Annotated in this window: 50 protein-coding genes and 1 tRNA gene (1 of these 51 cut by a window edge); 17 read left to right on the top strand and 34 right to left on the bottom strand. The window is 61.1% G+C overall.

Annotated elements, in window-relative coordinates:
• Positions 1 to 28 precede the first annotated feature (28 nt).
• Positions 29 to 328 (top strand): polyhydroxyalkanoic acid system family protein, encoded by a 300-nt coding sequence (locus IPM89_02380; protein QQS54721.1) that lies wholly within the window; start codon positions 29 to 31, stop codon positions 326 to 328.
• Between the two features lie 241 nt (positions 329 to 569).
• On the opposite strand, the gene IPM89_02375 is transcribed toward IPM89_02380, so the two are convergent.
• From IPM89_02375 to IPM89_02295, 17 genes are all read right to left on the bottom strand, one after another.
• Positions 570 to 2225: an AMP-binding protein gene (locus tag IPM89_02375; protein ID QQS54720.1), complete on the bottom strand. Its 1656-nt coding sequence runs from the start codon at positions 2223 to 2225 to the stop codon at positions 570 to 572.
• A 470-nt stretch (positions 2226 to 2695) separates the two neighbouring features.
• Positions 2696 to 4549 (bottom strand): ABC transporter ATP-binding protein, encoded by a 1854-nt coding sequence (locus tag IPM89_02370; protein QQS54719.1) that lies wholly within the window; start codon positions 4547 to 4549, stop codon positions 2696 to 2698.
• Positions 4550 to 4581: 32 nt separating this feature from the next.
• A complete protein-coding gene (locus IPM89_02365) occupies positions 4582 to 5826 on the bottom strand; it encodes a nucleotidyltransferase family protein (GenBank protein ID QQS54718.1) in 1245 nt (414 codons plus the stop codon).
• A gap of 50 nt (positions 5827 to 5876) precedes the next feature.
• Entirely contained in the window at positions 5877 to 6152 is a 276-nt protein-coding gene (locus IPM89_02360) for a PqqD family protein (GenBank protein QQS54717.1), read from the bottom strand.
• Positions 6153 to 6182: 30 nt separating this feature from the next.
• Positions 6183 to 6782 carry a Uma2 family endonuclease gene (locus IPM89_02355; GenBank protein QQS54716.1) on the bottom strand — a complete coding sequence of 200 codons (600 nt, stop codon included), beginning with the start codon at positions 6780 to 6782 and terminating at the stop codon, positions 6183 to 6185.
• Positions 6783 to 6872: 90 nt separating this feature from the next.
• Complete coding sequence (locus IPM89_02350; protein QQS54715.1) at positions 6873 to 7736, bottom strand: hypothetical protein; 864 nt, start codon at positions 7734 to 7736, stop codon at positions 6873 to 6875.
• Positions 7733 to 8854, bottom strand: coding sequence for a methyltransferase domain-containing protein (locus tag IPM89_02345; GenBank protein QQS54714.1), 1122 nt, complete (start codon positions 8852 to 8854; stop codon positions 7733 to 7735). The genes IPM89_02350 and IPM89_02345 overlap by 4 nt, the downstream gene beginning before the upstream one ends.
• Positions 8855 to 8922: 68 nt before the next feature.
• The gene (locus tag IPM89_02340; protein ID QQS55748.1) at positions 8923 to 9357 is read right to left on the bottom strand and encodes a DUF29 domain-containing protein; all 435 of its coding nucleotides are present in this window, start codon (positions 9355 to 9357) and stop codon (positions 8923 to 8925) included.
• Positions 9358 to 9698: 341 nt separating this feature from the next.
• Positions 9699 to 10226, bottom strand: coding sequence for a transposase (locus IPM89_02335; protein ID QQS54713.1), 528 nt, complete (start codon positions 10224 to 10226; stop codon positions 9699 to 9701).
• Positions 10190 to 10753 (bottom strand): helix-turn-helix domain-containing protein, encoded by a 564-nt coding sequence (locus tag IPM89_02330; GenBank protein QQS54712.1) that lies wholly within the window; start codon positions 10751 to 10753, stop codon positions 10190 to 10192. Before IPM89_02330 ends, IPM89_02335 begins: the two co-directional genes overlap by 37 nt.
• A 33-nt stretch (positions 10754 to 10786) precedes the next feature.
• Positions 10787 to 10954 carry a DUF433 domain-containing protein gene (locus tag IPM89_02325; GenBank protein QQS54711.1) on the bottom strand — a complete coding sequence of 56 codons (168 nt, stop codon included), beginning with the start codon at positions 10952 to 10954 and terminating at the stop codon, positions 10787 to 10789.
• Between the two features lie 72 nt (positions 10955 to 11026).
• Entirely contained in the window at positions 11027 to 11464 is a 438-nt protein-coding gene (locus tag IPM89_02320) for a DUF29 domain-containing protein (protein QQS54710.1), read from the bottom strand.
• A gap of 67 nt (positions 11465 to 11531) precedes the next feature.
• Positions 11532 to 11993, bottom strand: a complete 462-nt coding sequence (locus tag IPM89_02315) for a lasso peptide biosynthesis B2 protein (GenBank protein ID QQS54709.1) — start codon at positions 11991 to 11993, stop codon at positions 11532 to 11534.
• A gap of 7 nt (positions 11994 to 12000) precedes the next feature.
• Positions 12001 to 13506 (bottom strand): GTPase domain-containing protein, encoded by a 1506-nt coding sequence (locus IPM89_02310; GenBank protein QQS54708.1) that lies wholly within the window; start codon positions 13504 to 13506, stop codon positions 12001 to 12003.
• On the bottom strand, positions 13503 to 14726 hold the full coding sequence (locus tag IPM89_02305; protein QQS54707.1) for a 50S ribosome-binding GTPase: 1224 nt from the start codon (positions 14724 to 14726) through the stop codon (positions 13503 to 13505). Before IPM89_02305 ends, IPM89_02310 begins: the two co-directional genes overlap by 4 nt.
• A 160-nt stretch (positions 14727 to 14886) precedes the next feature.
• The gene (locus IPM89_02300) at positions 14887 to 15708 is read right to left on the bottom strand and encodes a hypothetical protein (protein QQS54706.1); all 822 of its coding nucleotides are present in this window, start codon (positions 15706 to 15708) and stop codon (positions 14887 to 14889) included.
• A gap of 221 nt (positions 15709 to 15929) precedes the next feature.
• Positions 15930 to 16211, bottom strand: a complete 282-nt coding sequence (locus IPM89_02295; GenBank protein QQS54705.1) for a hypothetical protein — start codon at positions 16209 to 16211, stop codon at positions 15930 to 15932.
• Between the two features lie 63 nt (positions 16212 to 16274).
• Here IPM89_02295 and IPM89_02290 point away from each other — a divergent pair, with 63 nt between their 5' ends.
• The 7 genes from IPM89_02290 to IPM89_02260 all read left to right on the top strand — a co-directional run bounded on the left by IPM89_02290 (position 16275) and on the right by IPM89_02260 (position 25293).
• Positions 16275 to 16958 carry a response regulator transcription factor gene (locus IPM89_02290; protein ID QQS54704.1) on the top strand — a complete coding sequence of 228 codons (684 nt, stop codon included), beginning with the start codon at positions 16275 to 16277 and terminating at the stop codon, positions 16956 to 16958.
• Between the two features lies 1 nt (position 16959).
• The gene (locus IPM89_02285) at positions 16960 to 18336 is read left to right on the top strand and encodes a hypothetical protein (protein QQS54703.1); all 1377 of its coding nucleotides are present in this window, start codon (positions 16960 to 16962) and stop codon (positions 18334 to 18336) included.
• Positions 18337 to 18432: 96 nt separating this feature from the next.
• Positions 18433 to 19389 (top strand): endonuclease/exonuclease/phosphatase family protein, encoded by a 957-nt coding sequence (locus tag IPM89_02280; GenBank protein ID QQS54702.1) that lies wholly within the window; start codon positions 18433 to 18435, stop codon positions 19387 to 19389.
• A gap of 72 nt (positions 19390 to 19461) precedes the next feature.
• A complete protein-coding gene (locus IPM89_02275; protein QQS54701.1) occupies positions 19462 to 20583 on the top strand; it encodes a histidinol-phosphate transaminase in 1122 nt (373 codons plus the stop codon).
• A gap of 4 nt (positions 20584 to 20587) precedes the next feature.
• Positions 20588 to 21346 carry a Nif3-like dinuclear metal center hexameric protein gene (locus IPM89_02270; protein ID QQS54700.1) on the top strand — a complete coding sequence of 253 codons (759 nt, stop codon included), beginning with the start codon at positions 20588 to 20590 and terminating at the stop codon, positions 21344 to 21346.
• Between the two features lie 414 nt (positions 21347 to 21760).
• Positions 21761 to 23293 (top strand): acyl-CoA carboxylase subunit beta, encoded by a 1533-nt coding sequence (locus IPM89_02265; protein ID QQS54699.1) that lies wholly within the window; start codon positions 21761 to 21763, stop codon positions 23291 to 23293.
• Positions 23294 to 23307: 14 nt separating this feature from the next.
• A complete protein-coding gene (locus IPM89_02260) occupies positions 23308 to 25293 on the top strand; it encodes an acetyl/propionyl/methylcrotonyl-CoA carboxylase subunit alpha (protein QQS54698.1) in 1986 nt (661 codons plus the stop codon).
• A gap of 122 nt (positions 25294 to 25415) precedes the next feature.
• Here the strand turns inward: IPM89_02260 and IPM89_02255 are convergent, their stop codons facing one another.
• The 13 genes from IPM89_02255 to parE all read right to left on the bottom strand — a co-directional run bounded on the left by IPM89_02255 (position 25416) and on the right by parE (position 42040).
• Positions 25416 to 25883 (bottom strand): hemerythrin family protein, encoded by a 468-nt coding sequence (locus IPM89_02255; protein QQS54697.1) that lies wholly within the window; start codon positions 25881 to 25883, stop codon positions 25416 to 25418.
• Between the two features lie 91 nt (positions 25884 to 25974).
• Complete coding sequence (phaC, locus tag IPM89_02250) at positions 25975 to 27789, bottom strand: class I poly(R)-hydroxyalkanoic acid synthase (protein ID QQS54696.1); 1815 nt, start codon at positions 27787 to 27789, stop codon at positions 25975 to 25977.
• Positions 27790 to 27959: 170 nt separating this feature from the next.
• Positions 27960 to 28433, bottom strand: a complete 474-nt coding sequence (locus tag IPM89_02245; GenBank protein QQS54695.1) for a phasin family protein — start codon at positions 28431 to 28433, stop codon at positions 27960 to 27962.
• Between the two features lie 136 nt (positions 28434 to 28569).
• A complete protein-coding gene (pepN, locus tag IPM89_02240) occupies positions 28570 to 31224 on the bottom strand; it encodes an aminopeptidase N (protein QQS54694.1) in 2655 nt (884 codons plus the stop codon).
• A 142-nt stretch (positions 31225 to 31366) separates the two neighbouring features.
• Positions 31367 to 33340: a DUF3488 domain-containing transglutaminase family protein gene (locus IPM89_02235; GenBank protein QQS54693.1), complete on the bottom strand. Its 1974-nt coding sequence runs from the start codon at positions 33338 to 33340 to the stop codon at positions 31367 to 31369.
• 249 nt (positions 33341 to 33589) lie between these two features.
• Positions 33590 to 33916: a hypothetical protein gene (locus tag IPM89_02230; GenBank protein ID QQS55747.1), complete on the bottom strand. Its 327-nt coding sequence runs from the start codon at positions 33914 to 33916 to the stop codon at positions 33590 to 33592.
• A gap of 262 nt (positions 33917 to 34178) precedes the next feature.
• Positions 34179 to 35633 (bottom strand): cardiolipin synthase, encoded by a 1455-nt coding sequence (gene cls / locus IPM89_02225; GenBank protein QQS54692.1) that lies wholly within the window; start codon positions 35631 to 35633, stop codon positions 34179 to 34181.
• A 346-nt stretch (positions 35634 to 35979) separates the two neighbouring features.
• Complete coding sequence (locus IPM89_02220) at positions 35980 to 36783, bottom strand: phosphatase PAP2 family protein (GenBank protein QQS54691.1); 804 nt, start codon at positions 36781 to 36783, stop codon at positions 35980 to 35982.
• A gap of 74 nt (positions 36784 to 36857) precedes the next feature.
• Positions 36858 to 37820 carry a DUF58 domain-containing protein gene (locus IPM89_02215; protein ID QQS54690.1) on the bottom strand — a complete coding sequence of 321 codons (963 nt, stop codon included), beginning with the start codon at positions 37818 to 37820 and terminating at the stop codon, positions 36858 to 36860.
• Between the two features lie 12 nt (positions 37821 to 37832).
• Positions 37833 to 38753 carry an AAA family ATPase gene (locus IPM89_02210; protein ID QQS55746.1) on the bottom strand — a complete coding sequence of 307 codons (921 nt, stop codon included), beginning with the start codon at positions 38751 to 38753 and terminating at the stop codon, positions 37833 to 37835.
• 13 nt (positions 38754 to 38766) lie between these two features.
• Positions 38767 to 39291, bottom strand: a complete 525-nt coding sequence (locus IPM89_02205; GenBank protein QQS54689.1) for a gamma carbonic anhydrase family protein — start codon at positions 39289 to 39291, stop codon at positions 38767 to 38769.
• A gap of 155 nt (positions 39292 to 39446) precedes the next feature.
• Positions 39447 to 39944, bottom strand: a complete 498-nt coding sequence (locus tag IPM89_02200) for a cache domain-containing protein (protein ID QQS54688.1) — start codon at positions 39942 to 39944, stop codon at positions 39447 to 39449.
• Positions 39945 to 40150: 206 nt separating this feature from the next.
• Positions 40151 to 42040, bottom strand: a complete 1890-nt coding sequence (gene parE, locus IPM89_02195; protein QQS54687.1) for a DNA topoisomerase IV subunit B — start codon at positions 42038 to 42040, stop codon at positions 40151 to 40153.
• A 365-nt stretch (positions 42041 to 42405) separates the two neighbouring features.
• Between parE and IPM89_02190 the strand changes: the two genes are divergently transcribed.
• A complete protein-coding gene (locus IPM89_02190) occupies positions 42406 to 42777 on the top strand; it encodes an RNA-binding protein (GenBank protein QQS54686.1) in 372 nt (123 codons plus the stop codon).
• A 317-nt stretch (positions 42778 to 43094) separates the two neighbouring features.
• On the opposite strand, the gene IPM89_02185 is transcribed toward IPM89_02190, so the two are convergent.
• From IPM89_02185 to IPM89_02170, 4 genes are all read right to left on the bottom strand, one after another.
• On the bottom strand, positions 43095 to 44276 hold the full coding sequence (locus tag IPM89_02185; protein QQS54685.1) for a phosphoglycerate kinase: 1182 nt from the start codon (positions 44274 to 44276) through the stop codon (positions 43095 to 43097).
• Between the two features lie 109 nt (positions 44277 to 44385).
• Entirely contained in the window at positions 44386 to 45384 is a 999-nt protein-coding gene (gene gap, locus IPM89_02180) for a type I glyceraldehyde-3-phosphate dehydrogenase (GenBank protein ID QQS54684.1), read from the bottom strand.
• Positions 45385 to 45484: 100 nt separating this feature from the next.
• A complete protein-coding gene (gene tkt / locus IPM89_02175; GenBank protein QQS55745.1) occupies positions 45485 to 47527 on the bottom strand; it encodes a transketolase in 2043 nt (680 codons plus the stop codon).
• 320 nt (positions 47528 to 47847) lie between these two features.
• On the bottom strand, positions 47848 to 49020 hold the full coding sequence (locus tag IPM89_02170) for a cation:proton antiporter (protein QQS54683.1): 1173 nt from the start codon (positions 49018 to 49020) through the stop codon (positions 47848 to 47850).
• Between the two features lie 435 nt (positions 49021 to 49455).
• Between IPM89_02170 and IPM89_02165 the strand changes: the two genes are divergently transcribed.
• The 8 genes from IPM89_02165 to IPM89_02130 all read left to right on the top strand — a co-directional run.
• Positions 49456 to 49995 (top strand): chorismate lyase, encoded by a 540-nt coding sequence (locus IPM89_02165; GenBank protein QQS54682.1) that lies wholly within the window; start codon positions 49456 to 49458, stop codon positions 49993 to 49995.
• Positions 49992 to 50873 (top strand): 4-hydroxybenzoate octaprenyltransferase, encoded by an 882-nt coding sequence (gene ubiA / locus IPM89_02160; GenBank protein QQS54681.1) that lies wholly within the window; start codon positions 49992 to 49994, stop codon positions 50871 to 50873. Before IPM89_02165 ends, ubiA begins: the two co-directional genes overlap by 4 nt.
• 89 nt (positions 50874 to 50962) lie before the next feature.
• Positions 50963 to 51286 (top strand): antibiotic biosynthesis monooxygenase, encoded by a 324-nt coding sequence (locus tag IPM89_02155; protein ID QQS54680.1) that lies wholly within the window; start codon positions 50963 to 50965, stop codon positions 51284 to 51286.
• A 13-nt stretch (positions 51287 to 51299) separates the two neighbouring features.
• Positions 51300 to 52145, top strand: a complete 846-nt coding sequence (locus tag IPM89_02150; protein QQS54679.1) for an alpha/beta hydrolase — start codon at positions 51300 to 51302, stop codon at positions 52143 to 52145.
• 139 nt (positions 52146 to 52284) lie between these two features.
• Positions 52285 to 52360: transfer RNA gene (locus IPM89_02145), tRNA-Asn, on the top strand.
• A gap of 729 nt (positions 52361 to 53089) precedes the next feature.
• Positions 53090 to 54196 (top strand): IS4 family transposase, encoded by a 1107-nt coding sequence (locus tag IPM89_02140; GenBank protein ID QQS54678.1) that lies wholly within the window; start codon positions 53090 to 53092, stop codon positions 54194 to 54196.
• Between the two features lie 354 nt (positions 54197 to 54550).
• A complete protein-coding gene (locus tag IPM89_02135) occupies positions 54551 to 56110 on the top strand; it encodes a BCCT family transporter (protein ID QQS54677.1) in 1560 nt (519 codons plus the stop codon).
• 13 nt (positions 56111 to 56123) lie between these two features.
• Positions 56124 to 57671, top strand: the 5' portion of a protein-coding gene (locus IPM89_02130; GenBank protein QQS54676.1) for a hypothetical protein. Its footprint extends 315 nt past the window's final position; the window shows 1548 of its 1863 coding nt (coding positions 1-1548); the start codon lies at positions 56124 to 56126; its stop codon lies beyond the right edge, outside the window.

Here is a 57671-nt window from a genome sequence, read left to right as displayed (position 1 = left end):
AATGATTTGGTCAACGGAACATACTCCCATGTCTCATATCGTCATTCACCGCGACCACCCGCTTACCCTCGATGAGGCGCGCCAAGCCGCGGAAAAGCTCGCCACCCAACTGGCCGAGCGTTACGACCTCAGCTACCACTGGCAGGACGACACCTTGTACTTCGAACGCTCCGGCGTCGGTGGCCAGATCGAACTGGAGCCGGGCAAGTTGCGGATCAACGTGCGCCTGGGCTTTCTCCTGGCGACGCTGAAATACAAGCTGGAGCAGGAAATTCACACTTACCTGGACGAGCTGTTCCAGCAAGCCGGACCGTCCGATCCGGTTTGAGTCGCTATCGCATCGCCCACATCCGGCGGTTGAGGATCAGTACCTTGGCCGACAGGATGCGGGTCATGGTCGAAACGATGCGCGCCAGATCGCGCTCGAACCGGCGGCAATCCCGGTCACCGTACCGTTCGTCCAGCAAGCACCCCACATCGACCGGTAGTCGGGATGAGCGCACAGAGGGGGATGCGTGGTAGTCGCGCTGCCCGCCAGCACCGCGGGTTGCCGAACCCCCAAAAGCGCCTCAGCGCAGCTCGTGCCGCAGGATTGTGCCGATGTTGGATTTGGGCAGGCTATCGCGAAACTCGACCTCGCGCGGCCACTTGCCGGCGGGGAGACAGCCTCGGCAGTGCGCCTGAATGGCCTCGACGGTCAATTCCATCCCTGGCTTGGGCACAACGAACACCTTGACCGCCTCACCGCTCTCCTCATCGGGCACGCCGATACAGGCCGCCTCCAGTACCCCCGGACAAGCCACCACCACCTGCTCGATTTCACTGGGGAACACGTCGAAGCCGGACACCTGAATCCGGTCCTTCTTGTGATCCAAAATATAAAAGAAACCCTGTTTGTCCATGGTGGCGATGTCACCGGTCAGCAACCAGCCGTCGCGGAGGATGCGGGCGGTTTCCTCGGGCCGATGCCAATAGCCGCGCATCATCTGCGGGCCGCGGGCACACAGTTCTCCGCGCTCACCCGGCGGCACTTCCCTGCCCTCCTCGTCGCGTAGTTGCACTTCGGTGGACGGCAACGGCAAGCCGATGCTACCGGTGAAATCCTCGATATCGACCGGATTGACGCAGATTGCCGGCGCGGCCTCGGTCAGACCGTAGCCCTCCAGGATCGGCACTCCGGTCAGGGTCCGCCAGCGATCAGCCACATTTCGCCACATCGGCGCGCCGCCGCCGACCGTCAGCCGCAGCGAGGAGAAGTCCAAGGTGGCAAACTTGTCGTTGTTGACCAGCGCGTTGAACAACGCGTTGACTCCGGTGATCACCGTAAATTTCCACGGACGGATTTCCCGCACGCACAACGGAAGGTCGCGAGGGTTGGTAAGCAGCACGTTCAAACCGCCAAAATGGAGAAAACACAGACAGTTCACCGTCAGGCAGAAGATGTGGTGCAGCGGCAGCGCGGTGATGACGATCTCTTCGCCCTCGTGGAGCGCCGAACCCACCCAGGTGACGATCTGCCGTATGTTGGCCAATATGTTGCGATGAGTCAGCATCGCGGCCATGGGAAGTCCGGTGTTACCGCCGGTATATTGCAGGAAGGCCAGATCCTCGCCGGTTACCGCGACCGGCCGCAGGACAAGGCGGGCACCGCTAGCCAGCGTTTCCTTGAACCCGACCGTATTCGGCAGCGCGTAATGCGGCACCCTCTTTTTGATGTGCCGGGCCGCCAGATTAACCACCTTGGCCTTCCAGAACGACAACAGGTCGCCGATCTCGGTAATGATGGCGGCCCTGATCTCGGTCCGCTCGATGACCTCGGCCAACACATGGGCAAAATTGGCGAGGATCAGAATCGCCTTGGCTCCGGAGTCTCTGAGCTGATGCTCCAGCTCGCGCGGGGTATGCAGCGGATTGACGTTGACCACCACCAGCCCGGCACGCAGCGCGCCGAACAGCGCCACCGGATATTGCAGCAGGTTGGGCAGCATGATCGCCACCCGTTCACCCTTTTCCAGTCCCAGCTCCTGTTGCAGCCAAGCGGCGAATGCCCGGCTCATCTGTTCCAGTTCGGCATAGGTCATGCCGCAACCCATGTTAACGAAGGCATTGCGCCGGCCGAACTGACAGCAACTCCGATCGAACACTTCAACCAGCGAGCGGTATTCATCGGGATTGATGTCCGACGGCACCTTGGGTGGATAACGTTTCAACCACACTTTTTCCACGGGAGGTCTCTTCACTTGAGGAATTGCAAGATCAGCTTTTCGGATGAGCTTACCGGGATGCGAGCAAAATGGCGCGGCTGTGGAGCGATCGCGTGGGCTGAGTTGGATCTGGGTCCGGGCCAGACGGACGGACCGAACCCTCTACTCTCTTGAAATTTCGGCCAAGGGCAATTGGGTGATGGCGGCGATCCGCTCCGGTGAAAAGTTCATTGCCAGGAGTTCCCGAGCCACCGCTAACGCCTTGCGATGCGCGTCTTCTTCCATTCCTGTTCCATTCCCTGTTTCAGACCCTGCTGATAACTGGGCAAGCGTTCAAGGGTAACATGACGATTGTCCGCCAGAATCTCCAGCATGGATAGGTAGTCGCGCAGCCGGCCTTCATCGGGACCCGGATGCCATGGTCGGTCGCTCGACGCCGATGGATAGCAACCCTGGGAGGAAATTCAGGTGCAGGTCGGGTTGGCCCGCCTTCACGGAGCGCCCTCCACCCCACCTTTCCCGGTCTCGCGCAGTTGTTGCGCCCACGACTGGGCGTAACGCCCGCCCAGGGCCAACAACTCAGCGTGACTGCCGGATTCGAGGATGCGGCCCCGCCCCATGACGTGAATGACATCGGCGTGCAGCGCGGTGGTGAAGCGGTGGGTAATCACGAGGGCGGTGCGGCCGGCGGCCAGGCCGCGAAACCGCGCCAGCCAGTCGGCCTCCGCCCAGGAATCCATGGCACTGGTCGGCTCGTCCAGGATCAGCAGCGCGGATTGCCGCAGAAAAGCCCGCGCCAGCGCCAGTCGCTGCCATTCGCCCACGCTCAGCTCCGCGCCGCCGAACCACTTGCCCAACACCGTCTCATACCCTTGCGGCAGGCGCTGGATCGCCTCCTCGGCTCCGGCGGCTTCGGCGGCGGCGACGATGGTCGTCACATCCGACGCGGCGGCCAGATCGCCGCAGGCGATGTTGTAGGCAACGGTATCGTGATAGTGGACCGGCTCCTGGAACAGCACCGTAATCCGCTGGCGCCAGCCGGCCAGCGCCAGCTCGCGCAGGTCGATCCCATCCCAGCTGACCCGGCCCGCCTCCGGGTCGTAAAAACGGCACAGCAGCTTGAGCAGCGTGCTCTTGCCCGCGCCGTTCTCGCCGACGATGGCCGCGATCCGGCCAGCGGGGAGCGTGAGATCGAAGCCGTCCAACGCCAATCGCTGGCTACCGGGATAGCGGAAACTCACGTTTTCCAGCCGGATCGTTCCCGCCGCATTCGACGGCAGAGGCACGGGATGCCGTGGTTCCGCGACCAGGGGGCGCAGGGCTAGAAATTCGTGCAGGTTTTCCAGGAACAGGAGGTTGCTGTACATCTCGCCGACGCTGCCCAGCGCGGTGCGCAACAGTCGTTGTCCCTGGCTGAATACCTGATAGAACAGCGCCAGATCGCCCAGGCTGGCCAAGCCCTGCATCAGCCGCCCGACCATCCAGGCGATGGTCAGCCCCATCGCCAGCAATGCAGCGGCGTCCGCGCCCAGTTCGGCCCACATCTGCTGGCGGGCGAGTTGCAGGCGCTCGCCGCGCAGTCTGGCCCGCACGGCGCGGTAGGCGCTCCGAAACGAGTCGCCGAGGTCGAACAGGCGCAATTCAGCCGCCGCCCGGTCCCAGGTGAGCATCCAGTCGTAATAGTTCGCGCGGCGCTCGTTGCCGGTATTGCGGACCCGCCATCGATGAAAGCGCGCGATGGCGTGGGCCGCCACCCACAGCGCCGGCAGCGCGCCACCGATCAATACCAGCGGCAGCCAGGGCGCGTACCCCCACAATATGCCGGCCATCGCCAGCAGGGTCAGGCCGTTCTGGGCCAGGCCGCCGAGGTTTTCCAGCAGCGCCCGCGGACGATCGAGCGCGTCCACCCGCGCCCGGTGCAACTGATCGTAGTATTCGGGAGTTTCGTAATAGCTCAGGTCCAAATGAATGGCCTGGGCATGAATTCGGTCGTCGAGATAATCGCGCAACCACTCCGCCTGAGCGGTACGCACCCAGGCGGCGATGCCGCGCAAACTCTCCACGAGCAGCAGCAAGCCCGCCATCAGCGCCACCCAAACCAGGCTTTGCCGCAACGCCGGCCAGTCTCCCGGCGCTTGCACCGTGATGACCAGGCTATCCACCAGGGTGCGGGTCAACAACACCACCGCAACGGGCAGCAAGCCCTGCGCCACCACCAGCGCCGCCCAGGCCAGCGTCCAACCACGGGTCGCGCGCCAGATCAGTCCCAGCGCCCACGGCAGGTAGGGCAACTGCGCCAGCGCCTTGCGGAGCCGTTCGGTCAAGTAGGCGGTGCGATTGGACATGCCTTCAGTCGTCAAGACCGTGTTTGTTGCTGTTACTGGGCATCCGGTTTAAACAACCATTCCCGCAACGCATCGCGCTGGCGCACGGTTTCGGCCAGTTCCCGGTCGCCGCGCCACAGCCGCCTCGCCACCGACCCATGGCGCCGCATCAAATCCCTCACCCGCACCAGATAATATCCATACAGCACCCATGATCCTGGGGGGATCGGATACATATAGGTCATTTCTTCCCGGCTGGGGAACAACCGCCGCCACAAGACCGCTGCCCGATCAGCAAGCCGCCCCGGCTTGAAAAAGTTGATTGTGTTCGCGGTCATCGCCACCGTCTCGGTGCCCGCGTCGAACAGCCGCCGTTCCACCTGCTCGATCACCCCGGCTGACAAATCGGCTGGCTCCAACGCGGTCAGGACTTCCGCCGGTACGGCGGCGCCAATCCGGGCGCTGGCCAGATAAAGGATCAAATAGACGCCCTTGCGCCAGCGGTGGCGCGAAACCCGCGTACACAGCGTCGGCCAGTCGATCTCCAGCGCGAACCGTTCGATGAAAACCGCGATGTCGCACAGTGCCCGCAACCCGAAATCGAATTCGTGCTGGTAGGAAGCGTGCAGGCAAAGATGCAGCAGGAAATCTTCCACTGATAGCGTTGCGGCATCGACCTCGGCGATACGAACCGCCCGGGCGTTTTGCCACAATTCCTCGCTATCCATGCCATCCTTTCCCGCGGCAAGCCTGATGGCCCAATGCACTTCCACCGGCGCGAAGCCACCCGGCTTCTGGCAAACGAAATCCTTGCCGAATGATGGAATCAGAGTCTCGGTCGCGGGATAAATCAGCCGATAGCCCAGTTCCTTCACCACCCGCCACGCCTCCCGCGCTTGGCTTGCGGGGACCAGCAGGTCGATGTCGCTCATCGGCCGCAGCGCGATATTCCGGTAGACGTTTTCGGCCAGGTACGCGCCTTTTAGGACCAGCACTGGAATCCCAACCTCATGCAGCGCCAGCAACAGCGGCCGCAGTTCCTCGTAAAGACGCAGATTGCGGGCTGCGGTATTGAGATACAAACCGCGCAGTCGTTCCCGCACGTCGTCCGGCACACACCCGGCCAGAGTGGGAACCTTCAACCGCTGATACAGCAGGGGCGCCACACCGTGCCGGGTCGCCATCTCGACCAGAGCTGTCCATCCTTCGTCGGTCAAAACCGACAAAGCGGCCGAATCGAGCCGGCTTTTATCTTGGTGCAGGCAGGCCAATAGGGTTGCGCGCGTCTGGTTTTCCAACTCAATCCTCTCACCGGTAATACTGGCGAACTACTCGCCGATTCCGATCGCTATGCCGCCACAAGCAAACCGCTAACGAGCATCTCGTCCGCGAGCTGCATCAGGTCGGCCTCCAATTGGGTTTCGGGCACATCGAACTCCTCCAGCATCCGGGCGACAACCGCCGCGAGTGTACCTTCCGCTTCGAGCAGTTCGAGGAAGCGGCTGCCCACCGGATCGAGGCCGAAGTAGGTCCCGGATTCGAGATTGAGGAGGACGGTCTCATCACTCACTTGACGAGTGACCACCTGATCGGGAATTTTCAAACGAGCGTCGCGGGTCAACATTAAGCGGCTTCCCACTGTGGTTAGCTTTCATTATTCGGTGGCGGAAGTGTCATTCTCTCCTGATTGAGGAACGACGTTTTCAAAGATCTCCTCGAACGGAATCGAGACGTTCAACGCCGGGAAAAAGCATTCCCCGCAATCGGCAAGAGACTCATGAAACAACCAATCGTTTTCCGGAGTGCGCCGAAATGCTTCCAGGCGGCGCGCTTCGATATCCACCAGCACGTATTCCCGTAAGGACGGCAGCGAGCGGTAAGCCGCGAACTTGTTGCCGCGGTCGAAGGCGGCGGTGGACTCCGACAGCACTTCCACGATCAAGGCCGGATGGGCGATGAACTGACCCGCCAAGTGATCGCGCGGATCGCAGGACACCACGACATCCGGGTAGAAAAAGGCATCCGCCGCTTCCACCCGCAATTTCAAATCGGCGACATACGCCTGACAGGGTCCGCCGCGCAGCCGTTGCTTGAAAGCGGCGGCTAGATTCAGGGACACCACCACATGTTCGCGCCGCGCACCCGCCATGGCGAATACTTCGCCGGCAATATACTCGTGCTTTTCCACTTGCCGCTCTTCCCAAGCCAGATAGGTTTCAGCATCGAAAGCGGTTTGGATGGCCGGGTTCGTCATGTCAACCTCCGGAAAATAGGCACGGCCCTTCATGGAACACGTAGCGTATATCATTCTCCATGCTTGCCGCATGGTCATATACCAGGGAAATCATACGCGATCACCTGCATGGCGCGCGTGTTCCACAATAGCCTCCCGGACACGCGCCAAGTCCTCGAAACGCCTTGGGTAATCGAGGCGGTAATGAATCGGCTGGTTCGCCAGTTTGGCTACTTGGTCAAAATGGGAGGCGAGCCTGGGCTTTTCTTCCACGTCGAGCAGGAAGGAGTGCTTGACCCATTCCATCAGGGCCTCGGCCGCGCTCAGGCGCTGAAATTCCAGCATCGTGGTGCTGCCGTCGCCCAGAAAATACACACGGCGTAAAGGGCGGGGCTGTTCGCAAAAGCGGATGTTCTCGCCGGCCAGAAAGCGTGACTTGGCGGTGAACGACAGGGCGGGCGCCGTCTTGCTACCCGGCACGATGAGTGCCTCTTCGCTGTCCGCCCACAAGCGGATGGAGGGATGACTGGGCAAAATCCGGTGGCCGTCAGCCGTTGGCTCCACCACCAGGCCGTGATCGGTCAGGAAGCGAAATCCACTGACCGCGAAACTGGCCGCCAGTGTGGACTTGCCCCGACCCGAGTCGGCGACGAAGGCGATCGCGCAATCACCAACCTCGACGGCGCTGGCGTGAAACACCAGCTTGCCCTGCTTGCTCAGGGCCAGTGGCAATACCTGGTTCAGGTAGAGATGCTGCACCGTGGCTTCCGAGACCTCGGGCACGGGAACACCGGTGATATTGAACCCGTCCGCCGAAACCTGAAAATCCGCCAGATCGGGAAAGCGCAGCAGATAGCCACCGTGCGTCCGATAAAACGCCGTCCACAGCGTGCCGTCGGGGAAGATCCAGGTGTGGAAGGGCTCGACCGCCACGGGAGCCTGTACCCGCGCGGCCAGCAAGCTGAAATCGATCACGATTCGGTATCCCTACCCAGCACCTGCGCCACGAAGCGGGAGATTTCCTCTGAGGAGGGGAATAGATCCGGATGGTCGCGCAACACGGCCTGTTCGATCTGCCGGGCCGTGCGTCGGCCGTCGCAATAACCGAGCACGGTGAGTCGCGCTTGTCCTTCGCGGCTCAATTGCGGCACGCGGGTCGGATTGGCACGCATCAGATCCTCCGGCGCTAGCAACATTCCTTGCCAAGTGGAGTGACTGAAGCGCTGACCGGAGGCGGGAAACTCCACGACCCAAGCGATCAGGTTGTCGGCCGGCCGCGCCATGATTCTGGCCTTAACCCAATCCCCGGCTTTCACCGAGACCACCTCATCGATGGGCAGAAAAACCTGTGGGCGATTGATCCGCCGATCCGACAGCGGTGAGTTGGTCATCCATACGCCCTCCGCCAACTCGCACTCGAACCAGCCGGCCAAGCCGTGCATCATGCCATCGTGCTCAATGCGCAACTCCACCGTCCAGGAGAAGAAGTCCGGGTTATCCACACGCAAGTCGATGTCGCCCAATGTGGCGGGTGCGCCCAACACGGCTTCGCACGGCAGTGCGACTTCCTGTTTGGCGTTGACGGCATGGTGACGCAACCAGTGAAATTCCACCGGCACGCCCTCCGCCCGCCAGCCCTCGGCCTTGTCGCGCGCTATTTCGGACTCGATCGCGCCGATCTGCAACCGGATCCTGGCGGGAACCAGGCGCCCGCCGGGCTTGAGGAATCGCCGCCGCGCATCTTGCAGTGTATGCACGATGCCGTAATCGAATCCGAAATAGCCGACGTGATCGCAGATCACCAGATCGACCGGCTCGGGGAGTTCGACGCGATGGGAATGACCCTGGATGAAGGTTGTATGCTCGGCCCAGCCGGCACGCGAAAAAGTCTCGCGGGCCACCTCCAGCATGGCGGTCGAGTCGATACCGAACACTCGGCCTGCACCCACCTGCAGGCACAGCAACCCGAGAATACCGGAACCGCAGCCCAAGTCCGCGACACAATCACCAGGCTCCAGCACCTGGGCAACGGCGACCCTGAACTGTTCGAGTCGAGTGCGGTCGGCGACGTAGCCCAGATGTTCGTTCAGCATGACGTATTGCTCATTTTCCAGTTTCTGGTTTCTTGATAGGTGGGAACGAGAAAAAGACCCATACTGGATCAGTCGGGCAAGAAATCGGAATCGAGTATTTGCCCAACGGAATACGGGCAGTCAGCGGGGAAACTTTCATCATCCAAGCCGGTTTCGTTGGCTGCGGCGACTATCGCGGATGGATAGACATCCTCGACAAACTCAAGCAACTCCGCTTTTAGACTTGGGTTCTCGCTTACAAGCTTCTCCAACCTTCTGCGCTGGTCTTTGATGGTTCTCCGCCAACTATTGGAACGCCGATCTTTCTGTATCTGCCATTTCAGTAAATGCATCAACAAGACTTCCAGACGGCTTTCCAAGGATCTCCTCTCGCTTTTCCCCATATCCTCGATTTCTTCCGCCAAGTGCTCAACATCAATCTCCGACCACCTCTTGGCCCGGATCAAGGCGGATTGCTCCCGAGTCCATGCGAAAAAGTCAGTTTTGTAATGATGCTCGGGCATGCAAACAACCTCGAAATCACCCAAGGAGAGGGACTGGTTCAACGTGACCATGAATAAATCACTTCCGCCCACCACGCAGTTTCGCCGATACAAGATCAGCGCCGCCATGTCCATAACGATGGAACATGGCGACATGTAGCCCGTATGAAACGCGGCAGACTGAGGGGGTTCGCACCCATCCGATTACCTACAAGTCGATAAAATTCAATAAAATCAAACATAATTTCTATTTAAAACCATTGTACAAGACAAAAATAACTTACTGAAAATTAAGATAAAAAATAACAGCTATTTTGAGGGCAGTAGGATTGCGAGGTTGCTGTTATCATAACTATAATACTTTAGCTAATTCCAATTTTAACTTCTTTGAAGGATTGGAAATTGAAAGTGAGTAATGATTTCAGCATGTCTTTCTTCTCAACATGTGCGGTTTCAATGAAGTGGAGGATGGATTTTTTGAAGTCCTGAAAAGTGGGATAATAGCGGGCGTGCAAGCCGCATTTTTTCACCCACTTCCAGAACCGTTCGATCAGGTTGAATTGGGGCGAATAGGCCGGGAGAAACAGCAGTTCGATGTTCAAGGCGGCGGCGGTGTCCTGAACCAGCCGACAGCGCGGGTAGCGGGCATTGTCCAGCACCACCGTGATCGGCACCGTCAAGCCCAGCGCCGCCCGTTTGTACAGCATCCGGCCGACGTGCTGGCTGTTGATATAGGCGTCCGTGGTGACGGTGATCAGTTGATGGGTCACCGCGTTCAACGCCCCCAGCACGCTGAGCCGATGCCGGCCACTGGGCGTCGGCTGCCAGCAGCGCGCCAGGCACCAGACCCAACTCAGGAACAGCCCGTGGACGAAGTGGGCGGCGTCCAAAAAAAAACTTCGCGCCGTCCGGCTTGCGCCTCTTCCAGCCGCGGGGTCAGCGCCTCGGCTTCGAAGCGGGCCTGTTCCGCCCGGCGTTCCGCCGTCGGCGCCGGTCCCGGGATCGCCCCGCTCTTGCGCCGTCGCAGTCCAAACTGTTTGAGCACCTTGCCCACTTGGGCGGGACTGCGCTCGATCCCGGTCAGTTCGGCGATGCGGGCACGGGCCTCGACCAGGGTTGCCGGCGGGCGCCGCGCGAACGCCGCCACGATCACCCCTTCATACGGCGCCAGCGCGCTGCGGGCCTGGCGGAACCGGCAGGTCGTCAGCGCCGCCCAGCCCCCGTCTTGAAACAACCGCAGGTAGCCAATCAGAGTCGGCTTGGTGATCCCCAGACTCGCGCAAATCGCCTGATGCGACCAGCCCTCGCTCTTGAGATAGAGCGCTTCCAACCGTTGCCGCACCCGAGGATGTGGATGATGGAGCCGTTCGTGACGCAGGCGTTCCCGCGTCTCATTAGAGAAAACCAGTCGAATCATGGTGCGCGCTCCAGCCTCTTTCAGGCCATCCGATTAACCCTCGGAACACCGTAAAACAAAACAACCATAAAGTAAATTTTGACTTAATTTAAAGTATAACTCCAGAATATCCGTGACCCGTATCCGCTTGCCGCGAATGCAAGGCTGACCGCCACACTTGCCCGGCTCGATAGTAATACGATGCAGTCGATCAGAAAACATAATAGCTCCCATTCATCCAGAAACGCCCGCGCTGGCGGGTAAATCAGTTACACCGCACTGATCCCACTGTTCCTACCCGGGCCAATACGCATCATCTAAAACCTGTCCCAGCGCGAATGGCGCGGTTTCCGGAAAGGTCCGCTCCGGTAAATTCGTTTCTCGGACAGCAATCAAGCGCGCATCCGAATAACCATTCACAAACGCCTCATCCAAGCAAGATTTCAGACCCGGATTTTTTCGTAGCAAACGAACGATCCGCTGCCGCTGTTCCTTGATGGTGGCGATCCAGCTATTGCCGCGCCGTTCCGGTTGGAAAATCCACTTCAGCAAATGCGCCATCAACACGCCTAAGCGACTCTCCAACTCTCGTTCCTTGGCCGCCCCCATGTCTTCCAGTTCCTCGGCGACATACTCGCAATCGATCTCCGCCAGCCGGCCCTCCCGTACCAGTTGCGCGGTCTGCATGGCCCAGGAGTAGAAATCGTGGTCGTGGTGAGCAGCGGTTGTCATCGCGGCGCTCTCCTGAATTCATCTTTTGAAGAATAAGTCAATTCGGTTACCGGTTTTGTACAAGAGGTCAAAGACCCTGAAAAGCCGCAAAATGTAACCCTACATCCAATCCATCATTCAACGCCACTCCTTTGTACTCCACCCACGCATGCGCCTCGAAGCGCCCCTGCTCCATGCGCACCCCGATCCGCAACTCGCTGACGATGCCCTGGCGCCCCAGCAACCACCACAGCGTCAGCGAGCGATGCAGGCAGGTGGGACGGTGCAAACTCCACACCGCCGCGCCCTGTACCAAACGCGTCAAAGCACGGGCCTGATCCGCAAGCTGCATTTCGTCGCCAACGGCCGGAGGGGTTGTCCCGACCCGGCGCCCCAGAAAACCGTACACACGCTGAAAACTCACCCAGCGCAATGCCAGCGCAATGCCATGCAGCATCCACCATGCTCGCAGCAGCAAACCTCGCTCTCTCCAGGAAAGTCGCCAGATGATCAATCCATGCCGCCACAGTCGAAACCACCCAATACGCATCGCGCCCTCAATTCACCGTTCGCCCCGGCAACTTCAACAGCCACCGCCCCGCATTTGCCAGTTGCCGGCGCAGCAGCATCCAATGTTCTTCCCGTATCCGCTGGTCCAGACAGCGCAGAAACCGCGCCTTGATCGCTTCATTTTGCTGGTCGAGCATTGCCGCCCACAATGCATCATTCACGTTGTAAACCCGGTCATCGGCCAAGCAAACCGGAATGACGGTAGCGACCGGAACCGCCAAATCTCCCGCCACCGCTTCCACCGCCGCACGGATATTCATCGCCTTGCTTCCCTGGGGATTCAGCAGATCGTAGGGCGGTTGCCACTCGCGCGGCGGGCGCAACTGGTCGATGTGGCTGACCACCACCAACACCGGCGGCGGTCGGCGATCCGAGTGCTCGGCGAACCCATCGCGCAACGTATCCAGGCGCAGCCGATCCAGTCGCCGGTCGGGACGATGGGCGGCGCAGACCCAAAGTATCAGGTCGGACTCCATGGCTACTTTCCGCAAGGCTTTCTCGCTCAGCAGCCCGGTATCGCAACCCGGCGTATCGAAGATCAACGCGGTGGTCAGTCCTGCGCGCTCCAGCCGGTAGGGCCGCAATCCCCCTGTCGTGTCCGGCAGCACATCGGTCGCGGCGGCCAACCGGCCAAACAGGGCGTTGATCAAGCTGGATTTACCCGCGTTGGCCCGGCCCAGCACCACGATGCGCAATGGCTCCTCGATGGGCGTCGCTTGCGTCAGTTGTGTCGTCGGTTCGGCCTCGGTCAGAGCCAGCCGCCCGCTGTACAGTTCAATGGCGTAATAGCCGACCTTGCGGACATATTCCCGCAGCAACCAGCGCTGGGTTTCGGTCCACGCCTGCCCATACGCCTGGCCACGCAGATGGCCCCAAGCCTCGCTCAACAGGGCATCCATCGGATTGACCACCAGCCGGCCCGCCCGATAGACATTCATCAACCGCTCGGCGGTGTCCTTCCAACGCCAGGCGCGGAGCAGATCGCCGATGGTCAACCGGTTGCTGAGCGGAATGTGGTCGGTGACGGTGGCGCGCAGATCGCGGCTGGCCCGTTCGATGATCAGCAAGGTGTGCGGCACGGTCAATTCCAGCAGCGGGCGTTCCTGCTTCGGATGGTAGCAGCGAGCAACCGCTTCCAAAGTCTGTTGGCCGAGTCTCCACAACCGGCCGCCATCGTGCAGCGGCCAGTCTTCCGGTTTCACGGCTTCCGCCAGTTGTTCAACCGTTGCCCAAGCACCCTCCGTCTTCGGCGGCCAATGGGGATCAGGAGTTGTCGCCGCATCGGCCAGCAGGCGGCGATCCCGACGCAACAACCAGAATTGCAAGCCGTAGCCGGCGGCGCTGCACGCCAACATCGTCGCCAACCACCAGGACAGTTTCCCCGCTTGCCAGAGCCAGAAGCCACCGAGCGGCAGCAGCGCGGCCACCGGCAGCGCCCACAGCAGCAGCGCGGTCAGGCGCAGGCGATCCAGGCGGGGGAACGCCGTCTTCATGGCCGGCCTGCCCCCGGTGGCGGCTTCAACAGGGTCGAACTCGCCACCAGTGCCTCGGCATAAACCCGGCGCAACGCTTCCGCATCCAGCGAACCGCCTCGCTCACGGTGGGCAAAGTAATAACCGGCCGCCTTGCCGAGCGCGTAGGTGGTCGCGCCGCTGGTGGTCGCGCCCCACATCGCGCCGACCGTCTGTCCCCACCAGGGCACGAACTTGATCAGTTCCCGACCCGCCGTGCGTGCCAGGTAGCCGACCCCGATGCCCGCGCCGAGCAGGCCGAGAAATTCGGATACCGCCCGTCCGTCCCAATCCTGCCCGTACAGCCGGCCCAGACCGTGCAGCAGCTTGGCCTGCACCGCCGGCACCCCGACCAGATCCACCAGCGGCAGCGCGCCGATACCGGCCGCCGCCAGCGCATGGCCGACGATGTGAGGATGAGCGGCGCGTTCGTAGACATCGCGGACACCGGCGTCACCCCGCAGCATCGCTTGCAAACCCAGGGCTGAAACCGCCTCGATGGCGCTCCACAAAGCCTCCAGACCGTAGTTCGCCGGTTCGTAGCCATCCTCGGGCAGGGTCAGATCGACCGGAACCCAACGCAGCGGCGCCGCGCCGGGCAAGGCTCCCAGCCGGTCACGCTGCGCGCGCAACGCACTGGTCAGGCCATGGGGTGCTTGCGGTGGCCACGGTTGCCGGTCATAGGGATAGGGCAAGATGTGCTCGTTACCCAGCGGATAGGCTTCATGCAAGCCGGTCTGGGCAATGAGCACCGGCCATTCGGGATGCCGCTGACGGACTTGGCGCAACACCTCGAAGACCGGGTCCTGGCGAATGTCGGTGGCTTTCACCACCCCGAGCAGCAGATGGGCCTGTCGCTCGCAGTAGCGAATATCCTCGGCCGGATCGTAGGCGACTTCGCCCAAGCCACGGGTATCGAGAAAGCGCAGCACCGGCGCTTCGGCGGGAAAATCGTAGAAGCGGGCGGTACGGGTGCAGGGTTGGAAGCCGTTGCCGATTTCGGCGCTCTCGCTGCCGGTCAGGGCGCGGATGATCGAAGTCTTACCGGCCTGGGTCTTGCCGATCAGCCACAGCACCGGCAACGGTTGCCGCGCCCGCGCCTCGCGCAAGGCCGCGTCCAGCGCCTCATCATCGACGCGGGGATGCAATAAGGCGGCGCGCAGGCGACGCCAGTAGTCGGGCCAGTTCGAGTGAAATGCCATTCACCAAATCCTTCGCTAAACCATCCGCATCAATCATGAGCTGGAATTTTCGAGTGTGAGCGTCCCGACCGCCACGTTCAATCCACACGCACAAAAACGCCCTCCTTGTCGCCAAGGAGGGCACTGGTCCAGTGAACATTGGAACGCCGTTGCGGAATTCTTAGCGCCACTCCTCGCCACGGTCGTCGCGTGGGGGCGGTGGCGCGTAGTTATCGTCGTCCTCCTTCCAGAAGCGGTTGCGCGGTGGACGGCGTCCGCCATCGCAATCGATCACGCCCTGGCGGCACAGCGTATCGCGCCAGGTGTACTTCAGGAAATATTGGGCGAACGGCTGCGGCAACGGATCGAACTCCACCCGCCGCGACGGCGACCATTCGCTCTCGCCGTAGCCGGTGCCCGGCTCCGCCCGCGCTCCGGGCGCGGCGCCGAGGGGCGCGGACTTCTCCCGCAACCCGCGCTGGTCGCTGTAACCCGGACCCTCCTGAGCCCACGGCTGCGGCTTGTCGGGCGCACGCTCCCGAAACGCCGCCACCGCGATCACGCCCATCGCCGAATAATCGCCCCAGGCCCCGGAGTAGGAGTCGCCGGCGTCGGTGAAATAAAAGCGGTTGACCCGGTTCTTGCCGGTCCGCCAGCCTTCATACGTCTCCTGCTGATACGGCTTGAGCACATACATCCGCTCGTCCGGGCGCAAATTGGAACGGTCGCCGGAAATGATGTTGCGGCCATCCACCGCAATCACCACACCGACGCGCTGGTTGCTGCGGTTGCGGATCTGGACCGAATATTTTTGGTCGCGCACCGCCTCCACATAGGCCTTGAACACTCTCGACCCCCGCCCGTCGAGCGGATACTGGGAATAGGGTCGGCCACGATCGTTGACCACCTCCACCTCCAGCTTGCCACTATCGAGCCGCTGTGCCCCAGCCAGTGACGGAACCAGCAACACCCAGATTGCCATCAGCCCTGTTTGCCATTTCATCTTCATCGAACCTGCTCCCAATGGGTTGTCATCGACTCGCGGTTTCCAAACCCCGCCATTCTCACCATGCGATCCAGCCTAAGTGGCGACGGCTGAATCCCTACTGAACACTTTACCCATTTTCCACCGTCGCCACCCCGAACAAGACTGCTCGGAATTCAGTCCCGATTCATTATTAACCGATTAAGCTGTAAGCTAATTTAAATTTATAGGGAAGTTGCTCATTCATGTTCGATCATCTCCAGCAGTTGCGGTGCCTGCCGCTCCTCGTGTTGATCGGCGTGCTGGTCGTCACCGGTGCGCAGGCGCAGTCCGGGTACCGGCAACGGGGGGATGGGCGCGGGCCGCCGCCCCGCCAGCTTGCCGATCCTGACCGCGCCGCCAACGCCGCGCGCCAAGCCACCGGCGGGCGGGTATTGGGCGTGCAGGGCAGCGAACGCGACGGCCGGCCAGGTTACCGGGTTCGCATCCTGCAACCGGACGGCCGCGTGCGCAGCCTGCATTACGATGCCGCCAGCGGCACGATGCGCGACTGAATTCTCTCCCTCGACCGAACGGATAACCCCATGCGGATTCTGATCATCGAAGACGAAGCACCGTTATTGGAACGCGTGACCGCCCAGTTACGCGAGCAGGGCTACGCCGTGGACACCGCCGCCGACGGCCGCACCGGTTTGTACCTCGGCCAGGAATATCCGCTGGACGCGGCGGTGGTGGATCTCGGCCTGCCGGATCTGTCGGGGATCGAAGTGATCGGCCGCTGGCGGGCCGCCGGGCGGCGCTTCCCCATCCTGATCCTCACCGCCCGCGGCCGCTGGCAGGACAAGGTCGAAGGATTGGAAGCCGGCGCCGATGATTATCTGGTCAAGCCGTTTCACATGGAAGAACTATTGGCGCGGTTGCGAGCACTGATCCGCCGCACCGGCGGCTGGACTCAGTCGCTGTTGAGCTGCGGCCCCATTGCCCTGGACACCGGCGCGCAACTGGTGACCCTCGCCGGCCAGCCCGTGGAGGTCACCGCCTACGAATACAAACTGCTGGAGTACCTGATGCTGCACGCCGGCATGGTCATTTCCAAGACCACACTGACCGAACATCTCTATCAGGAAGACGATGACCGCGACAGCAACGTGCTGGAAGTGCTGGTCGGCCGGCTGCGCCGCAAGCTCGACCCCGATCGGATGCTCAATCCGATCGAGACGTTGCGAGGTCGGGGCTACCGATTCGCCCTGGAACGGTCTTCCGGCTGAGATGCGGTCCCTCAGCGGTCGCCTACGCATCGCCGCCAGCGTGGTGCTGGCCGCCTTCCTCGGCCTGACCGGCCTGACCCTGGACCGGGCGTTCCGCGACAGCGCCCTGGCCGCCGCCCGCGAACGCCTGCAAGCGCAGGTCTACATGCTGCTGGGCGCGGCCAACCTGGACACCTTCAACCGCCTGGCCCTGCCCCAAGCCTTGCCGGAGGCGCGCTTTTCCACCCCGGATTCCGGCCTGTACGCCGATGCAATGGACAGTCAGGGCAACCTGGTCTGGCGCTCGCCCTCGCTGCTGGGCATGGCGCTGCCCTTTTTCCCCGCGGTGCGCACGCCCGGCGACACCCAGTTCGCGCCATTAATCTCTTCCGATGACAGCAGGACCCCACTGTTCGTGCTGGCCTTCACCGTCAGCTGGGAAATCGCCGCCAACCAGTACCGGCTTTATACCTTCCGGGTAGCCGAAACCCAATGGAATTTCCTCGACCAGCTCTGGAGCTTCCGCCGCAGTCTGTGGGGTTGGCTGCTGGCGGCGACCGGCGTGCTGCTGGCGGCGCAGGGCCTGATCCTGCGTTGGAGCCTGAAACCACTGCGGCGGGTCGCCGCCGAAGTGACCGAGATCGAAGCCGGCCGGCGCGCCGAACTCAGCGGCGACTATCCCGAGGAACTGCAACCGCTGACCGTCAATCTGAATGCCCTGCTGCGCCAGGGTCATGCCCACCTGGAGCGCCACCGCAATGCCTTGGGCGATCTGGCCCATAGCCTGAAGACGCCGCTGGCGGTGATGCGCGGCGCCCTGGACAACAGGGCGCACCACGCCGAACTGCGATGGACTCTGCAAGAGCAGTTGGAGCGGATGAACCGCACGGTGGACTACCAGTTGCAGCGGGCCGCCGCTTCCGGGCGCATTGCCCTGAGCGCGCCACTGCCGGTCGCGCCGGTCGCCCGCAAGATCCTGGATTCGCTGGCCAAGGTCTACGCCGACCGGGCGCCGCGGCTGAGCAGCGAAGTCGGAAGGGCCACGGTATTCTATGGCGACGAGGGCGACCTGATGGAAATCCTCGGCAACCTGGCCGACAACGCCTGCAAATGGTGCCGACAGCGAGTGGTGGTGCGCGCTTACCCCGCCGATCGCGGCGAGCACGCCGAACTGGTGGTGGAGGTCGAGGATGATGGACCCGGCATTCCACCCGACCAGGCGCCGCTGTTGCTCAACCGCGGCCGGCGTGCCGACCTGAGCGTGGCGGGACATGGCATCGGCCTGGCGGTGGTACGGGTTCTGGTCGAGGAAGTCTATTACGGCCGGCTCGATATCAGCCGTGGCCCGCTCGGCGGGGCGCTGGTGCGGGCACGGCTGCGTTTCCAGGCCAACGGCTGAGGGAACGGCGGGTAAAATCCGGCCACCGCGCCCAATGCCGCTCCGATTTCGCGCTAATCTTTCCGGAAACAAACACAAGATAATCAGGGAATCGTCATGCTATCCATCGCCACTTTCAATCTGTGCAATCTGGGCGCCGACGCGCCGCCGGCTCGGCTGGCGAAACTGGGCGCGATCGCCGCCCGCGATCTGGGCGGACCGGATATTCTGGCGGTGCAGGAGATCATGGCGGAAACCCCACCGGCGCCGGATGGACGGGTGCCGGCCGACTTGGCCTATCAGGCGTTGAGCGCCGCCATCGTCGATGCCGGTGGTCCTCGCTACGAGTTTCGGGAGGTCCCACCGCTAGTCCACCGGGACGGCGGCATGGCCGGCGCCAATATTCGGGTCGGGCTGCTCTTCGACCCGCTGCGGGTCGGTTTTCCCGACCGGGGCCGCGCCGGTCCGGAGGACGGCATCGGTATCCGCCTCAACGGCGGCCGTCCCAGCCTGACGCTCAACCCCGGCCGCATCGCCCCTCTGCATCCGGCCTTTGCCGGCGATGGCCACCATCACTGGGTGCCCAGCCGCAAGACGCTGGCGGCGGAGTTCGAGCTACGCGGGCAAAAGCTGTTCGTCATCGTCTGCCATTTCAAATCCATGCGCTCGCTCACCCGCCGCGAGGAAGATTACGCCAAGAAGCAGCGACACGCCCAAGCCGAAATCGTCCATTATTTCGCCGCCGATCTGCTGGCTTGCGACCCGCGGGCGGCGATCGTGGTGCTCGGCGACTTGAACGACGTACCGGGTTCCAAGACCCTGAAAGTCCTCAAGGGCGATCTGTTTCATAACCTGCTGGAGGATCTGCCGCGCGGACAAGGCTACACCCGTCGGCACGGCGGCCAACCGCAGGCGCTGGATCATATTTTGATCAGCCCCGCGCTGCGACCCGGAGCGGCGGCGCATATCCCCCACGTCAACAGCAACGCCGGCCCCGGCAAACCGGAACCAGCCAGCGATCACGATCCGGTATTGGCGCGACTCCCGGCGTGGGCGAACCTGGATTGCGCTTGAGCGCGCCGAGCGCGGATCGGACACCGACCGGCTACCCCTGTCTCTCACCCCACCCATCGAAGCCCACTTGCCATGACCGCCGAGACCGCCGAGACCGCCGAGACCGCCGAGACCGCGTCCGCCCGCCCGCTCAATGCTTACTGGAGCCCCGTGGTGCACCGGCTCACGCCCTATGTACCGGGAGAACAACCGAAGCTGAGCCACCTGGTCAAGCTCAACACCAACGAAAACCCCTACGGCCCATCACCCAAGGTGCTGGACGCGATCCGCGCCGAACTGTCCGAGGCCCTGCGCCTGTACCCGGACCCGAATGCCGAGCGATTGAAGCAGGCCATCGCCGATTACTACGCCGTCGCGCCGACACAGGTGTTCGTCGGCAACGGCTCGGACGAAGTGCTGGCCCTGGCCTTTCAGGCCCTGCTCCACCATCCGGCGCCGCTGCTGTTCCCGGATATCACCTACAGCTTTTACCCGGTCTACTGCGGGCTGTACGGCATCGATTTCGTCACTGTGCCGCTGGCCGAGGACTTCACGCTGCGGGTCGCCGATTACGCGCGGCCAAACGGCGGCATCATCTTCGCCAATCCGAACGCGCCCACCGGCCGTCTGCTGCCGCTGGCCGACATCGCGTGGCTGCTGGAGCGCAACCGCGATTCGGTGGTGGTGGTGGACGAAGCCTACATCGACTTCGGCGGCGACACCGCCATCGCCCTGGTGGATCGCCATCCGAATCTATTGGTGGTGCAGACCTTGTCCAAGGCGCGCTCGTTGGCCGGACTGCGGGTGGGGCTGGCGGTCGGCCACGCGGGGTTGATCGAAGCCCTGGAGCGAGTCAAGAATAGCTTCAACTCCTATCCGCTGGACCGGCTGGCCATCGCCGGAGCGGTGGCCGCGTTCGAGGACCGCGAGCACTTCGAGCGCACCCGACGGGCGGTAATCGCCAGCCGCCTCGAACTGGTCGCGGCGCTGGAGCGACTCGGTTTCGAGGTGCTGCCCTCGGCGGCGAATTTCGTGTTCGCCCGCCACCCGGCGCGTGCTGCCGCCGCGCTGGCCGCCGCTTTACGCAAACGCCAGGTGATCGTGCGGCATTTCCAGCAACCGCGCATCGAGCAATTTTTGCGCATCACGGTCGGCCACCCGGATCAGAACGTCGCGTTGCTCGCCGCGCTCGCCGAAATCCTGGCGAAGGACTGAACCCATGCAACTGCGCGAACTGGTCGCCTACACCAACCGCCTGCTGGCCATCGACCGCTTCAGCGACTACTGCCCGAACGGCTTGCAGGTCGAAGGCCGGACGGAGATCCGCGCGCTGGTCGGCGGCGTCACCGCCTGTCAGGCGCTGCTGGACGCGGCGGTGGAACAAGGAGCGGATGCCGTGCTGGTGCATCACGGCTATTTCTGGAAGGGCGAAGATCCCTGCCTGACCGGCATGAAGTACCGACGGATCACCGCCCTGCTCCGCCACGACATTGGCTTGCTTGCCTATCATCTGCCGCTGGATGCCCACCCGGAACTCGGCAACAACGCCCAGCTTGCCCGGGTGCTGGATCTAACCGTCACCGGCACCATTGGCGGCGACGGCCGCACGCCTGGCCTGGTGATGCTGGGCGAGCCGATCGCGCCGATCGGTGGCACGGAATTCGCCACCCACCTGGCCACCCGGCTCGGCCGACAACCCTTGTACATCGCCGGCAACGACGCGCCGATCCGCCAACTGGCCTGGTGCACCGGCGGCGCGCAATCCTTCATCGCCACCGCCCACCAAGCGGGCGCGGACGCCTTCCTGACCGGCGAGGCCTCGGAACAGACCGTCCATTTCGCCCGCGAAAACGGCCTGCACTTCTTTGCCGCCGGTCACCACGCCACCGAGCGCTACGGAGTGCGGGCGCTGGGCGCGCATCTGGCACAAGCATTTGGCCTGCGATTCACGTTCGTCGATATCGACAACCCGGTTTGAACGCCGCCCCCGCAACGTTTTCCTCGAACGGCCAGAGGCTCGAAACGCATCCGCCGATTCAGCCGGAGCCACGGTAGGCTTGCTCTGTTTCGACCCTGACCTCGACGCGACGACGATCCCCGCCCCCGCCCATGAGGCGCGGGCGGTTCGCGGGCACCCGTTAAAATTAGGCCCACGCGCATAGCGCGGAATCGCCAAAAACCTTATTATAATTGGCGAAGCTAATACGGGCGCCCAGCAGCTTCGCTGGTCGCGAATCCGTCCAAAAAACGAACAACATTAACGCCTTGGCTATCTATTTCCGAAACACTACCCGGTTTCCATCCGGCCCGCCCCCTCTTTTGGGCGAGCCTTTAAGCTCCCGTCGTCGCCAGTTCAACCGCGGCGTCCGATATCAGTAAGGAGAGAGCGTTCATGCATGACATTATTCACCAATTAGAACAAAAACGCGCCGGGGCCCGTCTGGGTGGGGGCCAGCGCCGCATCGATGCGCAGCATAAGCGGGGCAAGCTCAGCGCCCGCGAGCGCATTGAAGTCCTGCTCGATCCAGGCAGCTTCGAAGAATGGGACATGTTTGTCGAGCATCGCTGCACCGATTTCGGCATGGGCGACACCTCGATTCCCGGCGACGGGGTCGTGACCGGCTACGGTACGGTCAATGGCCGCATCGTCTTCGTGTTCAGCCAGGATTTCACCGTGTTCGGCGGTTCGCTGTCGGAACCCCATGCCGAAAAAATCTGCAAGATCATGGATCACGCCATCAAGGTCGGCGCACCGGTCATCGGCCTGAATGACTCTGGCGGCGCTCGCATCCAGGAAGGCGTGGACTCGCTGGCCGGTTATGCCAACGTGTTCCAGCGCAATGTCATGGCCTCCGGGGTCATTCCGCAGATTTCCCTGATCATGGGTCCCTGCGCCGGCGGCGCGGTGTATTCACCCGCCATGACCGACTTCATCTTCATGGTCAAGGACACCTCTTATATGTTCGTGACCGGTCCCGAAGTCGTCAAGACCGTCACCCACGAGGAAGTCACCGCCGAGGAACTGGGCGGCGCCATGTCGCATTCGGTTAAGTCGGGCGTGTGCGACCGGGCCTTCGAAAACGACATCCATGCGTTGTTGATGCTGCGCCGCTTCATTAACTACCTGCCGGCCAATAACCGGGAAAAACCACCCTTCCGGCCCACGCCGGACCCGGCGAACCGGATCGACTACTCGCTGGACACGCTGATTCCCGACAGCGCCAACAAGCCCTACGACATGAAGGAACTGATCCTGAAGGTCGTGGACGATGTGGATTTCTTCGAAATCCAGCCGGATAACGCCAAGAACATCATCGTCGGCCTGGCGCGGATGGACGGTTGGCCGGTGGGTATCGTCGCCAACCAGCCGATGGTTCTGGCCGGTTGCCTGGACATCAAGTCCTCGATCAAGGCCGCCCGCTTCGTGCGCTTCTGCGACGCTTTCAATATTCCGATCATCACCTTCGTCGACGTACCCGGCTTCATGCCCGGCACGTCGCAGGAATACGGCGGCATCATCAAGCACGGCGCCAAGCTGCTCTACGCCTACGCCGAATGCACGGTGCCCAAGGTCACCGTCATCACCCGCAAGGCCTACGGCGGTGCTTATGACGTGATGAGCTCCAAGCATCTGCGCGGTGATGTCAACTTCGCCTGGCCGACCGCTGAAATCGCGGTCATGGGTCCCAAGGGCGCGGTCGAGATCATTTTCCGTCAAGACATCGGTGATCAAGCCAAGATCGAGGCGCGCACCGAGGAATACCGCAAGAAATTCGCCAATCCGTTCATCGCCGGCCATCGCGGCTTCATCGATGACGTGATCATGCCGCACGGTACTCGCAAACGCATCTGCCGCTCGCTGGCGATGCTGCGGGACAAGGAACTCGAAAATCCGTGGCGCAAGCACGGCAACATTCCGCTGTAAGGGAGAAGCGAGACATGTTTAAGAAAATTCTGATTGCCAACCGTGGCGAAATCGCCTGCCGCGTGATCAAAACCGCCCGCAAGATGGGCATCAAGACCGTAGCGGTCTATTCCGAGGCGGATCGAGACGCGCTACATGTGGAAATGGCCGACGAAGCGGTCTTGATCGGCCCACCGCCGACGGCCCAAAGCTATCTGGTGATGGAGCGTATTCTCCAGGCCTGCAAGGATACCGGCGCGGACGCGGTCCATCCGGGCTACGGTTTTCTGTCCGAACGCGCGGCTTTCTGCGAGGCGCTGGAGAAGGAAGGGATTGCGTTCATCGGCCCGAAGGTGCGCGCCATTGAAGCGATGGGCGACAAGATCACTTCCAAGAAACTGGCCAAGGAAGCCGACGTCAACACGGTGCCCGGCCACACCGACGTCATTCGCGATACGGCTCATGCTCTGGAGATCGCCCAGAGCATCGGCTATCCGGTGATGCTCAAGGCCAGTGCCGGCGGTGGCGGCAAGGGCATGCGCATCGCCTGGAACGACGCCGAGTGCGCCGACGGTTTCGAACGCACCAGCAACGAAGCACGCTCTTCGTTTGGCGACGACCGGATATTTATCGAAAAATATATTGAAGAACCGCGCCATATCGAAATTCAGGTACTGGGCGACAGTTTCGGCAATATCGTTTACCTGGGCGAGCGCGAATGCTCGCTGCAACGCCGTCATCAAAAGGTGATCGAGGAAGCGCCTTCACCGTTTCTGGATGAAAAGACCCGCCGGGCGATGGGCGAACAGGCGGTGGCGCTGTCCCGCGCGGTGGATTATCAATCCGCTGGCACCGTCGAGTTCATCGTCGATTCCAAGCGCAACTTCTACTTCCTGGAGATGAACACCCGCTTGCAGGTCGAGCACCCAGTCACCGAGTACATCACCGGGCTGGATCTGGTCGAGCAGATGATCCGCGTGGCCGCTGGCGAAAAATTGGGCTTCACCCAGGAGGAGATCAAGCTCAAGGGCTGGGCGATCGAAGCCCGCGTCTATGCCGAAGATCCGTTCCGCAACTTCCTGCCCTCCATCGGTCGCCTGGTCAAGTACATGCCGCCCAAGGAAACCGAAGTGGTACGGGTCGATACCGGCATCTACGAAGGCAGCGAAGTCTCGATGTACTACGATCCGATGATCGCCAAGTTGATCACCTACGGATCGACCCGCGATCGCGCCATCGCCCACATGCGCGACGCCCTCAACGAGTTTTTCATTCGCGGGGTGGCCCACAATATCAGCTTCCTGGCGGCATTGATGGTGCATACCCGGTTCATGACCGGGCGGATCAGCACCAACATGATCGCCGAAGAGTATCCGAACGGCTTCCATGCCACCGACGTGCCGCACGACGATCCGGCATTGCTGATCTCGGTCGCCGCCTTCCTGCATCGTCGCTACCTGGATCGCGCCGCCGAGATCAGCGGTCAACTGCTCGGCCATGAGCGTGTCGTCAAAAACGACTGGGTCGTGCTGATGGGCGACAAACAACACCCGGTGCACGTCGACCCCGCGGAAGGTGGCTACGATGTGGAGTACATGGGCGAAAACTATCAGGTGCGCAGCGCATGGCAGTTCGGTTATCCGCTATTCAAAGGCACCCTGAACGGCACCGAGATCTGCATTCAGGTCGAGCGCCGCGACATGGTTTACCGGCTGTTCCACTGGGGTTCGCAGGCCGATGTGATGGTGCTATCGCCCATGGTGGCCGAATTGCAAGCACTGATGCCCATCAAGGCGCCACCGGATCTCTCCAAGTTCCTGATGTCGCCGATGCCCGGTCTGCTGACCAAACTCAGCGTCCAGCTTGGCCAGGCGGTCAAGGCCGGCGAGGAATTGGCGGTCATTGAGGCGATGAAGATGGAGAATGTGCTACGCGCCGACAGCGACGCCAAAGTCGCCAAGATTCTGGCGGCGCCCGGCGATAGCCTAGCCGTCGATCAGGCGATCATCGAGTTCGAATGATCGGCCGCGCGGCCGACCCGATCAAAGGCGGCCGCGTGCCTCGGCACCGTTGAAAAAACCGGTTGCACTCAATGTGCAACCGGTTTTTGGTTTTCGCATCAAAAAACAGGTCCCGCCCGCGCTCAAGGACTCCGCAGCGAATGCCAAAATCGTTTTGCCCAGGAACCGTCCGATAATTCGGGCCGGATGCCTTGAGCCAAAAAATGACTGGTGTAGCGCCTGTCGGATTCCATGATGTGCTGGGTCAGCCACGTCCTCATAAAATGCGCCAGTTCGAAGCTGATCGAGCTTTTCCCCGTATCCAGCTTCGCGCGCAGTTCGGACAGTTGCTCGATCAGCTGTTCGTGTTCCTCCTTGTGCCGTTCATACTCTGGATAATGCAGAATGCGCATCAGGCTCTCTTCAACGGCGAAATGCACCCGGGTGTACTCGCCCAATTGATCGATGATGCTGCTGGTCACTTGCGTGGCGTGCCGTTGCTGGATCGCCTCGTGCATTTGATTCAGCAAATCCACCAGCACCTTGTGTTGGGCATCGATTTCCTCGATACCCACGCTGAGATCGTTAGACCACTCGACAAATTTGCTCATGGGTTCCAGCCTTGCCATACGCCATAAAACATAAACGGCCACCGCTATCGCGGTGACCGTTTGAGGGGTTTAGCAAACGAGTGGCGGGGGATTATTTCACCAAACGCATTTTGACGTAGGAACCCGGCGCATCCTCGATCACCGGCAGCTTGCCGGTACCGGGCACGCGAGCCGGTATCTTCTCACCCGAGTTCTTGCTCAACCACTTGTACCAATCCGGCCACCAGGAACCTTCGGTCTGCTTGGCTTCCTTCAGCCACTCATCCGGATCGGCGATGTGCTTGGGATTGGTCCAGAAGAAGTACTTGTTGGCCGCCGGCGGATTGATCGGGCCGGCAATGTGACCGGAGCCGCTCAGCACGAACTTCACCGGCCCGCTGAACAGCAAGGTACCCGCGTAATTGGACTTCCAGGGGGCAATATGGTCCTCGATCGCCGACAGGAAGTAGGTCGGAACCTTGACCTTACCCAGATCGATGGGCGTACCCAGCAGGGTGATGCCACCCGGATCCTTGAGCCGGTTATGCTGGTACATGTTGCGCAGGTAGAAGCTGTGCATCCGCGCCGGCATGCGGGTGGAATCCGAGTTCCAGTACAGCAGGTCGAACGGGAACGGGTCCTTGCCGAGCAGGTAATTGTTGATGAAGAACGACCAGATCAGATCGTTGGCGCGCAGCATGCTGAAGGTGGTCGCCATCTCGCTGCCGTCGAGAAAGCCACGCTGCTCCATCCGCTTCTCCAGCGAGGAGATCTGCTCTTCCTCGATGAACACCTCCAACTCGCCCGGCTGGGCGAAATCCAGCATGGTGGTCAGGTGGGTGCCGGAGCTGATGCGCGGATCGCCCTGCGCCGCCAGATAGGCGTTGGTGACCGCCAGCAGGGTACCGCCCAGGCAGTAACCCAGCGCATTGACTTCGTGCTCGCCGGTGGCCTGTTCGATGGCGTCCAGCGCCGCCAGCGGCCCATCCTTGAGATAGTCGTCGAAGGCCTTGTCGGCCATCTTCTCGTCCGGGTTGATCCAGGACATCAAAAACACCGTGAATCCCTGATCCACCGCCCACTTGATCAGGGAATTCTTCGGCCGCAGATCCATGATGTAGAACTTGTTGATCCACGGCGGGAAAATCAGCAACGGCTTCTTGAACACATCCGGCGTGCTGGGATCGTACTGCAGCAACTGGATCATCTCGTTCTGATAGACGACCTTGCCGGGCGTGGTGGCAACGTTCTTGCCCAACTCGAACGCATCGAGGTCGGTCATGCGGATGCTGAGCTTGCCCTTGCCGCGCTCGAGATCTCCGAGCATGTTCTTCAGGCCGTTGATCAGGTTCTCGCCGCCGGATTCGATGGTGGCGCGCACCACTTCCGGATTGGTCAGCGCGAAGTTGCTGGGCGCCATGGCATCAATGAACTGGCGGGTGTAGAACATCAGCTTCTTCTTGGTCTTGTCGTCGAAGCCCTCGACGTCGGCGACCATGTCCTGAATCCAGCCGGCGGCCAGCAGGTAGGACTGCTTGATGTAGGAAAACAGGATGTTGTCCTGCCAGTCGTCATGCTTGAAGCGCTTGTCGCCCTTCTGCTCGCGTACCACGGCTTCCGTTGGCTGGCCAAACATCGCCGGCAGGGTCTTCTGCCACAGCTCCAGATAATTCTGCCACAGCGCCATCTGCGCCTTGGCCAGCTTGGCCGGGTCGGCCATGATCTTTTGGGTCATCTCCATGAAGGACTTGCCGAGAACCATCTTGTCCTGCATGTCAAGCGCGCCACTGTCCTTCTGGCGGTTCAGGAATTCCTTGACGATCACCTGGCTCTTCTCGGCCACATGCGAGAAAAGCTGGGCCATCTGTGCCGGATCGGGCATCTTGATTTCCGGTACCTTGAGTTCTGGGGTTTTCTGCTCAGCCATGCGTAATTCCTCTCGTCGTTATGGTGGTTCGCTGGACAATGCCTGTTTATTTTAGCCACGCTTATTATCCAGCGTCATCAGCGACGGCCTAAAAATAACGAGCGGACAGGCCATCGCGGAAACTCCGCATGGCCTGTCCACCCGCGTAATGACACTAAATAGTTTATGCCTTACTTGGCCCCAGGGGTGGGCACCAAGCCCTTCAGTTCCTGCAGGCTTTCGGTGACGCGCTTATTGATGATGGCGAACGCATCGGTGTTGGACTTGCTAACCATCTCGGCCAGTTCGCGCATGTTGGCCAGCGCCTGCTCGAACGCCTTGCGGGCCAATTCGGCCTGCTTGGTGGTCATTTCCTGGGGGTTGCTACCCGCGCTGGCCAGTTGCTGGGCGACGGAGGACACTTCGCTCATGGCCTGGCTGAGAATTTCAGCCTGGCGCTGCGCCACCGCCTGCATACCCTGCACCGCGGCCTGATTGGCGGCGGTCAGCGCTTCGATGTTCTTGCGCTGGGCATCCATCATGGCGCTCATGTCGAAGCCGGGGATCTTGATGTCGCCCAGCATCTTGCTCACATCGAACTTGCTGAAATCGAACTTGCTGAAATCCATATTGGCGAAGGGATTGAAGGGATTATTGGCGGACATTTGTACTCTCTCCTCAAAGTTAGGGACTTTCAATTTGTGCACTGCAACATCAGTGCGTGCATTTTGCATCGTGCAATCTTGGAAGTCAATCGAAATTTTGCAATGCAGCAATTCGATCCAATCCGATCCAGACTGCTCATTCCCGCCGCCCCAAACTCTTGGCGGCGACCTCGTAGACATCGGGTGACAGTCCCGGCGCCGCCAGAATTCGTTCCAGTTGCTCCCGCATTCCCTGCTGGCGGATCGGATCGAATTTGCGCCAGCGGGTGAACGCGGCGATCAGCCGCGCGGCGATCTGGGGGTTGAAGGCGTTCAGAGCCAAGACCTGATCGGCAAGGAAAGTATAGCCACTGCCGTCGGATGCGTGAAAATGTACGGGGTTGGCCTGACAGAACGCGCCGATCAAGGCCCGGACCTTGTTGGGGTTTCTGAGGTTGAACGCCTCGTGCGTCATCAACTCCTTGATTACGCTCAAGGCGCCAGGCAGGCAGGAGGTCGCCTGCAACGCCAGCCATTTATCCACCACCAGGGCCTCGTGCCGCCAACGCTCGTAAAACGCCGCCAGGGCGGCGGTCCGCTCCGGACCGTCATGGTTGGCGAGCGGGGCCAGGGCGCCGAGCTGGTCGCTCATGTTGCCGGCCTCGTGAAACTGCTTGAGGCACAGGTCTCGCGGGCTGGCGTCATCAAGCCGCGCCAGGTAATCCAGGCAGACGTTCTTGAGCGCCCGCCGGCCGATGGCGGCGGCCTCGGCGCGGTAGCCATCCCGCTCGCCGGCGTGCAAGGTCTCGTAAGTCGTCAGCAGAACTTCGCGCAAACGCTGCGCCAGGGTCCGCTGGACGAAGATGCGGGCGGCATGGATGCCGTCCACATCCACCACCTCCATTTGCTCGGCCAGATAGGTTTCGCCGGGCAGGGTCAACACCTGGGCCAACAATGCCGGATCGGCCCCGGACTCCAGCGCCTGGCCGAAGGCGGCACCGAACGACTCGGGCAGCATCCAGTTCCGCCCCTGGCGGCGATCCTCGATCAGGGTCAGGATGGCGCGCACCGCCAGCGTTTGGCCGGCATCCCAGCGATTGAAATCATCGCTGTCGTGGGCCAGCCGAAACCGAAGGTCGGCGTCGCTCTCGGCGCTGTTCAGCTTGAGCGGGGCGGAAAACCCGCGCAACAACGACGGTACGGGCCGGGCCGGGACGTTGACGAAATGAAAGGTGTGCTCCGGCTCGCGCAGTTCCAGCACCCGGGTCGTCCCGCGCGGTTCGCCCTCTCCCTTCAGTTGCAGCGGTAGATCGTGGCCCTCGGCATCCAGTAGCCCCAGGGTCAGCGGAATGTGAAACGGTTCCTTGCTGGGCTGGCCCGGCGTCGGCGGGCAGGACTGGCGCACGGTCAGCGTGTAGGTGCTGGTCGTCGCATCATGACTGTCGCTGACGGTCAGTTCCGGGGTACCGGCCTGGTGATACCAGCGTTTGAATTGGCTCAGGTCGGCATCGTTGGCATCGGCCATCGCCGCCACGAAATCGTCACAGGTCACCGCCTGGCCGTCGTGGCGCTGGAAATAAAGATCCATGCCGCGCCGGAAACCGTCCCGGCCGAGCAAGGTCTCGATCATCCGAATCACCTCGGCACCCTTGTTGTAGATGGTCACGGTGTAGAAGTTGTTGATCTCGATGTAGGAATCCGGTCGCACCGGATGCGCCATCGGCCCGGCGTCCTGGGGGAACTGGCTGGTGCGCAGCATCCGCACATCCTCGATGCGCTTGACCCCGCGCGAGCCCAGGTCGGAGGAAAACTCCTGATCGCGGAACACGGTCAGCCCTTCCTTGAGGCTGAGTTGGAACCAGTCGCGGCAGGTCACCCGGTTGCCGGTCCAGTTGTGGAAATACTCGTGGCCGATGACGCCGAGGATGCCCTGATAGTCGGCGTCGGTGGCGGTTTCCGGTTTGGCCAGCACGTATTTGGTATTGAAGATGTTGAGCCCCTTGTTCTCCATGGCGCCCATGTTGAAATCGCCGACCGCCACGATCTGATACAGGTCCAGATCATATTCCAGCCCGAAACGTTGTTCGTCCCAGCTCATGGCCTGCTTAAGCGAAACCATCGCGTGCCCGCACTGGTCGAGATTTTCCGGCTCGACGTAAATACGCAGCTTCACCTCGCGCCCGGAACGGGTGACGAAGGTGTCTTCGAGATGCCGGAGATGACCGGCGACCAGGGCGAACAGGTAGCAGGGCTTGGGAAAGGGATCGTGCCAGGTGGCCCAGTGCCGGCCATCGTCCAGTTCGCCGTCGCCGGCCGGATTGCCATTGGACAGCAGTACCGGATAGCGTGCCTTGTCCGCCACCAGGGTGACGGTGAAGACCGCCATCACATCCGGCCGGTCGAGAAAGTAGGTGATTTTGCGAAACCCCTCCGCTTCACACTGGGTGCAGAAGTTGCCGCTGGATTGATACAGCCCCTCCAGCGAGGCGTTGTCTTGCGGTCGGATGTGGGTCACCACCGCCAGTTCGAACGCCGCCGGCGGTTCAAACAGCGTCAGCCGATCCTCCTCCACTCGATAACGGTCGGTCGCCAGCGGCACGCCATCCAACTCCAGCGCAACCCATTCCAACTGCTGGCCGTCCAGCACCAATGGCGTACCGGCCGGGGTGGCATCGGCACGTTCGACCCGCAGGCGGGAACGAACCGTGCTGAAGTCCTCGCCCAGTTCGAAGCGCAGATCAATGGCCGGCAGGCGATAGGCGGGCGGGGTGTAATCCTTGAGATAGATGGTCTTGGGAGTCTTGGTCAACATGACAGGCCGCTTTAGTTTTTTAGAAAGGAAACGATCACCTTGGATGATCGGTGACCCGCTTTTGTTCAGAAATGGCTCGCTTCGATCAGCAATCGCCGCACATCCCACTCACCCAGTCGATCCATGCCCAAGGCAAGGCGTTTCAGGCTCGAAACCGCCCTACCCGCTGTTGCAACTGGCGCACATCCGCCGGCGATCCCGCGGGTCCGTAACGCAGGGCCGCATAGAGCCGGCCGATCTCCCGCACCGAAGCGGCCAGTTCCGGCCGGCCGGCGGCCACCCGCTCGCTAAAGTCCAGCGGCCCCTCGTGCGGGCCACGCGCCAGGCCGCGCCGGGCCAACCGGGCGCAGAACCGCTGCCAGGCCCGCGCCACCGGGTCGCGGGCGCCGCGCTGACGCCAGCGCCAGCCGACGACCAACAGGCCGAACCCACTCAGGATCGCGATCATCGCCACCGTCATTTCAGCCCAGTCCACCGGCCCGAAGCCGAGCCCCGACAGGAACTCCTTCTGTCGGTCCGGGCCGTAGGCCAGCACCCATTCGTTCCAACCGTTGTTTAGCGTATCCCAGCTCAGCGCCAGTTGCCGCAACCACTCGTACTCACCCCCGCCACCTCGCCGCGCCAGAAACGGCAGCAGCCCCGGATCGGCCACGGCGGCGTACAGCCCTTCCCGCACCCGGCTGGGCGCCACCGCCGCCGTCGGATCGACCCGCGCCCAACCACGCTCCGCCAGCCAAACCTCGGCCCAGGCGTGGGCGTCGGACTGGCGCACGATGAAATACCCACCCAGATCGTTCGCCTCTCCACCCTGATAGCCGGTCACCACCCGCGCCGGTATCCCGGCCGCCCGCATGAGAAAGACAAAGGCGCTGGCGTAATGCTCGCAAAAACCCTGACGGGTCCGAAACAGGAAATCGTCCACACTGTCGGCGTCCAGCAGCGGTGGGGTCAGGGTGTAGTAAAACGCCTGCTCCCGAAACAGCGCCAGCGCCGCGCCGACCCGGTCCTCGGGGCGGGTCATGCGCTCGCGCCATTGCGCCGCCAAGGCCCTGGCGCGGGGATTGCCGCGTGCCGGCAGTTGCAAGCCACGAAACCGCTCCGCCGCCCTCAGTTCACCAGTCCGATAGTTCGGAAAAGACCGCATCTCATAACGGTATACCTCGTTGACCGGCTGATCGCGCAACAGTTGAAACGAAGCGGTCATGCCGGCGCGCGGCGGTAGGCGGGCGGGCAAGTCCAGCGCAAACAACCAGCGCCGGTTGCTCGGTTCCAGGATGACCGAATAATTCACCGCCGCCCCTTCCGACACGAAAGCCGCGAGGGTGTTGGCGGGCAACTCCTCGTGGCGGGTCCAGCGGCGGCCATCGAAACGCCACAAGACCGGCCCGCGCCAGTAGCGCTGGTTCGGCGGGGGGGTGGCGCCGGCGAACCGTGCCCGAAACGCCACCGCATCGGATCGAACCAGCTCGCTGACCGTGCCGGGCATCATCTCATCGGATAGACCGGTGCGACCCTGGTAGGCATCCTTGGGCAAGCCCCATAGCGGGCCGGGGATACGGGGAAACAAGATGAACAGAACCAGCATGATCGGGATGGCTTGCAGCACCATCATGCCAGCCAGTCGCAACGGGGCCAGCCCTCGCAAACCGGCGTGTGGGCGGTGAATCAGGGCTTGCGTCGCCAGCATGACGAGCACCACCGTGAACAGATAGCTCACCATCGGAATGTCCTGGCTGTAGAGCAGATTGCTCATCACCAGCAGGTAACCCAGGAACACCAGTACCACACCGTCCCGCGGCACGCGCGTTTCCAATAACTTGCAGGCAGCCATCGCGACCATCAGCGCCACCCCGGCATCGCGACCGAACAGGGTTCGGTAGTCGATCAGTACCCCGGCACTGGCCAGCAGCGCCAACAGCAGCAGCAGCCAGCGTGGCGGCAGCGATTGGCCGCGCAGGGCGATGAACCCACGCCAGCCGGTCACCGCGGCGAACAGGACACTCAGCCAAACCGGCAGTTCGACGGCATGCGGCGCCGCCGCCAGCACCAATGCCGCCAACAGCCAGGCCAGCGCCGTCCGGCTCAGTGGTTCTTCCGGCGGCTTGGCAGGTTTCATCCGCGTCGAGCGGTTCTTCCAGCCCCATGGCATGAGCGATACCCTCTTATACTCATTCTGAATAGGTTTTCGTCATTCCCGTCCTGGCGAACGCGGGGAATGCGGGAATCCAGGCCGCCGCCGAAAAACGGGATACCCGCTTTCGCGGGTATGACGAACCGGGTGGCTTTTGGCCTCCGAAAAGCACAAAACCCATCGGGAAACGGTATTACCTGTCGCGACCGGCAGACAGCGCCAACGTCTCTGCTCTTAATGTCGAACGCAGGCGGCGGCCTGTTCGCGGGTGTAAAACCGATTCTCGCGCACGAAGCCGGCCAGGACGGTGGCTTTGAGGGCGATCACGCGCCCCGCAGGGTCGCGGGCGGCCACCACGTCCGACGGCAGACCTTCCAAAAGATGCATGGGCGCTGGCCGACCGTCGGCGAAGCACGCCCGGTAAACCTGGTCGGTCGCGGTGTCCAGAAAGGCTGGGGCGAAACCCAGCACCCGATTTTCGGCGCTGACCCCGCCGGTGCCCCGGAAGTGCCGGTTCTGCCGGCGCAACGTTCCGGCCGTCACACCGGAAGCCGGTCTCATCGGGGACCGCAAAATATCCAGACCTTGATTCAACGGGTTCGCGGGCATGGCATCGTCTCCTGGGCAGCGTACCGACTCAACGGGTATTAGGCAAATCGCGCGCCAAGCTGTGAATTCATGCCATACGATCATATTTATCGTCTATTTTCAATGAGTTGTAAAATCGACCAGCGCCGATAAACCCAGAGACCGAGGCCAGCCGCGCAGTATCGCGGCCCAGGTCACGATACCCTGCGGATCAGTCTGGTCCGCCGCGCGGCCTCTAAAGCACCGGCCCGAGCATCGCGATGGCATTGTGCCAGAGCCGGCACCGTCGGGACCAACCGGCCACGGCCTCGCGCGTGATCCGTTGGGACCGGGCCATGTAGTCGTGCTGACGCTGGCGCAGCTCGGCGGTCAATACCGGATCGTGGAACAGGATATTGTTCTCGTAGTTCAGCTCGAAGCTGCGGCGGTCCAGATTGGCGGAGCCGATCAGCGTGATCTCACCATCCACGGTCAGGGATTTGGCGTGCAGCAAGCCACCGATGTATTCGAAGATCCGGACACCGGCGGCCAGCAGATCGGCGTAATAACTGCGGCTGGCCGCGCCAACGATCCAGGAATCGTTCCGCGCCGGCAGGATGAGGGTCGTTGCGACGCCGCGACGGGCGCTGGCGCACAGCGCGGCCTGCATCGATTCGTCGGGGACATAATAGGGCGTCGAGATCATCAATTCCCGCCGGGCGGTGTACATCAGCGACTCGAACATCTCCGGCATGGCGGAATAGCGCACGGTGGGTCCGGTGCCGATGACCTGCGCGGGTAGCCCCGGCGGGAATTCCGGGATGGGCCGCCGCAACAGCGCGTCGATATCGTCGTCCGCGTGGGCCATCCAGTCGCTGGCAAACAGATATTGGTTCTGGCGGGCGATCGGCCCCTCGAAACGCAGCACGGCATCGACCCAGGGCGCGTATCGGGCCTTGACGAGAAATTCCGGGTCGGCGCAGTTCTGGCTGCCGCAATAGGTGATGCGATCGTCGATCACGACGATTTTGCGATGGTTGCGCAGATCGATCCGCCCTCTGAAAAGGCGCATCACCGGATTGCCCACCGGCAGCACCCGGGCCAGGCGGACCCCCGCCCGCTCCATGGCCCGCCAGTGCTCGGAACGGATCAGAAGACGCGAACCCAGATCGTCGGCCATGGCCCGACAGGTGACGCCCCGGGCGGCGGCGCGCTTGAGCGCCTCGATGATCTTGCCGCCGTTGCGGTCGGGCAACCAGATGTAGAACAGGAGGTGAACGTGATCGCGGGCGGCATCGATGTCGGCGACCATGGCGTCGATGGTCGCGTTCGAATCGGGCAACAGGCGCGCGCGGTTGCCGCCGACCGGCTCGAAACCACCGATCGAATAACCGACCCGAAACAGATGGGCGTAGCGATCAGGTATCCCGGCCTGCGCACTGGCCTGCTCTGCGCCCACGGCACGGACCATGGCCGGCATCCGCGCCCGCACCGCCCGCCATCGCGCGACGCGCCGCCGGCCGATGTTGACTTCACCGAACAGAATGTAGGCCAGGACGCCCAGCACCGGAACGGCCAGGATGACCGCCACCCAGGCAACGCGCGAAGCCGGCTCCCGATGCGGTCGCAGCAGCGCCCGCGCGATGAAGGCGAGCTGGATCATCCAGTGCAGGACGTACAACAGCGCCGCGACCAGAGAACTCGCGTTCACTGGTCGAACCCCGGAGCGTTGCCGCAGCGCCTGGCATATGGCGTTCCTCTCTGAATGGTGGAATCGCCGTTTCGAACCACCCCGGCGCTACGCGCCACCCCTCCTTGGCCAAGGAGGGGAAATCTCGCAACGGATTTGGGAACGCTATAGCGGTGGAACCGGCTTCCTGGACTTATCATCGCCCCTCCAAGGGATCGGTCTGGCCGCAACCGCCTCCCGCGCCATTCGGTTTCGTCCGGCGCCGGATTGGGATACAGACCCACCAGCACGCGCCGGCCGAGCCAAAACCATTTAAAGAACCGCCGGGCTGCCTTGCTCGTGTCTTCCACAAAAATACTCGACTCGCTTAGAACGTTATTTTGAGACGTCGGAGCGCGGGCGCGCATCGGACCAGCGCCTGTCTGGCGATCTGCGAGGCCCACGCATTGACCGGATTCAAAAGAGGCGTGTACAGCCCCCAGGCGAGCGCCACCAGCGCGACGCCGCCCCCACCGACGAGATCGTCGCTCAACCAGTGGGCGCCGCTCACCAGGCGCGGCAGCATAAAGAAAAGCACGGTTGCGACGACCGCCCAAGTCCAGCGATTACGTGCCCTGTATACGCTATACCCCAGCCAGGTGAACAACACGGAGGCATGATCTCCGGGGAAACTGCTGGATGAACTATCTTTCGTTTTCCAGTCCGGGTACAGCGCGGAGAGACGGATCGCCGAGTCAATCTGAGATGAAGGCCCCGAACGCCGCCAGTGAAACCCTTCAAGCAGGATATCGAGTCCTTGGCGCAACATCAGCATTAACAGGAGTAAAATCACAAAACCGACGAAACCCGTCAGCGCTTGTCTCTTGTCGAAGGTCGTTTCCCTGCAACCCAGCAAAACCAGCATCAACACCAATGGCATCAGGTCCATCACGCGGATGTTCAGCACCGCCCACAGGGCATTCCACCCCGTCTGCTGTGGCGTGCCACCATTCACAGCCCCCGCCAGGGAGCCGTTTAACCACTCGAATACATGAAGATCGAGCACATCCCAATACGCCCGCGACGCGGGGTGCATCCAGCTCGCCAAGAGCGCCAAGGCGATGCCATGCAAAAGAATAAAGGGATATTTTTTAAATGAAAAAGTCAGTTGATCGAGTGTGGCGTTTATCATTTTGAAGGAGATGGGTTAACTCGTATTACGAATTAGCGAGAGCGCAGGTTGCCGAATCGTTCTCGAGCGGATACTCAAGTCTCGCCGCCGGCGAACAGTGCCAGAGCCTCCAAGCAGCGGCGGCGCTGGATCTCGCCGGACGCGGGCGGAATTTCCCGGCCTGGCAAGCGTAAGCCGTACTCGCACCCTTCGCCCTCCGCCTTCAACACCCACTGACACAGTTGCTCCAGACGCGGCTCGATCGGCTCCACCCCCAGCAGCCGCCAATCCAACCACAGCTCCGGCCGCGCCTGATCGGTGAAACACTTGACCAACAGGCGATCGGCGCGGGCCGCGGCCCGCCAAGCGATCCGGCGCGGCGAGTCGCCGGGCGCGTAAGGCCGGAAACCGGCGTAATCTTCACTGCCCGCCCCCTGCTCGCCCAAACCGCTGCCGGTGCCGCCCGCCATCGCCGTCGGCAGCGGCCGCCCGCCGCGAGGCTGGGGGTAAACCAGACAGTCCTGTTCGAACTCCACCCAACTCCATGCCTGCAACAAGCCGAGAGGGAAACGGGTCAGCACGCGCAAGCGGCCCGGCCGCAGCCGACCACGACGCTCGGCGGGAACCGCCAAAACGATGGTCGCTGAACCCTGTGCCGGCACATCCGCATAACGGAGCGATCGATCCCGCCATTGCAACGCGACGCCATGGCGCGGCTCGGAATCGGGATTGTCCAGTCGGTAGCCGAACTGGGCGTCCTGCTCCGCGAACACCGGTTCGGCGCCACCTGGTTGAATCACCAGATCCAGCAGATTATGGTGCGCCCGCCACATGCTGTTCAGCGCCACCGCCGACAATAGAAAGGTAAAGGCGAAGCCCATGCTGTTGCTGTAGTTGATCGACCACAGAAATAGCACCAGCAACAGCAGGGCGAACGCATAGCCCTGGCGGGTCGGCAGGATGTAGATACGGCGGCGATCCAGTCGAACCGGCTGACGAGCCGGCCGCTGGCCGCGCGTTACCCAAGCTTCGAAGCGTTGCCGCAGCACCCTGAACATGGCGGCCAAACCTCAGGCCGGCACCGCCACGGCATCCAGCAACTGCCCGACCAGAGCGGTGGGCGACTGCTCCAGATGATCGTCGCTGGGGTGCAGGCGATGGCCCACCACCGCCGGCAGCACCGCCTGCACGTCTTCCGGCAGCACATGGCCGCGACGGTGCAGCAGCGCCCAAGCCCGCGCCGCTCGCAACAACCCCAATCCGGCACGCGGCGACAGTCCGCCGCGGAAATGGCTGCTCTGGCGGGAAAACGCCAGCAACGCCTGCACGTAATCCAACAACGGCGCCGCGATATGCACGCCGGCCAACCGCCCCTGCAACTCGTGCAATTGCTCCGGAGTGATGCAAACCGGCAGTCGGGCCAGAATCTCGCGACGGTCCTCGCCTTCCAGCAACGCCCGTTCCGCTTGCACATCGGGATAACCCAGTGCGATCCGCATCAGAAAACGGTCGAGCTGGGATTCCGGCAAGGGGAAGGTGCCGATCTGGTAGGCGGGATTCTGGGTGGCAATAACGAAAAACGGCTCCGGCAGCTTGCGGGTTTCGCCCTCAATGGTGACCTGCCCCTCCTCCATCGCCTCCAACAAGGCGCTTTGCGTCTTGGGGGTGGCGCGGTTGATCTCGTCGGCCAGGATCAGTTGCGCGAAAATCGGCCCTGAATGGAACACGAAGGTCTCGCGCTGGCGTTCGTACACCGCCGCGCCGAGGATGTCCGCCGGCAACAGGTCGCTGGTGAACTGGATACGCTGGTATTGCAAACCCAGACAACGCGCCAAGGCATGGGCCAAGGTCGTCTTACCCATGCCGGGCAAGTCTTCGATCAGCAGGTGGCCACGCGCCAGCAGGCAACTCAACGCCAGGCGGATGGCGCGCTCCTTGCCGAGAATGGTGGAACCAACTTGCTGGATCACCAGATCCAAGCGATCTTCCAGAACGGTGATCACGTCAATCCTGCCGGCGCAGGTCGCGCTGAAAGCGTTTGAAGTTTTCCACGTAGCGGACGGCGGACAAGCGCAGGCCCTCGATTTCCCGGTCGCTCAGTGTGCGCACGATTTTGCCCGGCGAGCCCATCACCAGCGAGCCATCCGGGATGGTTTGGCCCTCGGTGATCAGGCTGTTGGCGCCGATCAGGCAATTCTTACCGATGACCGCCCGGTTCATGATCAGGCTCTTGATGCCGATCAAGCTGTTGTCGCCGACGACACAACCATGCAGCATCGCCAGATGGCCGACGGTGACGTCGCGGCCGATAGTCAGCAAAATACCGGGGTCGGTGTGGAGGATCGAGCCGTCCTGGACGTTAGAGTTTTCGCCGATGGTGATGAGGTCGTTATCGCCACGCGCCACGGCGTTGAACCAGATACTGGCGTTCTGCTTGAGCACCACCGAACCGATGACGGTCGCATTATCGGCGATGAACCAGTCCTCGCCGTGAAATTCGACCCTGCGGTCGCCGAGAGAGTAGATCACCGGGTTCTCCTTTGTGGATCGTGGAAAAACCGGGTCAGTATAAACGAGAGCGCGGGATAATCGGGGACGGAGAGAGGCAATGAAGGCGAGGTTCGAGAACCGCCGTGCCTCACCGCCCGATGGCTCAGGCGTGGGCGCGACGGTGCCGGGGAATATTACTTACTCTTGGCTTCCAACTCCGCGGCAGTCAGTTTGTCGTCGTAGACGCCGGCACTGACCACGTAGTCGCCGGCCGTCAGCACGTAGGCCACCTTGCGATGATTGCCTTCGGCGCCGGGCTTGGTCCACATATATTCGACCCAACCGCCGTTGGCGCTCTTGGCGGCATCACACAGAGCGCTGCCAAACTCCTTGCCGGTTTCCTTATCCTTGAGGTCGGTCAACTTCATGCCCTTGACCTTTTCGCTCGGATGAGCCTTCATCGTCCCATTGGCGCAATCCAGCACGAACACATAGGTGTCCTTCCAGGCCCATTTGCCGTCCTTCTTGTCAATTTCGGTCAGCGTGACTTCGGCGTTGGTGTCAACCGCGGCGGCGGCGTCCTTGACTTTGGCGACCACCTCGTCGGCGGTTGCGGCATCGGCGGCCCAAGCACCCGCGGACAGACCCATCGTGCAGAACGCAGCCACACCCATCAACAGTTTCTTATTCATCAATCAACCTCCTTTGTGCATTATCGCTGTGATTTTCGGTTTCACATCGCGTCGTTCGGGGAACGCAATGCCCTTAGAATGTAGACGCTGGATCCGAGAGTCACAAGAGCATGGGGCACAAAGCAATTACATTTTTTGCTGTTTTTATCTTGCCGCCAGGTTGACATAACCGCGCGGGCACCGGCCTGGCCACCGCTCGGACTGGCTTAAATCTCCGCCAGATTGCCTTTCTCCTCCAGCCAGTTCTTGCGATCCCCGGCGCGCTTCTTGGCCAGCAGCATATCCATCAGCGCCAGGGTATCGTCGCCGGTCTCCAGGGTCAGTCGCACCAACCGACGGGTGGTGGGGTCCATGGTGGTTTCCCGCAGTTGCAACGGATTCATCTCGCCCAAGCCCTTGAAGCGAGTGACACTGACCTTACCCTTCTTCTTCTCGGCCACGATACGGTCGAGAAGACCCTGTTTTTCCGCCTCGTCCAGGGCGTAGAACACCTCCTTGCCGACATCGACCCGAAACAGCGGGGGCATGGCGACATGGATGTGGCCGGCTTCCACCAGCGGGCGAAAATGCCGCACGAACAGCGCGCACAGCAAGGTAGCGATATGCAGACCATCGGAATCGGCATCGGCGAGGATGCAGATCTTGCCATAGCGTAACCCTTTCAAATCCCCGGAGCCGGGGTCCACGCCGACGGCCACGGCGATGTCGTGGACCTCCTGCGAAGCCATGACCTCGGCGGAATCCACCTCCCAAGTGTTGAGGATCTTGCCGCGTAGCGGCATCACCGCCTGAAACTCGCGGCTGCGGGCCTGTTTGGTGGAACCGCCGGCGGAGTCGCCCTCCACCAGAAACAGTTCGGTGCGCCCCAGATCCTGGGCGGTGCAATCGGCCAGCTTGCCCGGCAACGCCGGACCGCTGGTGACCTGCTTGCGCACCACCTTGCGGCTGGCGCGCAAGCGTTTGTGCGCGTTGGCCAATGCCAGTTGGGCGATGCGTTCGCCGGTTTCGGGATGCTGGTTCAGCCATAGGCTCAGCGCATCCTTGACCACCCCGGCCACGAACACCGCGCATTCGCGTGAGGACAAGCGTTCCTTGGTCTGGCCGGAAAATTGTGGGTCCCGCAGCTTGACCGACAGCACGTAACAGCAGCCTTCCCAGATGTCTTCCGGGGCAATCCGCAGCCCACGCGGCACCAGGTTGCGGAACTCGCAGAACTCGCGTATCGCATCGGTCAATCCGGCGCGCAAACCGTTGACGTGGGTACCGCCCTGCGCGGTCGGGATCAAATTGACATAGCTTTCCGCCACCGGCTCGCCACCATCCGGCAGCCAGACCAACGCCCAGTCGGCGGCTTCGCGCTCGCTACTGACACGACCGACGAATGGTGGATCGGGCAGCGACACCGCCGCCCCCAATGCCTCCTTGAGATAGTCGGTCAAACCGTCCTGGTAGCACCAGACCAGTTGCTCGCCAGCGGCCTCGTCGCTAAAGCCCACCTTCAGGCCGGGACATAGCACCGCCTTGGCGCGCAATACGTGCTTGAGTCGAGGCACGGAGAATTTGGGTGAGTCGAAATAGCGCGGGTCTGGCCAGAACCGCACGGTGGTGCCCGTGATTCGCCGGGGAACCGTGCCCACCTCCTCCAGCTCGGACATCTTGTCGCCGCCGGCAAAGGCCATGTTGTATTCCCGACCATTGCGTTTGACCCAGACTTCAAGATGACTGGACAACGCGTTCACCACCGACACGCCAACGCCGTGCAAACCGCCGGAGAAATGGTAGTTACGGTCGGAAAATTTGCCGCCGGCGTGCAGGCGGGTCAGGATTAGTTCGACGCCGGGAATGCCTTCCTCCGGGTGAATATCCACCGGCATGCCACGCCCGTCGTCTTCAACCGATAACGATCCGTCATCATGCAACCTTAAAGTTACTGCGCTTGCATGGCCGGCGATAGCCTCGTCCACGCTGTTGTCGATGACTTCCTGTGCCAGATGGTTGGGCCGGGTAGTGTCGGTATACATACCCGGCCGTTTGCGGACCGGGTCCAGGCCGCTGAGGACCTCTATCGCAGCAGCATCGTAACTAGTTGCGTTCATTAGTGAAAAAACTTCCGGCTAGGCTTGATGGCTTTTTTGGGAAATCTGGGTTAATCCGCAAAAACAGGTGACGCACGGAAACCCGGCGGTGGCCGGTTAAAGTAGCGGTAACGGAATCCACCGGTTTTGGGCATAAGGTAACATGGCAACCATGCCCCAAATAGCATGAGCCAAAGCAAAATCGTTCTGTCCGCCCACAGGCGCTAACCCACCGACCGATATCCACAATAAATGGATGGGTGATTAGGTGGGGGAAGTTGAGAATTGACTCAGCATAAGCCCCATGTAAAACTGCCAACTTGTACTTGGCATGTCTGATGTTTTATCTGTTGTTTTTTGGTGAAACTTATTGAGGAGTCTTTCAATTGGGCAAGAAGTTATATGTTGGAAATTTGAGCTATAGCATCGGTAACAGCGAGCTGGAGCGCCTGTTCGAGGTACATGGCGCGGTGCGTTCGGCCCAAGTCATCACGGATCGCGATACCGGACGATCCAAGGGGTTCGGCTTTGTAGAAATGGGTAGCGACCAGGAAGCGCAGGCAGCTATCGCCGCCCTCAATGGCAAGGAGGTTGATGGCCGCGGTCTGACCGTCAACGAAGCGCGCCCGCAACAAAGCAGTGGCGGCGGTGGCGGCTACGGTGGCGGTGGCGGTGGCGGCTACGGCGGTGGCGGTGGAAAACGTGGAGGCTATGGCGGCGGCGGTGGCGGCGGTGGCGGCGGTGGTCGTCGATACTGACGATCGGATCCCATACGTCCCAATTGGAAGCCTCCTCATCGTACGGGTCACCGCGACCAACAGTGCATTCAACAGGACGCATCGGAACATCAACGACTTGCAAGCCGTTTCCTAAATTTTGGTTCGATGATTCGCGCCGGTTTTTCCCCGCCGGCGCTGTTTTGTAAAACCCATCATCAATTTCATCGATCTCGCTTTGGGCTCTCTCCGCGGAAGAGCGGCTTTGCCGGTTACGAGCATCGCCACCCCACTCTCGCCGCAACGAAAAACGGGCGGATAAACAACCGCCCGTTTTTTTTTAGAAAAACCTTCGAGCCTCAGTCGTTCGCTCGCGACTCCAACATGGCGACGGCGGGTAGCACCTTGCCTTCCAGGAATTCCAGGAACGCGCCGCCAGCGGTGGAGATATAAGACACCTTGTCGTAGATGTCATACTTTTGGATCGCGGCGATGGTGTCGCCACCGCCAGCCAGCGTAAAGGCTTTCGTATTCGCAATCGCCATGGCGACGGTCTTGGTGCCTTCGCCGAACTGGTCGAATTCGAACACGCCGACCGGACCATTCCACACCACCGTGCCGGCCTTCATGATGATGTCGGCCAGCTCCTGGGCACTCTTCGGGCCAATATCGAAGATCATGTCGTCGTCGCTCACCGCACCGGCATCTTTCAACACGGCGGGTTCGGCAGCGTCAAACTTCTTGCCGCACACCACGTCGGTAGCAATCGGAATCGTCGCGCCGCGGGCGGTCATCTTTTTCATCAATGCCTGTGCGGTCGGCACCAGATCATGCTCGCACAGCGACTTGCCGACGTTCTTGCCAACCGCTTCGAGGAAGGTATTGGCGATACCGCCACCAACCACCATCTGATCGACCTTTTCGGACAGGCTTTCCAGCACGGTTAGCTTGGTTGAGACTTTCGAACCGCCGACAATGGCGACCATCGGTCGGGCCGGCTGGGCCAGCGCCTTGGTCAGCGCGTCCAGTTCTTCAGTCAACAGAATGCCGGCGCAAGCCACCGGCGCGAACTTGGCAACGCCGTGCGTGGAGGCTTCGGCGCGATGGGCGGTGCCAAACGCATCCATGACAAACACATCACAGAGGGCTGCGTACTTTTTCGCCGTTTCCTCGACGTTCTTCTTTTCGCCCTTGTTGGTGCGGCAGTTTTCCAACAGCACCACTTCGCCGTCGGCCACTTCAAAGCCACCATTGACCCAATCGCGGATCACGCGCACCGGCTTGCCCAACTTGGCGGACATCACATCAGCCACTGGCTTGAGCGAATTTTCTTCAGAGAACTCCCCCTCGGTCGGACGGCCCAGATGAGACGTGACCATGACCTTGGCTCCAGCCTTCATCGCGAATTCGATGGTGGGCATCGAGGCGGTGATCCGGGCGTCGGAGGTCACTTTGCCATCCTTGACGGGGACATTGAGATCAGAGCGGATGAACACCCGCTTGCCAGCCACATTGAGATCAGTCAGACGCTTAAAATTCATGTTTCTTTTCCTTTTCAAGCAAAACCCCCGTCCGCCCTGGCGCGGGGCGCAAGGCGGCGGGGGTCTATGATTTCAGCCTAGAAACGAACCGCCACAGGGTGGCGACCGCTTATTTGGCCATGACGCGGACCATCTCCAGAACCTTGCAGGAGTAGCCCCACTCGTTGTCGTACCAGGCCACGACCTTGACGAAGGTGTCGTCCAGAGCGATGCCGGCGTCGGCGTCAAAGGTAGAGGTGCAGCTCTCGCCACGGAAGTCGGTGGCGACCACTTTGTCGGTGGTATAGCCCAGCACGCCCTTCATTGGGCCTTCGGAGGCGGCCTTCATCGCGGCGCAAATGTCCTTATAGGACGCCGGCTTGTTCAGTTCCACGGTCAGGTCGACCACGGACACATCGGAGGTGGGGACGCGGAAGGCCATGCCGGTAAGCTTCTTGTTCAGCTCGGGGATGACCACGCCCACGGCCTTGGCGGCGCCGGTGGAGGACGGGATGATGTTCTCCAGGATGCCGCGACCACCGCGCCAATCCTTGTTGGACGGACCGTCCACGGTTTTCTGCGTCGCGGTGGCGGCATGCACGGTGGTCATCAGACCGCGCTTGATGCCCCAGGTGTCGTTCAACACCTTGGCGACCGGCGCCAGGCAGTTGGTGGTGCAGGACGCATTGGAGATGATGGTCTGACCGGCGTAGGTCTTGTCATTGACGCCGTAGACGAACATCGGGGTGTCATCCTTGCTGGGCGCGCTCTGGATGACTTTCTTGGCGCCGGCGGTGATGTGCTTCTGGCAGGTTTCCTTGGTCAGGAACAGGCCGGTGGACTCGACGACGATGTCGGCGCCCACTTCATCCCACTTCAGTTCAGCGGGATCCTTGACCGCGGTCAGGCGGATCTTTTTGCCGTTGACCATCAAGGTATTGCCTTCGACGGAGACCTCACCCTGGAAACGACCATGCACCGAGTCGTAACTCAGCATGTAGGCCAGGTAGTCGGGTTCCAGCAAGTCGTTGATACCCACGATCTCGATATCCGAAAAATTCTTGACCGCCGCGCGAAATACCATACGACCAATACGACCGAACCCATTGATACCAACTTTAATGGCCATGCTTTCCTCCAATCAGAGTGATTTCATCAAAAGACGGGCGAACGGGTCGCCCACTTAACACGATCAAGTGTAGACCGGATTCATTAAAAAACAGCATTTGCTAGAACAGCGCCCGCACGGCGGCGACCACCCGTTCGGCGGTGAAGCCGAAATGCTGGAAAATAACCTCCGGCGGACCGCACTCGCCGAAGTGATCGATGCCGATCACCGTACCTTGCGGACCGGCGTACTTGTACCAGGGCGCGGTGACGCCCGCCTCGACCACCACGCGCCGGGTCACCGCCGCCGGCAGCACCGACTCGCGCCAGTCCGCATCCTGGGCATCGAATACATTCACGGATGGCATGGAGACCACACGCACCCGTCGGCCCTGGCCGTTCAGTTGCTTGGCCGCCTCGACCGCCAGTTGAACCTCGGAGCCGGTGGCGATGAGGATGGCTTCCGGCTCGTCCCCACAGTCCAGTAGCACATAGCCGCCCCGGGCAATGGCCCGCACCTGTTCCGGGGTGCGATCCTGGTGCGGTAGTTTCTGACGGGTGAAAATCAGGGCCGTCGGACCGTTGGTGCGCTCCAGCGCCGCCTTCCAGGCCACGGCGGTCTCCGTGGTATCGCAAGTTCGCCACACCGACAGATCGGGAATGATTCGCAGGCTGGCCACATGCTCGATCGGCTGGTGGGTTGGGCCGTCGCCACCAACGCCGATGGAATCATGGGTCAAAACAAACACACAGCGCAGCTTCATCAACGCCGACATGCGAATGGCGCTGCGACCATAGTCGGCAAACATCAGGAAGGTACCGCCAAAGGGTACATAACCACCATGCAGCGCCAAGCCGTTCATGATGGCGTACATCGCGAATTCCCGCGCGCCGTAATAAATCAGATTGCCGTCGGGGTGCTCGAAGTCCACCGGTCGGCAACCAATCCAGGGAATGCCCGTGGATTCGGTGAGATCGGCGGAGCCGCCGACCAGGCTGGGAAAATGGGGATTGTACGCTTCGAGCGCTCGCTGGGATGCAACCCGAGTAGCGATATCCTCATGCCGTTCCTGGGTCGCTTGAATGAAGCTCCAGGCCAGTTCCTGCCAGTCCGGGGGAAAGCCGCAGGCCAAGCGCCGATCCAGTTCCGCCGCGGCCTCCGGGTACTCGGCCCGATAGCAGGCAAACATGTCGTTCCACTCGCCTTCCCAACCGGCGCCTTTAGTACGGGCGTCGAAAGCGCGGTAATATTCTGTAGGAATATCAAACGGTTCATGATGCCAGCCGATATTCTCGCGGGTTGCGGCCACCTCGGCGGCACCCAGCGGCGCGCCGTGCGACTTCTCGCTACCGCCCTTGTTGGGCGAACCGCGGGCGATAGTGGTCTTGCAGCAGATCAGGGTGGGGCTACCGGTGAAGGCGCGGGCCTGCTTGATGGCCCGGTGGACCGCATCGGTGTCGTGGCCGTCCACATTGGGAATCACATGCCAACCGAAGCCTTCGAAACGTTTGGCAACATTCTCGCTGAACCAGCCACTGACCGGACCATCGATGGAGATGTCGTTGCTGTCATAGAGGCAAATCAGCTTGCCCAGTCCCCAAGTGCCCGCCAGCGAGCAGGCTTCGGAGGAGATGCCTTCCATCAGGCAGCCGTCGCCGAGGATGACGTAGGTGTAGTGATCGACGATGGGAAAACCGGGGCGGTTGAAACGGGTGGCCAGCGCCCGTTCGGCCAGCGCCATGCCGACGCCATTGGCCAGACCTTGCCCGAGTGGCCCGGTGGTGGTTTCCACGCCTGGGGTGAGGCCGTATTCGGGATGGCCGGGAGTCCGTGAACCCAACCGCCGGAAATTGCGCAGATCCTCGATGCTCAGATCGTAGCCGCTCAGGTGCAACAGGGAATACAGCAGCATCGAACCGTGCCCATTGGACAGGATCAGGCGGTCGCGATTCAGCCATTTGGGATTGGCTGGATTGTGGCGCAGAAAATCGTTCCACAGGACGGCGCCGAAGTCGGCCATGCCCATCGGGGCGCCGGGGTGACCGGACTCCGCCCGTTGCACCGCATCCATGCTCAGGGCGCGAATGGCGTTGGCCAGATCCCGGCCCGAGGGGGCGGTGGCTGCCCGAACGGGGGCGCCGGAAGCGGCGAGCGGCGCGGTCATCGCATCCACCATGGGGCGAGCGGCCAATTCACTACGGGAGGGCATGAACTCTCTCTCCTAAACAGTACTCAGCAACGAAAAATGAAGGAACCGGGTATACGTGGAACCTAAACCGTCAGGCTCCACGACCCCGCCGCGCGCGTCGCTCTTACTGGGACGTTCACCGGAGAGATCGCTAAGGATGCCCGGTCGCGCCAAAGCCCCTTTGGGTTCGGTTCGGCCGAAAAATGGCGGCGATTATAGGAAAAATCGGGATATTCGCCAATGATTATCTGTGGCAACGGAGTACGATACGGTCCATGCTCAGGTGGCCACGCCGCTCAATCCCGGCGCAGGCTGTCGGAAATCGCCACCGGCGTCGGATAGGTCAGCACCAGATAATACGTGGAGACGATGAAGGTCAACAGCGTGGTTGCCTGTACCAGATACGACGCCTCCCGGCCGATCAACTGATTCTGCTGGGCCAGCACCGCGATCAACAGGGCAAACTCGCTGACCTGACCCAGTCGCACCCCCACTTCCATGGCGATGCGCGGCCGTTCGCCAGACCATTGCAGGAAACCGCGGAACACCCACGGCTTGACCGCCAGGAGCAGCGCGCCCAGCAGCAAGGTGGGCAAAAACACCGAGCCCAGCATTCCCAGATCGAAGCCGGCGCCCAACGAGAAAAAGAACAGCACCAGGAAGAAATCGCGCAAGGGCCGGAGACTATCGGCGATGTACAGCGCGATCGGGCTGGTGGCCAACGCCACCCCGCCGATGAAAGCGCCGATGGCGTAGGACAAACCCAGCAGGGCCGCTACCTGCGAAATGCACAGACACCAACCGATGGCGGTCAGGAAGATGTATTCGCGGATCTTGTCGAACTTGCGAATCAGCGGAATCAGTACGTAACGCGAGCTCAGATAGGCGAACCCCAACAGCATCGGCAGGGTAATGATCAGCAGGCCCAACCCTTTCAACGAGGAGCCGCGCCCACCCAGCCCCTCCAGCAACAGCAGCACGGCGATTGCCAGCAGATCTTGCAGCAGCAGGATGCTGATGATGATTTCGCCGGTATGCTGGTGGTGCAGGGCACGGGTCGGCAGCAGCTTAAGGCCGATGATCGTGCTGGAAAACGTCATCGCCACCCCGACCAGCAGGCTCTCGCCGGGCGAATAGCCGAACAACCAGGCGACCCCCCCTCCCAGCAACGCAAAGACCAGCGAGGTGCCGACCATGATCACGGTTGCCTTACGCAACATCTGCAGCAACCGCTGCGGCGACAGATCCAGGCCCAGCAGGAACAGTAGGAACATGATGCCGATTTGGGCCATCTCTTCAATGGCCGAAGCGTTGTCGATCAACTTGAAGCCGTAGGGTCCGATGCAGATACCTAGCACGATATAGGCAATCGGCAACGCTTGGCGCGCGTACAGCGCCAACGTGGCGAACAGCGCCGCGCCGGTGAAAATCAGAAACAGGGAAAAGATGATGGGGTTTTGAGCGTGCATTGTTATGGATGTCCGGCCACACTTCGGCGGTATCGATTGAATCCATTACCGATGCGCCGATATCTCGTCACTATAACAGCATTCGGCCACGTCCCGAAGCCACCACGACGCTGACTCCACTCCACCGACCGATACCTTGGTTCATCTGGTGAGAACGCCGATCCGGGTCCACTCAAGGCACGGCGGTCCCGAGAGGCCGATCCAGCCTCGATCCGACCAGGCGATGGCCTTATCTACTAGCGTTCCCGAAGCGTTGCCGGCAACGCGGGAACGAGCACGCCATCCGTGCCATTCCCCCGATAGCTGGCAACCATGCCATAATTGCCCGTCTCGCCAAACCGAATAACTTTACTAACAACCACAACCATCTTGCACGCCGACCGCCGCACCCCATTCAATACTCCGCCGCGATGGTATCCTCGCTCGCGGCTATTCTTGCGCGACATACCCACCGGCCTGTCCGTCTGGTTGCTCGACGCCGGATCGTTGACCCAGCGCTTGCGCCACGTCTGCGCGGGTCGATTCGGCGTGCGCGTGCTCAGCCAGCGCTGGACTTGCCCCGGCCGCGACGAAGCGGGCGCCCTGCGGCTGCGCTTGGATGCCTGGGCATGGACCCGAGAGGTCCAGCTGCTGTGCGACGGGCAACCTTGGGTGTTCGCCCGCACCCTGATTCCAGCACGGACCCTGAGAGGACGAGGCCGTCGGCTAACCCGCCTGGGCAGCCGGCCCTTGGGGCAGGTGCTGTTCGCCGATCCCAAGGTCCGCCGCGGCCCGGTGGAAATCGCTCGCATCGTCGCCGGCCAGCGCCTGCACCAACGTGCCTTCGCCGGCTTTGCCGAGCCACCGGACGCGATTTGGGGACGCCGTTCGGCATTCTGGATCGACGGCCGCTACCCGCTGTTGGTGTGCGAGATTTTCCTGCCCGCTTTGCCGGTATCTCCGGCTCTTGTCGACCGGATTGAATTCCTCTCATGAATATCGAACGCTTCGAAGACCGCCTGCGCGAATACGGCATGCTGATGCGCCTGCACCGCCCCATCGGTATTTATTTGCTGCTGTGGCCGACCCTGTGGGCACTGTGGCTGGCGGGCGAAGGCCAACCGCCACGCGGCACCGTGCTCGTTTTCGTGCTGGGCGTGGTGCTGATGCGCTCGGCCGGCTGCGTCATGAACGACCTCGCCGACCGCGATTTCGACCCCCATGTCGCCCGCACCCGCGACCGGCCGCTGGCCGCTGGCCGGGTCCAGGCGGGCGAAGCGCTGGCTCTCGCCGCCGTGCTGAGCCTGCTGGCCTTCGCCCTGGTGCTGACCCAGAACGCGCTGACCGTGCAGCTGTCCTTCGTCGGCCTGGCGTTGACCGCCAGCTATCCATTCATGAAGCGGCTGCACTCTCTGCCGCAGTTTTATCTCGGCGCGGCGTTCGGCTGGGGCATTCCGATGGCTTACGCGGCGGTGACCGACAGCCTGCCGCCGGTGGCCTGGCTGCTGTTCCTCGGCAACGTCCTCTGGTCGGCGATTTACGATACCCAGTACGCCATGGTGGACCGGAAAGACGATCTCAAGGTCGGCGTCAAATCCACCGCCATCCTGTTCGGTGAGCGGGACAAGCGGATCATCGGCTATCTGCAACTGGCGTTGCTGATCGTGCTGGTGGCGGTGGGGCTGCTGGCCGGGCGCGGTTGGATCTATTATCTGGGGCTGTTCGTGGCGGCGTGGTTCGCCCTGTACCAGCAATACCTGATCCGCAACCGCGAACCGGCCGAATGCTTCAAGGCGTTCCTCAACAACAATGGTTTCGGGCGGGCGATTTTCTGTGGGTTGCTGCTGGATTATCTGCCGGCGAGCCTCGCCTGAAACGGGCGGGCGCGCACCCGGATATCCTCAACGCCGTTTGCCCTTCCACCCACGGCTGGGGAAATTTCCCGTCAAGCGAGGAAAACACCATGCTGATTGTCCATGTCTTCGTCCACGTCAAGCCGGATTGCGTCGAGGCGTTCAAGGAAGCCTCGCTGGACAACGCCCGCCACAGCCTCCAGGAAGCGGGGATCGCCCGCTTCGACCTGATCCAACAGACCGATGACCCGACCCGCTTCGTACTGGTCGAGATCTACCGCACGGTCGAGGCTACGGTCCAACACAAGGAAACCGCTCACTACGCGCGCTGGCGCGATGCGGTGGCCGGGATGATGGCGGAACCGCGCGGCAGCGTGAAATACGCCAATCTATTCCCGGCCGATTCGGGTTGGGATTATCCGCCCGACGTTTGAGAGCCGCCCGTCGATGCCGGAAGAACTGGAGCTGCAAACCCCCTATCTGCGGCTGGCGGCGCGGGTCTGGGGTCCGCCGGACGGCATTCCGGTGCTGGCGCTGCACGGCTGGCTCGACAATGCCGCCAGCTTCGACGCCTTGGCACCACTGCTGCCCGAGGCGCGACTGGTAGCGCTGGACCTGAGCGGACATGGCTGCTCCGAGCACCGTCCGGCGGGTATCCATTACCATTTCGTGGATTTCATTCCCGATGTGGTCGCCGCCGCCGACGCGCTGGGCTGGGACCGCTTCGCTCTGCTCGGCCATTCCCTGGGCGGCGGCATCGCCAGCTTCGTGGCGGCCACCTTGCCGGAACGGATCGACCGGGTGGCAATGATCGAGGGCTTGGGGCCACCGACCAGCGACCCCGCCGACGGTCCGGCCAACCTGCGCAAGACCATCGAGCAGATGGACGCCCTGCCGCGCAAGCGCCCGCCGGTTTATGCGGATCTGGAGGCCGCGATTCAGGCACGCTGCGAGGCCGGCGGCCTGTCGTGGACAGCGGCGGCGATTCTGGTCGAGCGCGGTCTTCGACCGACCGATGGCGGCTTCGGCTGGCGCACCGATCCCCGGCTGCGCTTCGTCTCGCCGCTGTATTTAGGCGAACCGCAAATCCTGGCCTACATGGAGCGTATCGTGGCGCCGGCGCTGCTGATCTGCGGCGCCGATGGCTATCTGCTCAAGCGGGCCTACATGCGGGAGCGCTATGCCCGCATCGCCGATCTGACGGTAAAAATTCTGCCCGGCGGGCACCATCCTCATCTGGAAGACCCGGAACCTTGCGCCCGCCTGCTCGCGCCGTTCTTCGCGGCAGCCTGAATGATTTCCCCTCCACACCCGCTCAAGGCGGCCAATACCGCGCCCTGTCCGGACCAGACAACGTGATCGCCCTGACCAGTCGTTGAGCAGGGATTGACAGTACGAGGGAGGATCAATATGATTCTCGTTCCTTCACAATTCCCCAGTAGCTCAGTTGGTAGAGCAGGTGACTGTTAATCACCGGGTCCGTGGTTCGAGTCCGCGCTGGGGAGCCACATACAAGAGGGTTAGGTGAAAACCTAGCCCTCTTAATTTTTTGTCCGTCGTCTACCGGCTACCCCCTCGCCAGCAAACGATGGCGGTGTCAACGACAAGCGGACCGCCACACTGGCTACTACCTTGCACACCCAGCAAGTAGCCTGCCCCGGTGCATTTCGCGTTGCCTGAGCTTCCCCCGGCTCAGCGCCACAAACACCCTCACTGGGCAGTTCTCCACTTTGCCCCGTTGACCGCACCATTGCCGCGCCACCCCCACCGACTGCGCCCCAGCTTCGAGCACCCGTTCTCATCGATCAGCAGGATGCTGTCGGCGTATCCTCAGCCGTATTTTTTCATGCGTCCGACGGGACTTCTTTCATGGCGTTATATCGTTTCCCGATAGGTTTTGTTCTTTTCGGAGGCCAATAACCACCCTGTTCGTCATACCCGCGAAAGCGGGTATCCCGTTTTTCAGCGGCGGCCTGGATTCCCGCATTCGCGGGAATGACGAAAACCTATTCAGAATTGGTATTACCTCATCAGGTTTTGGCTTTTTATCTAGGTCGAACATTGTACAGGACAAAAATAACTTGCTGAAAATTAAGATAAAAAATAACAGCTATTTTGAGGGTAGTAGGATCGCGAGGTTGCTGTTATCATAACTAATTGATTGATAACATTAATTCTAAAACAGGCGAGGTTAATTCCGTGAATTCCCCTTTTTTAATACCCGGCACTTTGCAGAAATGCTTCATCATCATTTTCACTGGAACCGAGCGCGTATCTCTTGCATCGTCTATTTAATTATCGGAATCATCCAGATGGGAACGGTCAATCTCGCAAAGATTGCTGTCACCTTTCCTGGGCGTGCGCAACCGGCCTCTCATTACAAACGCCTTCAACGACTTTTTTGTCAATTTTCTCTAGATCTGAATCAAGTCGCCCGGTTCATTGCCAGTCTCATTCCTGTGCTTCAGTTCAAATTGACACTCGATAGAACCAATTGGAAATATGGTGATGTCAATATCAATTACCTTGTTTTAGGAGTCGTCTATCGCGGATCTGCTTTTCCTATACTATGGGTTGCTTTAGATAAAAAAGGCAACTCAAATACCCAAGAAAGAATAGCATTAATGAATCGATTCCTTACGATTTTCGGCCCGCAAATGATCGCCTGCTTGTTTGCGGATCGCGAGTTTATTGGGATTCAATGGTTTGGTTATCTTATTGAAAATCAAATTAAATTCGTAATACGCATCAAAAAGAATACGCAAATCTCTAACTCCCGAGGGGTCCCCGTCTCCGCCGAAAATCTTTTTCGAGGCCTACCCCGTGGCAGCGCTCTGGTTTTATCGGGCCAACGAACCGTGTGGGGGCACTCTCTTTATGTGATTGGTCTGAAAATGGCCAACGGTGAATTCGTTATTCTCGCAACGCAAGAACAACCGGAAACCGCGTTGGAAAATTATAAGGAACGCTGGCCGATCGAAACGCTTTTCATTTGCTTAAAAACTCGGGGATTCGATCTGGAATCCACCCATATAACTGACCCCCAGCGACTTGAAAAATGGATGGCTTTTCTCGCTATTGCATTTAGTTGGGCGCATATCATTGGTGAATGGCGCCATGAAATTAAACCGATCAAGATCAAAAAACATGGCCGTCCCACCCAAAGTCTTTTTCGCTATGGATTAGATTATTTGAGAAGTTGTTTATTTCATCACCAAGAATCCGCCCGGCAATACGCTTTTCATCAGGCACTGGAGTCGCTCTTTAAACGGTTGGGATCGAGCCCTCAAAATCGCTGTTTTCTACCTCTAACCAATACGCCACCCGGCAGAATTTTAACGTAAATTCATTTGGTTAGATGATTTTGTCCTGTACAATGTAGGTCGAACTAGCTTTATTTAATGATAAAGATCAAACACATGAACCCGACAAAGCAACTTAATGTTTTCTCAGGCTTTGTTGCTGGGTCAACTGGGAATTTGGATTATTCCGACCAGCGAGGTTCTTGATAAGAATTTTGAATATGCTCAGGAGATTGATAATCTGTTTTAACATCCGATGGCCTAAGTTCACTGGGATCGTCGTCGACTAAAACCAATGTGTTTTATTTCAACTTATTGCTTCTATTGAAAATAGGCTCGAAACTGGAGCCGTCGAAGCGTCTTGTTGCGCCGCTCGACCATCACCGGAGATGTGATATGCAAACAGCCCCCTCTCGTTTCAACACGGTCCTGATTATCTCGCTGGTGCTGAGTTTTGGCATTGGTGGGTGGGGCATCATCGCCCCGCAAGAGATGACCGATGTCTGCCTCGGTATTACCGGTTATGCGTTGGAAAGCCTGGATTGGTTCTTTCTCACCATGTGCACCGGCTTTTTAATCCTCAGCATCTTTCTTGCATTCGGCCCTTACGGGCATTTGAAGCTGGGCGCGGATAACGATGAGCCGGAATTTTCGACGCCATCCTGGCTGGCGATGCTATTCGCCGGGGGCATGGGCGCCGGGTTGATGTTCTGGGGCGCGGCCGAACCCATGTATCATTACTACTCGCCACCGGGCGGGGAAGGTCTGACGCCCGCCGCCGCGCGAGCCGCCATGGTGATCACCAATCTGCACTGGGGCCTGCACGCCTGGTCCATCTATGCCGTGTGCGCCCTGGTCATCGCTTATTTTGGATTTCGCAAGGGCGAGCCGGCCTTGATCTCCACGCCAATTCGTCACGCCTTTGGCGGTAAAGGCGGTCGTCAAGTCACTTTCTGGTGCAATACCGCTGACATCATCGGGGTGCTGGCGGTGATCTTCGGGCTAGCCGGCTCGCTGACCATGGGCATCCTGCAGGTGCGCTCCGGTTTGACTGAAGTGTTCGGCACCCCGGATACCCACACCGTCAGCATCATCATCCTGGCCCTGATGACGGTGACGTTCCTGCTGTCGGCCAGCACCGGCGTGGATAAAGGCATCAAGATCCTCAGTAATATCAATATGATCGTTGCTGTATCCATCATGCTGGTCGTGATCTTTTTTGGCCCTACGACCTTTATTCTTCAGACCTTCGTCAACACCATCGGCGACTACTTCAGTCAACTGCTGGACATTTCCTTTCGGATGTTCCCCTATGAAGGACTGGACGGCTGGACCCAGAGCTGGACACTGACCTATTTCATCTGGTGGCTGGCCTGGGGGCCGTTCGTCGGTATCTTCATCGCGCGGATCAGTCGGGGCCGCACCCTTCGTCAATTCTGCATCGGGGTGATCCTGCTGCCGACGCTGTTTTCCATGCTCTGGTTCTCCGCATTCGGCGGTGCCGGTTTCTACATCGAAATGTACGGTGGCGGCGGGATCGCCGGACTGATATTCGAGGACGTTAACCGGGCGCTGTTCGCCTTGTTGGGCTACTTTCCGTTGAGCAGCGTGTTGAATGTGCTGGCCGTATTCCTGATCTTCATCTTCCTCGTCACCAGTGCCGATTCGGGCACCTTCGTGGTCAGCATGATGACCAGCAACGGCAGCCTTAATCCGAGTACCCCCCTCAAACTCACCTGGGGCGTGCTGATTGCAGTGATTGCCGCGGCCGTGCTGTTCTCCGGCAGCGCCACGGTGGCCAAGGCCATGGCGATCACCGGAGCGGTGCCGTTTTCCCTGGTGCTGTGCCTGCAAGTCGTGGCATTTTTACGCACCATTCGGCGGGAAGAAGCGGTCACGACGCTGCACGAGGACCAAGCCGACCGGTTGATCCATCCGCTAGAAGAAACCCGGTAAGGCGCATCCGACCATGAAATTCGCCATCTTTTTTTTCATGACGGTCCTGGTGCTCCTGGCGAGCGGCTGCGAGAAAGCCGCGAAGCCGGTGCATATCGGTTCCAAGGATTTTACCGAACAACACCTGCTGGCGGAGATTATGGCCCAGTTGATCGAGCAAACGGGTATTCCGGTCAAGCGCTCGATCCCTTACGGGGACACTTTTCTCAATCAGGAGGGCCTTAAACGCGGCGATATTGATCTTTATGCCGAGTACGACGGCACGGGTCTCTTGCTGCTGGGCCAGTCGCCGATTCACGATGGGGACCAGGCGTATGCCCAGGTCAAGGAGCTGTTTGCCCCCCTGGGTTTGGAATGGCTGGGTCGGTTCGGGTTTTCCAACGAATATGTTCTGCTCATGCGCCGGGATCGCGCTACGGCCACGAACACCAAGACCATTAGTGACTTATTGAAGCTGCCGTCATCACCGCGCTTTGCCATTGACTCTCAGTTTCTGGAACGTCCTCTGGATGGTTACGCCGCGCTGCTAAGGCGTTACGGATTGTCGGCGGCGGAGCCTCTGGTATTCGCTGAAGGCGAGAAGCAGAAAATCTACCAGGCGCTGCTGGATGACAAGGTGGATGTGATTGAAGGTTTTTCCACCGACGGCCAGATTGCCGACTTCGGTCTCACGGTGCTGGAGGATGATCTGCAATTTTTCCCGGTCTATGAGCCCGCGCCGCTGGTGCGGCAAAGCACGCTGGAACGCTATCCGCGGCTCGTGGCCATTCTCGATCAGCTTAAGGACACCATCGGGGTGGATGTGATGCGTGAAATGAACAAGGCGGTGGACCTTGAGGGTCGGGATTATAAACTGGTGGCGCGGCAGTTCCTGGTCGAACGCCAGTTGGCGATCACCCCGCAGGATATCGCCAAAGCGGAGGAGTTACTGCTCGCCGTTGGTCTGTTGGATGAAGTGGAACTCAGCGCTGGCCGGGCTGTGCGCGCCGTGCGCAAAGCCTTTCCTACCCGCCGTATCACGTTGGACCGTAGCCCTGAGCCGCTGCAACGGATGTTACAGGGCAAAACCCGGTTGGCCCTGGTCGGAGCGGAAGCATTTTTCGAGTTGCAAGGGATGTTTCCGAAACCCATCACTACCGCTGAGGCGCTCGGGGTGGTCGGTTATCGGCTCGCCCATCTGCTCACTGTTTCCGGCGGCGCCGATAGCCTGACGCAAATCAAACGTCTCGGCGTCGGGCCGGAGCATGGCACTTCGTATCAAACCGCGCGGATGGTGCTTATCTCATTGGGGCTGCTCGACCAGATTGATCTGATACCAGGCGAGGTGGAGGCCCAAGTCGTGGCGTTGCGCCAAGGCAAACTGGACGGTCTGTTTCTGATGGTGGAACCCGGTCGCGTAGCGCTAACCACCCTGATGAACCAGGGAGGATTAGAACTCGTACCGCTGAAAGAATGGGGTCAGGGTAATAACCTGGTGCGTTTTCCATTCCTGCGGTTGGCGCGGATTCCGGCTCAGACCTACGAGGGTCAGGAGGAACCCGTGGATACGTTGAGCGTTCAG

It is taken from the genome of Candidatus Competibacteraceae bacterium (genome assembly GCA_016699715.1).
Taxonomy (GTDB): domain Bacteria; phylum Pseudomonadota; class Gammaproteobacteria; order Competibacterales; family Competibacteraceae; genus Competibacter.
Note: the sequence above shows the minus strand (reverse complement) of the source record. Positions and strands in the feature narration are given on the sequence as shown.

Excerpts from the sequence above, each read along its gene's own strand:
- IPM89_02245 (QQS54695.1), bottom strand. The coding sequence starts at position 28,433 with ATGTCCGCCAATAATCCCTTCAATCCCTTCGCCAATATGGATTTCAGC.
- IPM89_02340 (QQS55748.1), bottom strand. The coding sequence starts at position 9,357 with ATGCCCGAGCATCATTACAAAACTGACTTTTTCGCATGGACTCGGGAG.
- IPM89_02260 (QQS54698.1), top strand. The coding sequence starts at position 23,308 with ATGTTTAAGAAAATTCTGATTGCCAACCGTGGCGAAATCGCCTGCCGC.
- pepN (QQS54694.1), bottom strand. The coding sequence starts at position 31,224 with ATGTTGACCAAGACTCCCAAGACCATCTATCTCAAGGATTACACCCCG.
- IPM89_02270 (QQS54700.1), top strand. The coding sequence starts at position 20,588 with ATGCAACTGCGCGAACTGGTCGCCTACACCAACCGCCTGCTGGCCATC.
- IPM89_02170 (QQS54683.1), bottom strand. The coding sequence starts at position 49,020 with ATGCACGCTCAAAACCCCATCATCTTTTCCCTGTTTCTGATTTTCACC.
- IPM89_02300 (QQS54706.1), bottom strand. The coding sequence starts at position 15,708 with ATGAAATGGCAAACAGGGCTGATGGCAATCTGGGTGTTGCTGGTTCCG.
- IPM89_02295 (QQS54705.1), bottom strand. The coding sequence starts at position 16,211 with ATGCAGGCTGCGCACGCGGCCGTCCGGTTGCAGGATGCGAACCCGGTA.
- IPM89_02140 (QQS54678.1), top strand. The coding sequence starts at position 53,090 with ATGCTTCATCATCATTTTCACTGGAACCGAGCGCGTATCTCTTGCATC.
- IPM89_02155 (QQS54680.1), top strand. The coding sequence starts at position 50,963 with ATGCTGATTGTCCATGTCTTCGTCCACGTCAAGCCGGATTGCGTCGAG.
- IPM89_02310 (QQS54708.1), bottom strand. The coding sequence starts at position 13,506 with ATGAAGACGGCGTTCCCCCGCCTGGATCGCCTGCGCCTGACCGCGCTG.
- IPM89_02255 (QQS54697.1), bottom strand. The coding sequence starts at position 25,883 with ATGAGCAAATTTGTCGAGTGGTCTAACGATCTCAGCGTGGGTATCGAG.
- IPM89_02320 (QQS54710.1), bottom strand. The coding sequence starts at position 11,464 with ATGACAACCGCTGCTCACCACGACCACGATTTCTACTCCTGGGCCATG.
- IPM89_02355 (QQS54716.1), bottom strand. The coding sequence starts at position 6,782 with ATGACGAACCCGGCCATCCAAACCGCTTTCGATGCTGAAACCTATCTG.
- phaC (QQS54696.1), bottom strand. The coding sequence starts at position 27,789 with ATGGCTGAGCAGAAAACCCCAGAACTCAAGGTACCGGAAATCAAGATG.
- IPM89_02380 (QQS54721.1), top strand. The coding sequence starts at position 29 with ATGTCTCATATCGTCATTCACCGCGACCACCCGCTTACCCTCGATGAG.
- IPM89_02315 (QQS54709.1), bottom strand. The coding sequence starts at position 11,993 with ATGCGTATTGGGTGGTTTCGACTGTGGCGGCATGGATTGATCATCTGG.
- IPM89_02325 (QQS54711.1), bottom strand. The coding sequence starts at position 10,954 with ATGTTTTCTGATCGACTGCATCGTATTACTATCGAGCCGGGCAAGTGT.
- tkt (QQS55745.1), bottom strand. The coding sequence starts at position 47,527 with ATGACCGCGCCGCTCGCCGCTTCCGGCGCCCCCGTTCGGGCAGCCACC.
- IPM89_02185 (QQS54685.1), bottom strand. The coding sequence starts at position 44,276 with ATGAATTTTAAGCGTCTGACTGATCTCAATGTGGCTGGCAAGCGGGTG.
- IPM89_02275 (QQS54701.1), top strand. The coding sequence starts at position 19,462 with ATGACCGCCGAGACCGCCGAGACCGCCGAGACCGCCGAGACCGCGTCC.
- IPM89_02215 (QQS54690.1), bottom strand. The coding sequence starts at position 37,820 with ATGTTCAGGGTGCTGCGGCAACGCTTCGAAGCTTGGGTAACGCGCGGC.
- IPM89_02290 (QQS54704.1), top strand. The coding sequence starts at position 16,275 with ATGCGGATTCTGATCATCGAAGACGAAGCACCGTTATTGGAACGCGTG.
- IPM89_02345 (QQS54714.1), bottom strand. The coding sequence starts at position 8,854 with ATGCTGAACGAACATCTGGGCTACGTCGCCGACCGCACTCGACTCGAA.
- IPM89_02265 (QQS54699.1), top strand. The coding sequence starts at position 21,761 with ATGCATGACATTATTCACCAATTAGAACAAAAACGCGCCGGGGCCCGT.
- IPM89_02280 (QQS54702.1), top strand. The coding sequence starts at position 18,433 with ATGCTATCCATCGCCACTTTCAATCTGTGCAATCTGGGCGCCGACGCG.
- IPM89_02135 (QQS54677.1), top strand. The coding sequence starts at position 54,551 with ATGCAAACAGCCCCCTCTCGTTTCAACACGGTCCTGATTATCTCGCTG.
- IPM89_02360 (QQS54717.1), bottom strand. The coding sequence starts at position 6,152 with ATGTTGACCCGCGACGCTCGTTTGAAAATTCCCGATCAGGTGGTCACT.
- IPM89_02200 (QQS54688.1), bottom strand. The coding sequence starts at position 39,944 with ATGAATAAGAAACTGTTGATGGGTGTGGCTGCGTTCTGCACGATGGGT.
- IPM89_02305 (QQS54707.1), bottom strand. The coding sequence starts at position 14,726 with ATGGCATTTCACTCGAACTGGCCCGACTACTGGCGTCGCCTGCGCGCC.
- IPM89_02150 (QQS54679.1), top strand. The coding sequence starts at position 51,300 with ATGCCGGAAGAACTGGAGCTGCAAACCCCCTATCTGCGGCTGGCGGCG.
- IPM89_02370 (QQS54719.1), bottom strand. The coding sequence starts at position 4,549 with ATGTCCAATCGCACCGCCTACTTGACCGAACGGCTCCGCAAGGCGCTG.
- parE (QQS54687.1), bottom strand. The coding sequence starts at position 42,040 with ATGAACGCAACTAGTTACGATGCTGCTGCGATAGAGGTCCTCAGCGGC.
- ubiA (QQS54681.1), top strand. The coding sequence starts at position 49,992 with ATGAATATCGAACGCTTCGAAGACCGCCTGCGCGAATACGGCATGCTG.
- IPM89_02235 (QQS54693.1), bottom strand. The coding sequence starts at position 33,340 with ATGAAACCTGCCAAGCCGCCGGAAGAACCACTGAGCCGGACGGCGCTG.
- IPM89_02230 (QQS55747.1), bottom strand. The coding sequence starts at position 33,916 with ATGAGACCGGCTTCCGGTGTGACGGCCGGAACGTTGCGCCGGCAGAAC.
- IPM89_02220 (QQS54691.1), bottom strand. The coding sequence starts at position 36,783 with ATGATAAACGCCACACTCGATCAACTGACTTTTTCATTTAAAAAATAT.
- IPM89_02285 (QQS54703.1), top strand. The coding sequence starts at position 16,960 with ATGCGGTCCCTCAGCGGTCGCCTACGCATCGCCGCCAGCGTGGTGCTG.
- gap (QQS54684.1), bottom strand. The coding sequence starts at position 45,384 with ATGGCCATTAAAGTTGGTATCAATGGGTTCGGTCGTATTGGTCGTATG.
- IPM89_02330 (QQS54712.1), bottom strand. The coding sequence starts at position 10,753 with ATGATTCGACTGGTTTTCTCTAATGAGACGCGGGAACGCCTGCGTCAC.